The organism is Pseudocalidococcus azoricus BACA0444, assembly GCF_031729055.1.
In the GTDB taxonomy this organism is placed as follows: Bacteria; Cyanobacteriota; Cyanobacteriia; order Thermosynechococcales; family Thermosynechococcaceae; genus Pseudocalidococcus; species Pseudocalidococcus azoricus.
Window position 1 is genome coordinate 1 of sequence record NZ_JAVMIP010000017.1, and the last position, 57,671, is coordinate 57,671.

Consider the following 57,671-nt stretch of genomic DNA (forward strand, 5'->3'; position numbering starts at 1 on the left):
CGCTTTGACACAGCTTCAGAAAAAGTGTACCAACTTAGCGAGGAATATGCTGTATCTTTTAAAGTAACTACTGGTCGCCCAGATGCTTCTTTTAATTGCAAAGATATACTAACAACAGAGTAATCATAATTTGGTAGATAAGTTCTTGAAGCACCTAGTATTGGAATGCCACTCATTGAGAGTAAAGCTCTTTCTCCTACATAGTATGAGTTACCAAGCATAAAGACTGCTTTTTCTGGCTTCCAGGGCCACGAGGCGGTTACCCAATCGTTTAAGTTAGCAGGTCTTTTTAACTGACGTAGTTGATTAATAGTCCAATGACCACCATCCGCATGAGCTGCGTGTTCAGGGCATAAAGCTATCATTCCTTCAGGATTATGATGTTGTTTATTTCGCCATGGTGGATCAAAATGATGCCAAGTTAAGAATGGAGAACCACAAACTGGACATGCAAATCCAACTTCCTTGCAAAGCTGTCTTATCACAGGTGAGGGAGGTTGACGTTTCATGTATAATTATTTTTTTGAAAAACCTTGTAAAATCAACCTCAAACTTGCAGAACTTTCCTGTTTTCTCTTGCTTTTCTCTATACTATGAAATCCCTACTTCTGATCCTATAAAGATTTACACCAGGCCAACGGTAATCCCACAAATTTCTTCCAGCCGGAAACATAAGCCCGACGCGTAAAGACATCGTAATTATTTTGTTCAATCACATCGAGAATTTGCCGATAGAGCATCAACGCCGACCACACCGGCCACCGCGCATCTTTGTGTAAATAGCCTACACCCGCCTCGGCCTGGACATAAAACTCTTGGGCGCGGGCAATTTGGAACTTCATTAACTCCCGCCAGTTGCGATTGACCACCCCATTTAAGAGTTCTTCTTCCGAATAGTTAAACGCTGCTAAATCTTCCAGGGGTAAATAAATACGCCCGCGCCGGACATCTTCCCCGACATCTCGCAAAATATTCGTTAACTGATTCGCCACCCCCAACGCCACCGCCTGATCGGATAAGGTTCCGCGGGCCTGGTAGGGATTGACCCATGGAGATTTCAGTTGATCATTAAACGGTTCCGCTCCCATCACCGCCAGAGACATTAAGCCAACAGTCCCCGCCACCCGATAGCAGTACAAATTCAACTCATCAAAGGTGGCATAGCGATTGCGATGTAAGTCCATCCGTTGCCCCGCAATCATGTCCCGATAGGGTTGAATATCCTGGGGAAACTTATCCAAGGTATCCACCAAAGCCAAATCCATGCCATCGTGGGGTTTACCAGCAAAAATATCCTCTAAGCGGGCTTCCCAGTCATCCAGGGTTTTGGGGGTTGTTAAGGCCGCTTGGGGGCCATCCACCAATTCATCAGTCCGCCGACACCAAACATAGATCGCCCAAATTGCCTGTCGCTTGGCCGGGGGCATTAACAAGGTGCCAAGATAAAACGTTTTGGCGTACTGGGCCGTGACTTGCCGACATTGTTCGTAGGCCGCGTCTAATGGGACAAGCGGGGGCGAGTACTCTGGTCTAGACAGTTGCAGCATCAACAAGAGTCGCAGTAGAGGGCAAAGATTCAGGCACGTCTAGTTTGGCATTGGTAATGGCCTGCGCTGTCAGCTTACCAGAAAGCACTGCCCCTTCCATACTGCCCAAATACTCTTGATAAGTATAACTGCCCGCCAAAAAGAAGTTGGGGATCACCGTGGCCTGGGTTGGGCGAAATTGTTGTCGGCCTGGGGTGGCTTTATACACCGAGCGGGGGGTTTTAACCACGGCTGTTTTTAAGACTTTCACAGGCTCAGGGAGATGGTCGGGGAAAAGTTTGGTCAGTTCTGCCAGTGTGGCCTGGATGATGTCATCGTTAGAGCGGCCAATCCAATCTTCGGCTGGGGCTAAGACTAATTCCAACATTGAGCGATTGGGGTCTTCATACTCCTTACAAGTGGTACTCATGTCGGCATAAACACTCAGGAGGTTGGAGCGGGAAAAGAGCAGATGATCCACCGTGGGCAATTTCTGATCAAACCAGATTTGGACATTAATCACCGGCACTCCTTCCAGGCCCTCCAACATCTGAAAATTGGGCAGTTCTTTCCACCGCTCTGGTAGCAATAACTTCAAGGCATCTACAGACATGGCCGATACATAGGCATCCGCAGTAATTTCCCGCTCCGGTTGACTGTCATAGCCCCGAATCCGAAACGCCTGAACAGAGCCATCCCCATTCAAGACAATTTCCTTCAAAGCGGCATTGGAATGAAACTCGCCACCCCGCTCGATTACATAATCCATAATTGGCTGACACAGGCGTTCTGGGGGCGCACCATCTAAAAAAGCAATCTTCGAGCCGTAACGTTCTTTCAAAAAGCGGTTAATGGCCGTTAAGGGAATCGTGGCTGAAACATCTTCCGGGTTAATAAACGTCAACGCCTTAGATGCAGCAATAAAAATATCCGAGTTGACCCGCTCATCAATGCCCTGTTGCTCGAGCCATGCCAAAAGGCTGTACTTGTCCATGTCCTCCACATACTTTTGTCCCCGGATAATGGCCGGAATTAACCCCCAGGCAAACCGCACCTTCTGCTCCCAGGTCAACATATCGTTATTACGGAGGATCGAGACAATCACATTAAAGGGAGCGGGAATATCTGGGACATCAAACCAAGACAGGACTCCCGGCTTTTCCGGCTGGTTAAAAATGAGGGCATGACGTTTCCATTGCAACCGATCCAGGATGTTTAATTCCCCCATCAGTTGCAACATATTCGGGTAAGCCCCAAAGAAAGCATGGAGACCCGTTTCAATCCAGGCCCCATCCTTGTCTTGCCAGGCCGCCACCAGGCCACCAAACACAGCCGACCGCTCAAACACAATCGGTGTATGACCTGCATCAACTAAGTATTTAGCGCAAGATAATCCGGCTAACCCGCCCCCAGCAATGGCAACTCGCATGAGCAAACCTAAAAAAATTTGGAAATTCGTATTTATTATAGTTTACAAAATGTTACGTTATCCCCCTCTCTACTCAGGAAGCCCTCGAGATTTTAGTGGTGATGGCTAAGATTGAGGCCAATCCATGATCCAGGCCTGGGCAAGGGGATATCGAACTGGGGATGATATGAAGGACAAGTACAGTTGCAAAAACCGTTGTGAACATCGCCCCCTGGCAAACCCCTGCTTATCAACACCACGCCCAGTTTCTTTGGCAAAGTTTTCATGACTGGACAGGTCGGTGGTTAATCCCCGATTTAGCTGATAGTTGGCCTAGACTATCCCCCCTAGATCAGGCCACAGCCCTATTTGAGTACCCCCAACCCATTTTGTCCCACGGCGGGCAACCGGATCCCATTTTTAACTATGGCAACCAGGCCAGCCTTAAACTCTGGGAAATCTCCTGGGATGAATTAGTCCAAATGCCATCTCACCTCAGTGCCGAACCCCCAGCCCAGTCTGAACGCGCCAACCTTCTTCGACAGGCCGCTGCACAAGGGGTGATTGAACATTATCGGGGGATTCGGATTAGTCGGACTGGTCAGCGATTTGAAATTATCAATGCCACGATTTGGACGGTTTTAGATAGTCATAATCAGAACATCGGCCAAGCCGCAACCTTTAATCAGTGGGAGTATCTAGAGGAGAAGTGAGAAGTCAAGGAATTGCTTTATTTTCTATTTTTATCTTCCCTTATCTCCTCTTTCCTATTCCCTCACTACTTACTCGCAGGTTGGGCCGAGGCATCATTGGGGGCAGCGGGAAAATCCACGCCCAGCACTTTTCCGTCCGGTTCCATAATCACAATCAGGTCATCGGTCAGTTTACTAAACTCAACTTTGATCACGACAATGGCTCCATCTACCCGTGATGAAACCCGTTGGCGGAAGTCTCCGGTGCGCTTGACAAAAATTTCTCCTTTTCTTTGGAGAATAGCTGGTGGGTTTTCCGCTTGGGTTTGGGGAGCCAGATATTGCCAGGCCTGGTCATACTTTTGGGCAAAAAGAGCATCCACAAAGGCTTCGGCATTGGCCTGGAGTTGTTGGGGCGGAACGGGCTGGGCCTGGGCAAGTTGAGAAGATAGAGGATGAACTGAATTGGAGGGGATGGCTTTTGCAGGTGCGGTAATCCCGGATAGGCCCCAAGTTAAGCCCACTAGAACCAGGGAAGTCTGCCAGGCCGGTAACTGCTTACTGAACATCACATTGAACATTGAGTTTAATCTCCTCACCCAAGCAATCTCACAGGGCCTATTCTAAGGGAGCCTGATTCCGTTAACCAATCTAGGGACGAAATCCATCTCATTTAGTTGCAGCCTGTAGAGATTTGTGACTCCTGACCCTATCCTCTCGGGGGGGATGTTAGGCTAGGGGGCAGCGTTTCAGGTTGTGGGCATGGTTGTCCTTTCAGATGCTGGTGTGATCTCCTCCTCCGTTGCTGGGGCCGATCAGCGGGTGGCAGTGTTATTAATGGGCTACGGAGAAGTGGAGAGTTATGAAGATTTTGCCAATTACAACGAACAAGCCCTGAATTTGCTCACGGCCAAGTTTGCCCCCGTGCCGGCCTGGGTTTATCCGCCCTTAGCTCGCCTCCTTGCCATGTTTGATCGCCATGAATGGGGGCATCAACACCATGATTTTATTTCCCCACACAACAAAATTTTCGAGGAACAACGGGCCGGGATTGAAGCCCAGTTAAAACACCATTGGGGAGAGCAAGTCACTGTCTTTAAGGCCTTTAATTTTTGCGCCCCCTATTTGCCCAAGCAGGTCTTAGCCGAAATCCAGGCCCAGGGGTTTGAGCGGTTACTAATTTATCCCCTGCTGGTGGTGGACTCCATTTTTACCAGTGGAATTGCCGTTGAGCAGGTGAATGCCGCCATTAGTGAGATCAATACTGAGTTAGAAGCCCATCAAGGGGGGGCCTGGTTGCCACGGACACGCTACATCCCCTCATTTTTTAACCGCCCAGACTATATTCAGCTTCTGGCCCAAATTGTCGAAACCCAAATTCAATCCCAGTGGCTGAAAACCTATGCCCCCAGTCAAATCGGGATTGTCCTGATGAATCATGGTTGCCCCCATAAAGCCAAGGGATTTACCTCTGGGATTAGTGAAAGCCAGGCCCTTTATGAGTCGGTGCGGGAAGAGTTGATTTATCGGTATCCGCTCATTTCTGTCGGTTGGCTGAATCACGATACGCCGCTAATTGAATGGACACAGCCCGATGTCACCCAGGCCAGTCAAAATTTAATTCAACTGGGCGCGAAGGTGATCCTGTTTATGCCCATTGGCTTTGCCACCGAAAACCATGAAACTCTCTTGGATGTCCATCACATTATCCATGGCCTGGAAAAACAGCATCCCGATGTGAGCTATGACCAAATGCCCTGTGTTAACGCAATGCCAGAGTTTTTAGACATGGTCGCGGCCTGGGCTGAACCCCACATTTCTGCCTTAATGGCCCCGGAACCGACCGCACAGTTAAGTCACTCTGGGCATAGTCACAACGGTCACCACCATCATCATCATCATTAGGGGCAAAATCAAACGTGCCAGCACGGGGCCTGGGATAATGGGAATGCTCAACCAAGGGGGACAACACCATGAGTCAGACCACTGAAATCCTGGAAAAACTGGCCGCAGATATTGGTCGGGATGTTTACATTGACATTGCTCGTTGGCATTTGTACTTAGCTGAAGCCCATCTCCATACTGTTTTGGCCAGTGAATTCTATCCCTATTTGAGTGGCAAACCCCTTCAAGCTGCGGATGTCAAAGCTGTGTTAGCCAAAATCCCAGTCAAATTGGGGGGTGGACAAGCTGAATTGCCCCTAAGTGTCCTGATTCCCCCCTCTGCCCAGGCCCAGCTTTTAGAAATCCTCCAAAATTGGCAGCAGGAACTTTAGGGTGTGTCATCAGATAATGTCTGTAAATACCTGGCTGAAACCTATCCCAATGACTTTCCGACTTGGCTCTTGGGTCATGCCAGCCCCAATCAATCTCTCTAAGAACCCCTGAAAACGGAACTTGCGGTTGAACCTATCCGGGCTGATAGTATTACAATTCTTCAAAGTGCTCAAACCTTGCTGCATTTAGAATTTCAAACTCTGCCCCAATCACAACCGGACTTACCCTTTCGGATGGTGGATTACTACATCCGCTTAAAACGACTCTACCCCCAAAGCCAAATCCATCAAGTTTTAATTTTTCTTAAGCCCAGCAACGACATCCGCTGTCACATCAGTCAATATCAGGATGCCCAACTCACGCACCAGTTTCAAGTGATTCGGATGTGGGAACAAGACCCCATACCGTTTCTAAAAAATTCTGGTTTATTACCCCTAGCAGCACTTTGCCAAACCGCAAATGGTCGAGAATTGTTAGAAACTATTGCCACTGAACTAAATCAAATTCCAGTCGAGACGGGACGGGCCCAATTGATGGCCTGTTGTGATCTTTTAGCTGGGCTAAGATTTGAGAAAGGGATGATCAAGAGTATTTTCCGGGAGGAAGTGATGCAAGAATCCGTTACATACCAGGATATTTTGCAAAAGGGAGTCCAACAAGGATTAAAGCAGGGAGAAGCGACTGTTGTGATTCGGCAACTTCAGCGGCGGTTTGGTGAATTACCCTCATCGGTCATCACTCAGATCAAAGCACTACCCTTAAGCCAATTGGAAGCCCTGGCCGATGCTCTTCTTGATTTTAGGAGCTTGACGGATTTGGCCCCTTGGCTGTCACCCTAATCTTTTGCTTTGATCTGGTCATAATCTGTTCTGATCTAATCTGTAAAGGGTGGGCTGAGGAATTTTATCTTTATCTAAGCAAACTTAATTTTCTGAGCGGCATAGAGGCACATTTTTAGTAAAACTAACCCCTCTTTAACGTGCTGAATGTTGGAACTGCCATAGCTGCGGGGAAAGTAGCGGACGGGAATATCTTGAATTTTTAAGCCTAGTTTGGCTGCCCCAAAGAGTAAGTCAAAATCCCCAAAGGGATCAAAGTCGCCAAAATAAACCCGATTTGCGGCCAAACGTTGATAGTTCTTGCGAGAGATCACCTTTGTGCCACAGAGAGAATCTTTAATCCGGGTGTTCAATAAATAGGACAATAACCAGGCAAAAAAACGATTGGCCATCCGATTGAGCCAAGGCATTGCTTGGGGACTGACGGGATAAATGAGCCGACAGCCATTGGCCATCTCACAGCGTCCACTGGCCACAGCATCATAAAACTGGACTAAATCTTCCGGTTGGACGGTTAAATCTGCATCCAAAATCATCAGTACATCCCCGCTGGCCAGATCAAACCCTAAGCGCACCGCATCCCCTTTGCCTTTCCCCGTTTGCTGGGCAATTTTAATATCCCAGGCCTGGCCATACTCAGCTTGAACCCGTTGAATTTCTGACCAAGTGTTGTCGCTGGAGTGACCTTCAATGAAAATAATTTCTGTATGTGTCCCCAGTTTGGGCATTCGCGTTACACAGCTTTCAATGTTGCCAGCTTCATTCCGAGCCGGAATAATGACCGAGCAGGTGTGGTGTCGGGGGTGGCTGGGGCTGGCCTGGGGGCGGGCAATGAGATATTCCGTCAGACAAAGAGAATTGAGCCAAGGTAAGGGGGCAATGTAACGATTCACCAGGCCACTCAGGAGGGGAATTCGCTTGGGGATTAGCAGTCGTTTGCCCGTTGCCACCACATCCAAACCCGCTAAGTTGATTAGATTGGTTAAATCTTCCCGATTCAGCCAGTTGAGCGGGGGCATCGGCATTCGCTGACCGATAAGAGTGGCAAATCGTAAAATCAATTCCCAGGCCGGGTTGTGATAAATCAAAATAATCCGGGTTTCTGGGGTCGTGGCCTGGAGTAGATTTTGAAAAGCTTTTTGGATATTTGTAAATTGACTGGCTGTATTTGCCAAAAGAATATAGTCAAATTCCCCTTTAGGTAAGCTCTCTTCCCCATTGCCAATAAACAAATCTAGTTCGGGAAATCGGCTTTGGGCCGCTGCAATGGCCTGGGGGTTGAGATCAATGCCTGTGCCTAGGCTGGGCTGTACAGACCCTAGGAGATAACCAAGACCCACCCCCACTTCTAGGACACGGGCCCCCGGCGACACATAAAATCGACACAGCCGTTCAATATCTTTATAGTAATAGTAATTTTTTTTATGCCAAGAAAGTATTTTATCTACTGAGGGCAAGTATTGATTCAACGCACGAATACTCAATGAGAACCTCTAGATTTTAAAATTCCAAATGATATAATATCATCTTGAATATGCACTAGTCTGTCTTGATTTCTGGCAAGATTGATCATCAGAATCCTTGATAAGGGATAATCTTTTATTGATCCTAGGGTAAAAGAAAAACTTTACAGGTAAAAATAATCTTACGCTAATCACGCAAGTCATTTCTGTTTACTATTATCAGTTTAGATCATACATCTACCAAAAAATTAAAGAAGGGCGGTTAGATAAAGAAGTCTAAAACTATGGTTGTGTTTTAGACCTAGGTTCTAATAAAAACTTTAGCAACTAATCTTTGTTAGAGTATCAAGCTTATTGTGGAACTAATTTATGAAGATATTTAATAACTTTTTGCTAATCGTAACAGCAAGGAAACGGGAAATTGTCTTTGCAATGATTATGCCAATCTTATTTGTGGCTTTTTCTTTGCTTCTTAGAGATTATTTTATGCCATATTGGTCTGGAAACTATTCTGACCCTGAATATGCCTATTTGCTCAATTCTCTCAACATTCTTAAATTTAAATCACCTATCCATGTAGATCATCCCGGAACAACTTTACAACTATTAGGGGCTATAGTTATTCAAGTAACTTTTATTATTAGATCATTTCTCAGTAATCATTATCAATCATATACAGTAGTAGAAAGTGTTCTTAAAAATCCTGAATTTTATTTGACAGTAATTAATAATGCCATTTTATTAGCTTCCTTCTTGGCAATTTTTTTACTAGGGCTAGTCTCCTTTGCTTTAACAAAAAATAGAATTATTTCATTAATGCTACAAATTAATCCATTTCTTTGGACAATTTTGATTGAATCTTCTAGAGTTAGACCCGAGTCTTTATTGATACCTTTGACCCAAGCTTTTGTTATTGTTCTTTTGTTTTACCTTTATCACAAAGTTGAAAATTCTACGCAGTTTGCTCTTTCCTTGGGCATTATTTTGGGTCTTGGAATAGTTACTAAGGTTACTTTCCTACCATTCATGCTCTCTGTATTCGTACTGCGGAAATTACGTTTGCAGATCCTTGTAGTATTAAGTACCTTAGTGACTTTCTTTTTGTTTACAACTCCAGTCATTACACAATATCATCGTATATTTGGTTGGCTTATTTCTATTGCAACTCATACTGGCCGATATGGTAGTGGTGAAAAGGGATTCATAAATTTTTCTGATTTACCAAATACCTTTAAAAGTTTGTTTGAACAAGATAGGCTATTCTTCACAGTTGTATTTACTGCCTTTATATTCTCTATCCTCATGACGGTTTACAAGCTTTTTTTACAAAAACATCACTATCAATGGCATGAAGAATTGAATAATCTATTGAATGATAAATTTTATTGTATTCTTATTTGCTTATTAGGAATTAACTTTATTCAAATCGCTATGACTATTAAACATCCAGCAATTCATTATTTATTGCCTTCAATGGGCTTGTGCAGTTTGTTGATTATAATCATTGGGGACTTACTTTATAAAGAACTAAGTAATACTTTAAACTCAAATCTTCTCCATAAAATTAGCTTATTCTTTTTCGTTGCTGGACTCGTAGTTTTTGTTAATTCCTTATATCAAAATTTATTAATAACGCAAAAGATTCATATGAACTATAAAGATGAGATTCAAGCTATTCATCAATTAATTGATAGAAACTATAAAAATATTCCTCACGTACGATACTATCGTTGTAGCGATAGGGAATATGCCCTTAAGTTTGGAAATGATTTTGCTGGTAGTCAGTTTTCTAATGAACTTCAATCAATTTACCCAGACGGTTTATTCTATAATGTATGGAGTAAAAAATATGAAACCTTTAGTGCTGAAGTTAATATTGACGATTACAAAGATAAGAGCAAAATTATTTTTCATGGCACACCTTTTGATACAAAATATGACTCATATGAAAAATATTTGCCAGACTTTGATCTTCAGAAAATTTATGAAGGCAAATATGAAGCTCTTTATCTGGCAAGTTCAAAACCCAAATGAACCTCTCCGCCGTAAGCTGACGGAGTATCACTTCGCTCAGCCTCAAACAGGATGCGTTCGACTTTGCTCAACAGCAACCTAATAGACTACTGTACCTCGTGCGCCTCAAGGGGAGGGGAATTGACCCAAAGAGATTAAAAATAATTAGGCTGATTTTCAGTACAATACAATCACAAAGTAATAAAGGTACTTGATAACTTTGACAAAACATGATAGGCCCAATCACAAATAAGCATAGCTACTGTTTGAACTTGAGGCCATGCAAATAATTTTCTCAAGATATATTTTGATATATTAAGGACTAAGGTTATCTGTCGTAATATTTATTTTTTGCTGTGTTGTATGAATTATTTGGAACACTCTTTTTCTGGTTATGGTCACTTCGATATCAATGCCTCAGGGATATTGCTACCGAAAAATTGATATCAATTACCTTTGTGGGTAATCAACCACGAGATTGTCATCCTCCTGATCTTTGTTCACCGCCGCTTATAGGAGCACCAGTCATATTCGTTAAAATACCCAAACTTGGTGATCAAAAGGATGCTTGGCTACATCCGGCAAATGACGGTGCTGACACCGATGAGCGAATGGCTGGAGAATACGGGCTTGGCCCAAATCTAGAAATTATCCAGAGGTATATATCCATTTTCTTGTTCGAGTACGCTTTCCCCCAGGCCTGTCAACTCTTAATCTGGATGGTTCTGGGAAGTTGCGTTACCATATGAAGGCACTTAATAAAACGCAATAAGACTTCAGCCCTATGACGGTTGCTTACCCCAAAAAGTTACTCAATACCTACTCTGCCCGTGATATCCTCCAGCAAGTGGTTTTAGATCGGGAGATTCATCTCATTACCCTGAACCGCTATCGCTATAGTGAACAGCGCAGTTGCAAAGATCTGACTAATTTAATTGAGCAACTCAACGGCCAGCCCCCCCAACTCATTAAAGACCTTTCCCGTCATGTTTCCGATGAAGCCCGCCATGCCATGTGGTTAACGGATTTGCTCGTGGATATGGGAGTTGAGGTTAATACTCCACCCGGGGTTTCCTATATTGAGGAATTTGAGCGGCTCTTGGATGGTCACGCCCCCGGCTCTGATGAATTTTTGATCAATACACTTGCGGCAATTAACGTTACGGAAAAACGGGGTTGTGAATATTTTTCGGCCCATCTTTATGCCCTCAAACAGGCCCCACAAACTGAGGAAAACCAGGCCATTGCTGAGGTCATTGGGAAAATTCTCCCGGAAGAAGCAGGTCATGTTCGCTGGGGAAATCGCTGGTTAGCAGAGCTTGCTCGTAAAAGCCCGGAGCATCGCCAAAAAGTTGAACTGGCTAAACGGCGGTATGGGGCCATTGAACAAGCAGCCTTTGAATCGGGTTTGGATATTACCTTGGGGGCAGAACTACGGCGGGTCGGGAATTTACTTGATATTGCCGAAACTATGCCGATGTTGAACCGAGTTTCCTATTTAGCTGAACGCTTACCCCAAACCCTCTTGGCTCCTGATTTACAGTTCACCCGGATGCAAGCGGCACAACGGGCCTGGAAACGGAACCCCCAAGCCTTCATGGATAAGTTTGTCCCGATGTTTATCAATGGGATTCAGGGCAATAAACCGCCGCAAGCCGTGGCCAGTGCCAAAGCTGAATAAGTCGGGTAATTTCAACAAAATTAGCCAGGCCAGAACCTTAACGCGCTCACAACCCACCTTCAGCCCTTAAAATCAGAGTATTCCCCTTGATGGAGTTTGGCTCATTTTGCCCGTCACCTGTCTTTCCTGTAGTTCTGTTTTTGGCACAGTGCTCAACTGGCTAAAATCCCCGAGAGGCTTGACCGATGGCTGATTTTGGGCGCGTCTTAACTGCGATGATCACGCCGTTTACCCCAGAGGGCGCGGTTAATTACGACTTGGCAGGGGAATTAGCGACTTACTTAGTTGATCATGGCTCTGATGGCCTGGTCGTTTGTGGAACGACTGGAGAATCTCCCACTCTAACCTGGGATGAGGAATTTAAGCTGTTCCAAACAGTCCAGGCCGCGGTGGGTAAAAAAGCTAAGATTTTAGCCGGCACGGGTTCAAACTGTACTAAGGAGGCTATTTCTGCCACCTCCAAAGCGGCTGATCTGGGCCTGGATGGGGCCTTACTGGTAGTTCCCTACTATAATAAGCCTCCTCAAGAGAGTTTATATGCTCACTTTAGGGCCATCGCCGAGTCCGTGCCAGATTTTCCCTTGATGCTCTACAACATTCCTGGCCGCACAGGTCAAAACCTGCTCCCCGAAACGGTGATTCGCTTGGCCGAATTAGAGAATATTGTCGCCATCAAAGAAGCGAGTGGGAATCTAGACCAGGCCAGCCAAATTCGCCAGCACCTGCCCCCGCCCTTTCGGATTTATTCCGGTGATGATTCCCTCACCTTGCCCCTTTTGGCCATTGGCAGCTATGGTGTAGTCAGTGTTGCTAGTCATCTGGTAGGAGAATCGTTGCAACAAATGGTGCAGGCTTTCGTTCAAGGCCAGGTTGAGACCGCCGCCACCCTACACTTACAGCTTTTAGACCTCTTCAAAGTGTTATTTGTGACTACGAATCCGATTCCCGTCAAAGCTGCATTAGAACTTCAAGGTTGGTCTGTTGGATCCCCCCGCTTACCCCTCACCCCCGCCTCTGAATCGTTGCGTCAATCTCTCCACTCTGTGCTGACCTCCTTGCAACTTCTCTAGTCCCTCTCTAGAAAATGTTCTCTTAACAACACTGGCCCAGACGGATCAGGCCTGAGGCTGCCCAACTTCCTAAAAATTAAAAGTTTTTTCTTGTTTATTTAATCCACTTCCTTAAGGAGACCTATGACCCAATCTGGTACAACCCCCGCCCTGAAAATTATTCCCCTGGGTGGCCTGCATGAAATCGGCAAAAATACCTGTGTGTTTGAGTATGAGGACGAAATTATTCTCCTCGATGCCGGGTTAGCTTTTCCTACCGACGGGATGCACGGGGTGAATATTGTCCTGCCGGATATGACCTACCTGCGCAATAATCGCCACAAAATCAAAGGCATGATTGTTACCCACGGCCACGAGGATCACATTGGTGGGATTGCCTTTCACCTGAAGCAGTTTGATATTCCCGTTATTTATGGCCCCCGCCTTGCGATGGCTTTATTGCAAGGAAAATTAGAAGAAGCAGGGGTTCTAGAGAAGACCGAACTTCGCAGTGTCCGCCCTCGCGACATGGTGCGCCTGGGTAAAAACTTCCTAGTTGAATATATCCGCAATACCCACTCCATTGCCGATAGCTGCTCTGTGGCAATTCATACTCCCTTGGGGGTTGTAATTCATACCGGTGACTTCAAGATTGACCATACCCCCGTAGATGGCGAGTATTTCGATTTTCAACGTTTGGCGGAACATGGCGAAAAAGGGGTCTTGTGTCTGATCAGTGACTCTACCAACTCCGAAGTCCCCGGCTATACCCCCTCCGAACGCTCTGTTTTTCCGAATTTAGAGCGAATCTTTATGCAGGCTCAGGGCCGGATTATCTTCACCACCTTTGCCTCTTCGGTGCATCGCTTAAATATGGCTCTGGAGTTGGCCGAGAAATATGGGCGGGTGGTCTCGGTGGTGGGTCGCTCGATGCTCAATGTGATTGCCCATGCTCGGAACCTTGGCTATATTAAATGCCCCGATAAGTTATTTGAGCCGCTCCATGTCATTCACAAGTATCCCGATAACAAGGTGATGATTCTGACCACGGGATCCCAAGGTGAGCCGATGTCTGGTCTGACCCGGATTTCTAAAGGGGAACACCACAAAATCAAAATTCGCCCCAACGACACGGTGGTTCTCTCGGCCCATCCAATTCCGGGAAATACCATCGCTGTCGTCAATATGGTGGATCGATTGATGATGCAGGGGGCTAAAGTCATTTACGGTCGCGAGCAGGGGATTCATGTGTCTGGTCACGGCTGTCAAGAAGACCAAAAAATGATGATTGCCCTGACCCGGCCCAAGTTTTTCTTGCCTGTGCATGGGGAACACCGGATGCTGATCCGCCACAGTCAAACGGCGCAAAGTATGGGGATTCCAGCGGATAACATGGTGATTATTGACAATGGCGATGTGGTGGAATTGACTGAAAAATCCCTCCGCGTCATTGATAAAGTTCCAGCCGGAATTGAATTGATGGATCGGGGTGGCATCGTCAAGGCCCATGTCCTTCAAGAGCGACAACAACTGGCGGAAGATGGGATTATTACAGTCGCAGCAGCGGTGGGAACCAATGGGCAACTCCAGGCTGACCCGGATGTTCATTTACGGGGTGTCGTGACTCCGATTGAGCATAGTGCCTGGCAGGCCTGGGTTCGGGCCACTTTAGAATCTTGCTTACGAGATCGCTGGTCAGATTATGCCCGTAATGGCAACCAAGATATTGACTGGATTGGCCTAAAAAACCACCTAGAACGGGAACTAGTGCGGCTGTTGCGCCGAGAACTCCAAGGCAATGCTGGCCTGTTGCTGCTGTTGCAACCAATTACTGTCAGGGCGGAAGGCAGTCAAGCTCAACCCAATTCCAGCGGTAAACCCCAGGCCAATGGTGCCAGTTCACCCACCCCCAATAGTTCACTGCGGCGGCGGCGGACAGCAACCTTGGCCTCCTAAGATGCTCCACAATTCGCTTTAATTGGTACAACTAGATATCAAGACTGGTATTTTTGCTCTACTTTGTCAATTTTGAGGATTGATTTTACAAAGGTGTAACTATGGCTGCCATGCCCCCTCCCGGCCGTGCTGATCTCGCTGAATTACGGCGATTAAAATCTTTATTACCCCCGGAACTTCAAAGCTGGGTAATGCTTGAGCCGGCCAGTGGGGCCAACCCGCCATTGTTGGTTTCCGAAGAAATTGGCAAAGATGAAGTCGAAATCCAGGTAGATTTAGCTCGTTGGGATCAGTTAGCCAAAGATCAGCGAAATTTACTCTTCTGGCATGAAGTGGCCCGGATTCAGGCCGATACAATTCCTAAGGATGGCTGGGAAATGGCGGCGTTGGCCATTGGCTTAGGTGGGGCCGTGGGCGAGTTGTGGGTTCAGGATGGCCTATTGTTGATGCTGGCCTTAGGCCTCTGCGGCTTTTCCGGCTATCGGCTTTACCAGAAAAATAATGGGGATAAGCTTCTCCGCCAGGCCATTGAGGCCGATGAAAAAGCGATTGGGTTAGCGGTGCGGTTTGGTTATACCTTACCCAATGCCTACAAAAGCCTGGGTAGTGCCCTAAAAGTCCTGATCGAGCAAACCCCCGCCCGCCGCCAACGGAAACGCTATGAAGCTCGCCTCCAGGCCCTCAAACAAAGTGCTGCCAAAGCTAAAGCGCGCAATCAAACCGTTGTGAATGATGAGCGGCCGATGGGAGCGATGCCACCCAAAACCCCGCGGACTGTGGAATAGGTTTTTCTCCTCTCCTGCGTTAGGGGCTGCCTCTATGCCTTCTGGGGATGAACCTGCTAAGATAAGAGACTGCATCTTAACCCTATAGATCCCAACGAGAGCGGTATCATGGCCTGTCCAAAGAAGAAAACCTCCAAATCAAAGCGGGATATCCGCCGATCTAACTGGAAACGGAAAGCAAGTTTCCAAGCTGACCGGGCTTTATCCATTGGTAAATCTATACTGACGGAGCGGGCTAAGGGCTTCTACTTCCCAGAACAAGATGATGCAGATGAGGAGTCTGAATCCTAGTTTGCCGGAATTGTCCATTAACCCGTTGGAATTGGCCTGGAATTTGTGGCTGAAGTTGTTCTAGAGCAGTTGTCCAAGTCCTATGGCGGGGCTGGCTCAGGGCATTTACCCGTTTCAGTCCTGACCGATATTAACCTTAATATTCAAGATCAGGAGTTTATTGTCCTGGTTGGTCCTTCTGGCTGCGGTAAAAGCACGTTATTGAGGCTGATTGCTGGCCTGGAGGAGCCGTCCGCGGGAAAGATTTGGGTTGGAGATCGCTGTGTCAATGACCTGCCCCCCAAAGCTCGGGACATTGCGATGGTCTTTCAAAGCTATGCCCTTTATCCCCATTTAACGGTCGCCGACAATTTGGCCTTTGGCTTACGGCGCAGTGCAGCCCCAGGTTTACCCACCCACACCCGTTCAGGCCCCCTAACGTTACCACTTCCCTTGGCCAGTGGTTTACAAAATTTGACCGGATGGCTGCCCAAGCCCCTCCGTTATCGAGATCCTCGCGAAGTGGCGATTCAGCAGCGGGTCAACAGTGTAGCGACAATGCTGCAAATTGAACCTCTCCTCAACCGCTATCCCAAACAACTGTCTGGGGGACAAAAGCAGCGGGTCGCATTGGGTCGGGCGATGGCTCGCAATCCCCAGGCCTTTTTGATGGATGAACCCCTGTCTAATCTGGATGCGAAATTGCGCACGGAAACTCGGGCCCAAATTGTCCAACTCCAACGGCAACTGGGGGTGACAACGGTTTATGTGACCCATGATCAAACCGAAGCGATGACCATGGGCGACCGGATTGTAGTCCTACAGGGTGGTCAGATCCAACAGTTAGGAACTCCCTTAGATCTCTATCAACGGCCTGAAAATCGGTTTGTGGCCGAGTTTATTGGTTCGCCGCCGATGAATTTTGTGACGGGACTGGTGAATGATCGGGGAGAATTTGTGGTTGGGGATTGGTCTTTGCCCTTAAAAAAACAAGCAAACATTAAGCAGGCCTGGCAAGGAAAACCCTTGACGTTAGGGATTCGGGCTGAGCATCTTTATCCGGCCTCAGACGGTCCCGGTCATCTTCTGGGAGCGGTTGCCCTAGTTGAAGCTCTCGGCCATGAAACATCCCTAGTTGTGGAGATTCAGTCTGTTGAAGAGGCCTTGGCCTGGCGCGTCCGAGTTCCAGCCCAACTGTCGGTGAAGGTTGGCGATTCTCTGTGGCTGAGACTGAATGAAGCGGCTATGCACTGGTTTGATCCAAATACTGGCCGGGTGGTATGTTCAGAACTTTAGTAACCGTAAGTTAATCCGTTCACCCATCAAAAATCCCTTTCTCCAGGCCTGGGGAGTCAGTGAATTCGGTTAAAACACGAGAAGCTAACTATAGTGTTACTCATTTAGGGTGAGATGGGGACAAGTCAGAAAATGCTCTATAGGCAGTCTTTTTGACATTTCTATTCTCCCAGAATAGTCTGCGTAACGCTATAGTGCCTGAATATTTAGCTCAATTGGTTATCCCCGCCGTTCTTATAAAAAATTGTTAATTTTGAGCTTGTTTAAAGTAAGCCAATTTCTTGCAAGCGTTGTTGTAGATAGGCTTGCGCTGTGATCTCTGGAGTTAGTTGGACATCGGGGTGGGGATGAATAAATAGGGGTAGGGAAAAGCGGGACTCTCCTGCGAGAGTATCTTCTGGGTTTACGACTTGGTGGGTAGTGGAGCAGTAATAACTCTGGCTGGCCAACTGCAACATATCCCCGACATTGACGACCAGATCCCCAGCTTCTGCTGGCACTCGATACCAGGCCCCGTGACGATCTTGAACTTCCAGGCCTGCCTGAGTTGCGGCTGGTAAGAGGGTAATCAAGTTTACATCTTCATGGGCCGCGGCGCGGACAACTCCTCGGGGGACTGTTTTGGGTAGGGGGGGATAGTGCAAAATTCGCAAAAGAGTTTCGGGACTGTCTTGGGTCATCTTAACGAGGGATGGCTGAAACCGGGCCTGTATCTCTGGGGGACAATAGGCCTCTAGCCAGGTTAATAAGTCTGCACCGATCCGGATTAGGGCTTGGAATAAGACCCAAGTTGCTGCTCCCAGGCCTGGTGGTAAGTCCTCCCGTGCGTAGAGATGGAAAAATTCTTTCAGGTCAGGATGGGCTTGGTTTTTGGCCCGTTCCATCTGAAATGGAAAATACCCCCGTTGGCGTTGCGGATCAAAGGTGTAGTTAAATTTTTCATCAGAACTGAAAAAACTCTGCCAATCCGCATACACCTGTTCAACCAGGCCGGCGGGAATCGGCGGAGACTGCAAGACTGCAAAACCAATGTTATGGAGAGAGGCTGTAAACTCTACCGCCGCAGTGGGGGCCTGGTAATCAATCCGCAGGAAGCCAGACATAATTGAGTGCATCACCTAAAAACCGTTAAACACCACCATAATCCCACTCCTAATCTTGAAAAGTGATCTGGTTGATATTTTTCCGGAGATTTTTCTGTATTTTGGCCAACTAACCTTAGGGATAGTTCGGGGAAGGGCGCGATTGGGCATCAGTGCCTAATTGAATGGTGATATCAGAATCTAAAACCCCTGTACTTTCAACTCGCACTTCCCCAAAGCCAAGGGCAATCCGAATCGCCTGGGCTGTGGCTAAATCTCCCTGTTGGGCAATAATCCGCGTTATGGGCAAAGGTTCACCCCAGGCCTGGCCAAAATAGACATTGCTATAGCCAGCCTGACCTAGTTTTTTGATAGTTTGTGAGAGGGTTGGATTGGTAGATGCTGGCTGTGGGGGAGAGTCTTGCTTTGAAAGGGAGCCAGAGGGCTGAATGGCAATCCTGACCCGGCTGGGTTGAGTCTGCGGCAGAGTTTCATCCTGATGATCGCGAAAATGGCTATTGACCAGGGCTTGAATGTCGCCATAGCGGGGTAGCCAATAGCTGGGGTTGGTGGAGTCTTGGCCATTGTTGCTGAAGTAACCTGGGAGCATCAGCATTTGCATTTGGGAGCGGGGAAGGTTGCTGATGAATCCGGTCAGTTGACCAACTTCCTGAAGACTGAGATTGGTATCGAGGTTTTCTTGGACAACAGTGAGAATTTGGGGAATTCGGGCCAGGGTTTCTGGTTGCAGGGATTGTTCAACTACGGCTCGAATCACCGCTTGCTGTCGTTGAATCCGGCCAATATCTCCTAACTCGTCATAGCGAAATCGGAGTAGATCATGGGTTTGTTGACCATTGAGATGTTGCTTCCCGGCTTTGAGATCAATATTCAGGCGTTGGCTATCATCCCGATATTTCATATCCTTAGGCACATAAAATGTCACTCCACCGAGGGCATCTACTAATTTTGTTACGCCTTGGACATTAATGCGCAGGTAGCGATCAATCTGGACTCCACCTAAGAGTTGGCTGACTGTTTCTGCGGTTAAAGCTGGGCCGCCCAAGGCATTGGCTTCATTGATTTTGGCATCGCCCCGGCCCGAAATAGAGGTCAGGGTATCACGGGGAATGGAGAGCATCACTAGCCGCCGTTCTTGGGGATCAACTCTCACTAGGAGGAGGGTGTCGGATAGTCCTTCCAGGGAGTTGACATTGGCGTGATAGGTCAGACCAGAGGGGGGCGGGGCATCCACATCCGAGGTTAAGACGCTAGTGCCGATCACCATTAAGGTCAGGGGGCGATCTAATTGCAACGTATTGCGAGGGGCCTGGGAGAAAACCGCAGCTTCGTTGGGACTAAGGGTTTTTTGTTGCAAGGGTGTGCTGTGGGAAATCAGGGCGACCAGGCCCCCCAATGTTGCCGAAATTAAACCAACGCCCAACCAACCTGATAACCACCAAAACCGATGGAGTTCACTGGGTACTGCTGCAAGAGATACTTGTACAGGGTTGGTAGAAGAGTAATTGGGTGAATGACGGAAACGGATAAACAATCTCAACCTACAAAAGAGAAACCAATCCTAAAGAAAATCATGATTTTATGCAGGCTAGCACAGAGCTTCCGAGCAAGACTCCGGATCATGGCCAGTTTTAGAAGTGACCTTTACCTTGAATATGACAAGAGGTAAGTTAGAGGGGTTTAATGGCAATGGCCCGTGGGAGTAGAGCTAGGGTTAATGGCGGAATTGGGGGGGACATCCAGGCCAGGATTGCGATCAAAAAAGCCAAAGGGTTTGAGATGAAAGCCAATATAGGCAGCGGGCATAATCGGCCAATCTTCCGGACGGGGAATGTGATGGTGGCCAAAGTTATACCAAACCACCACATCAGTATTGTCTAGATCACGATTAGCCTGCGTCCATTTTTGTAAACCTTCACCCCCCGGATGTTGATTGGGATAATCACCGGATGGGAAATTTTCATCAGGATGGTAGGGGGTAGCCCAAAAGTGGGTATTGAGAAAGCCAGCCCGTTTGATCACCCAGGCCTGGTCATTGGCAAAGGGTAAACAGGTTTCGCTGGGAATTAACTTATAGGCTACGGGCTGTCCCAGATAGTTTTTCACATTGGGATTGGCAATCAACCAACTCCGGGCAATAAAGGGATCGACTAACTGCTGGGCTTCCTGTTCTGTTTTCAATAAGACTTTTTTGGCTACAAACGCATTCATTTGTGGGTTCTCGGGGCCTGGGGGAACTGCCTCTGTATGGGACTCATAAATGGAGTTTTCTTCACCATCAATACTCATATCTAGCCGCATACAGAAGAAATGCTGATGATTTAGGGCATTGAGTTCCGGTGCCACTAGGGTGCCATATTGAGGCGTATCTCCAACTGCGGCACAGAGTAAAATTCCGGTCAATTTCACTTCATATTGAATCGTGCCATCCTGATAGAAATACCAGAAAAAGCCATACTCGTAATTATCAATCGAGGCAATAAACGACAGCACTAATCGTCGCGACCGCCGCACCTCTGTGGCCTCTAATCGCCAATCCACGTGTTTCCAGAGAATCCCATAATCTTCTTCGTGGAGGCAAATGGCATTTTCAATGAGAACCGCTCCCCCCCGACTATCATTGATCACTGCATCAAAGTAGTAGATTTCTCCCAAGCAATCACAGCCAAGTTTGAGGGAATTTGCCAGACTGCCCAGGCCAATTTCACCGACATCAAAGGCATTTTTGCGCACGTGTTGGGGGCGGGGATCCCCATAGGGAACAACCATTTCTGCCATGGACGCTCGATAGATAATTGGTCGCAGCCGGCCTTGATCTTCATAGCCCACGGTATAGAGTACTAGTCCTTCCCGCGGTGTAAAGCCAACTCGGATTTGCCACTTCTGCCATTTAATTAACTGTCCCAAGACTTCAAAACTGGGGCCATCGGGTTGGACAATCTGGAGCGGTTTAATATCGGTGCGAGGATTTTTGATAAACTCAGCGGCATAATTCCCGTCCGTGGGTGGAACTGGCACGACCCCATAATCCTCAACCTTGATGACCTGCATTTTGTTCAGATCAATGACGGGAACCAGGCCCTCAATGGGGTGGGCATAGGCGTTGTCGTGGGGACTCATCCGTAACCAAACAATGGCCCGTGCCAGGCGAACTCCCTTTTCTTCAGGAATATCGAAATAACCAGGCACCCAGGGATCAATCATCACCAGATCCAGGTTGTTGATTCCCCGGCGTTGGATCGCGGCCTGGAAATCGGGATGGGCTTTGATCGCTTGCTCGGCCTCCACGACTTCATCGGTCATGATCCGCGGTGTCACTCCCGGAATTTCCGTCCAGGCCCCAACCTTTCCCAGGTTCAAATTCACGACAGCTTCATAGGTTTTGCCCGTGTCGTTATCTAAGAGGACAATCTTGGCCTGGCGAAGAATCTCATCTCCGGGCTTGAAGCCATAAACCACTGCTTTATCTGGTTCCTGGAGGGTGACGGTGGAAAAGCGATAATGCCGCCCCAGATGTTTCTCTGCCTTGACAATAGCCACCGCTGCTGCCACTTCCTCGAGGGAAAGGGGATCCAGGGGATGGGAAAATTCAGAACGAATAGCAGTTTGGGGATGGCAGGCCGGAGCAGTCATGATTTGAGCCGAAAAAGTCAAAGAGGTACTGATCCCATCTTGACGCAAAAATCTGTGGAGATGCCCCCTGCCCTAGCCGATGGCCTGGATCCACTCTTTAATTTCGTAATCAGTCCAAATCCCGTTTTGCCAATAGGGATCCCCCGTGACAAGAGCCTCCACAACCTCTTGGGATACGGCCTCATAGATGGCGACAAACAGGGTCAGGTCTTTGGTGGGGCCAATGGTGATCAAAATACCCTGTTCTTTTTGGGCTTGCAGGCCAGCGAGGTGAGCCTCACGATAGGGGGCGCGTTTTTCTAGTACATCCGCACAGTAATGACCGATTGCCACAAATTTTGCCATAACCCAGCGTCTCAATTTTTTGTCGGTTTTTAGATTTTACCGCCGGCCTGGTGATAAGGGCTAAGATGAGTTTATAGTTCCAACCTCAGGGCAAGCCAAGAGCGATATAATCTTTTAAAGCCTTTTGGAGCTATCCTTTTATGGTCATTAAAAAAAAAATAAAACTAAAGTATAGACAGGCATCTTTTCTAGAAGGGGCTTCACGTATCTTTGACATAACTGGTATTTTCCAAGATGAGGTTATGATTATTAATCGCAAACCAAGATCAAAATCTCTTCCAGAAAAAATAAAAAATGACGACAAAAATAATCTTTTTTCAGCTACTCATCAAATCAATCAAGATGTTAAAGTTGTGACCATTAAAGCGCGGCATCGTTTACGCTAATTACAATTTTTATAATTTTATAATTCGTACTAATATTTACTTTTAAGATAATGTCTGATTCAGAGTTTAAGAAAGAAGAGTTTAAAGAAGAAATTAATCCTGTCAAATCAGATTTACTAAAGCCTGAAGATATTTCATATCCAGAGCAAAACTCCTCTCAGTTATTTGTTTCATATCAGGAAGGTCCAATATCCCCCGCAGAACTTGAAGGTTACAACAAATTTGATCCTGAATTTGCTCAAGAATACTTAAGAGAAATAATTAGTGAAATACATCACCGGAGACAGATAGAAGTAGAGAGGCTCAAGCTAAGAAATGCTGAATTGAGTCTTGAAAGTGAAGTAGTTAAAACCCAAGAGCGAATCTTTTCCAGTAATCAAAGGCGTTCTATTCTCGGCTCGATTTTGGGTTCTGTGATTGCTCTCACCGCTGTTGGATCTGCAACCTTTTTAGGGATTCAAGGGCGAAAAGAAGTTGCAATTGCAGTAGTGGGTTCTTTGGCCGGAACAGCCGTGATTATCTATGGTACGGATGCTTATAACAAAGGACGAAAAAAAGAACTTGACTCTGGGCTAACTAATTCTTCTGAAGATAGTAACGAAGATAACTAAGTAGAAATCGCTAGGGGGCGCGTTTTTCTAGTACATCCGCACAGTAATGACCGATTGCCACAAATTTTGCCATAACCCAGCGTCTCAATTTTTTGTCGGTTTTTAGATTTTACCGCCGGGCCTGGATCAAGGGGTTGGGTTTGTTATTCGCACGAAAAAGCTGAGAGTTTTTGATCAAGTGATTAAAGTTGAAACACGATCGCTGATCAGGAGGTTTAACAATGCAGATCAAACACTGGCAGGCTAGTGGGCAACCCCAGGCCCGGAGTCGGAAAACCCCCAAAGTAGTGCGGCGACAGAAACGGGCTTTGGCTCGACTCGCCCAAAAACTGCGCCTTAGACCCAAAGGCTAGGAGGCAACCCTCAGAACGTCCTCAAACATGGCCAGAGGTCAGTTGTTAGCTGGCCCAGTTACCAAAGATTACCCAAGATATTCTTTATTGATAGAGAAAACTTATGACTCCCATTCCCGCCTTGTTAGCCCAAATCTGCCTGGGAAAACCCCAATCCCACCGCAACCTAACTCTTTACCCCTTGATTGCCAAAGACCATCCTGCCTTAGATTACCTCACCCTTGACCAGGCCCTGCAAGCCAAAACCGTCAAAATTACGGAAGTTTCCGAAGGCGGCAGTGTCCCAGAACTTTACTTTCTGAACCAAGGGGATAGGGCGGTGCTGTTGTTGGATGGTGAGGAGTTAGTGGGGGCTAAGCAAAACCGAATTGTCAACTTAAGTATTCTGGCCAGTGGCCATAGCACAATCAAAATTCCGGTTTCCTGTGTTGAACAAGGGCGATGGCACTATCGCGAGCGAGAATTTACAACCTCAGACCGGAGTTATTTTGCCAAGGGTCGGGCCAAGAAAATGGATCGGGTCTCCACCTCCCTCCGACAGCGGGGCCAACGGGATGGTCATCAGGGGGAAGTCTGGGACGAAGTGAACGAGATGTCTGATGCGCTGGATACTTTGAGTGACACGAGGGCCATGGCCGATATTTATGAACAGTCAGAAAACCAGTTACAGTCCTACTTGGCAGCCTTTGGCATTGTCCTGAATCAGGTGGGGGCTATTTTTGCAATTAATAATCAAATCATAGGTCTGGAGTATTTTGATTGCCCGCCGACTTTTAGCCATTTGTTCCCCAAGCTGCTCCGTAGTTATGCCATTGATGCCCTCAGTCAAGCCCAAGCTTCCCAAAATCCAGCTAACCCGGTCAATGTCATGGACTTTCTGACTAAGCTGGCCAGATCAACTGTGGAAAGTTTTCCGGCCTTGGGGGAAGGATTTGATTTACGCTTAACCAGTCCCACAACGGTTGGCAGTGTCCTGTTTGCCCGTGAACGGGTGATCCATTGGAGTGCCTTTCGGCGTATATCTGAAGCGAACCTATGACTCAGACCTTTCCATTAAAACCCCTGATCTGTCACTGCTTAGTTGGCCCTCCCAGTAGTGGTAAGACGACTTTTGCCAAAATTTTAGAAACTCACCTAGGAGAACAGGGCCAACCCACTCAGATTGTCAGTGCGGATCAGATCCGCGAGCAGTTATATGGGGATGTGGCAATTCAGGGGGCCTGGTCAGACATAGAACCGCAGTTATTAGACCAAATGGAACGGGCGATCTCGGTTGGGAAATCGGTGATTTACGATGCAACGAATGCCTATCGCTGGTGGCGGCAAAGTTTATTGATCAAACTGGCTAAATTGGGGGTGCAGTGGGTGGCCTGGCAATTAACAACTCCGCTGGAAACTTGCTTGGCCTGGAATCAAGCCCGCGACCGTCATGTACCAACCTTGGTCATTCAGGAATTTGCCCAGGCCTTAAAAAGTTTTCCAGTCATCCCCGCCGAAGGGTTTACCGCCATTTTTACTATCAACCCCGCCCTAGGAACTTTAGAACACCTCCAAGCCAATATTGCAAAATCCCTAGCCGCATTGCCCCTAAGCCAAAAAAACCGCAAAAATCGAACTCAACATATCCTGCCCCACCGCTATTCTCGGCTTTTGGATTTTGATCGCCTCCTCCATTTGCTATCCCTCATCATCCGTTATCCAGGCCTGGGGAATTTCCGGCATGAGAATCCAGAGCAGCTTTTAGACCTCCTCAAAACCGATACCTTACCCCCGTTATTAACTGGCCTGGATGAGATTGCAGCGGTGATGGCCAGTCAATACCATCAAATTTATGCAGATTTAGGAGCCTTAAAAGCAGATTTAGATTGGTTAGATGACAATAGCTTTTTCAGTCAAGCAACCGTAGATCAACCCCTGAGCCAGCCCGTCCCAGCCCCGACTGAGTTTATGGCCCATCGGTATAGTGATTGGTTGGGGTTTCAGCGGCTTTTTGCGACTCTGCGCTATATTCTTCACCATCCCCTCGAACAAGAGGATTATCGGGAAGCGGCTCAAGCCAAGAATATGGTGGATTGTTTAGCCGAGCGACTCTACGCAGCCAAGATTCTCCCCAACCCAGAAAACACCACCTTACGGAAAGATATTCAACTGGTTTTTAATCCCTATCGCCTCCTCCCTGATAAGACTTTACGCAAGGGGTACTGCCTGGGGACTGGAATTTTGACGGAAGAAGACCTGCTCCGGGTTTATGAGTTAGCCGCCGAACAGGTCAAAGGTCTCAATGATGTTATGGCCCAGGCCACGGTAGAACGATTTCAAAAACGCTTGGCATGGGCCCAGTTTAATCTTGCCGATTATGAGCCGGTGCGGGTTATTGCCAGTGGCAGTATTGTCAGTCCCAAATTCTTAAATTTTACCTCTTTAGCTTCAGTCACCGCCTTAACTGATTTGGAATCCTATATTCGCTCCGGTCAGAAGATTCGGATTGGCCGCCAGCGGGGATCGGCAACATTTGACAGTTTTAAGGATTTCATGCCGGAAGAAGATATTTGGCCCCTCGAAATTATTTTTCACAACATTGCTTGGTATTTGGGCTATGAGTTGGCCTCAGGCGAGTCTCAAGGCTTGTTGCGCTACGAACGATTAGATCGGTTATATCAAGCCAAACAGTATAGCCAGGTTGCAACCCGTACCGCCAAACAACAGCAACGGGCCCGCAATCAACTCCAAAAACTCCGCAGGTATAGTGCAGGTATTTTCCTGGGGGTGGATAAGCAGAAACAACAGGAATTTCTCAGCCTTAGCCCTGCTCAACGTCTGCAAAAGATGGTCACCCTAAAACTGCAATTTACGGAGGCCCTGTTTAAGTTTGTCAGTGAAGGAACCCAGCGATTCCCGTTTGAACAATTAAAAATGACTCCCCCACCCAGCCGATCAATTCATCATCATTCTGACCTGAAGCAAATCTTTACCTTAGGTCGAGCCGCAGATCCTATCCATCCCTACCGAATGAACGTCCTACTCCCGGCCTGGTCCTTTGAAGATGTCACCCTTAAGGCCTGGATTTTAGGATTTGGGCCGGGGGTTAAGGTCATTGCCCCAGATGCATTTCAGCAAATAATTATCCAAGAGGTTCAACAAACCCAACAGCTTTATGATTCGGCTCACTAATTGGGACTTAAGAATAGGATGCCAACTTTGAATTTAGCCCTTGATCCCGGTTAAACCAGCTTTTAAGTCCTGACATAACTGCTTGACTGCGGCGAGGGCTACCTGTTTATCGGCCTGGGCTAGACGAGAGACAAAGGCACTGCCGACAATGGCTGCATCGGCCCCCCAATCCCGCACTTGTACGGCCTGGTCTGTCTGGGAAATCCCAAAGCCAACCCCAATCGGTTTATCGGTAATATTTTTCAAAGTGGTTAACATCGTTCCCACCCGGTTTTGCATCTCCGCCCGCATGCCCGTGACCCCGGTGGTACTGACCAGATAAATAAACCCCTGGGAGCGTTGGGCAATGGCCGCCATTCGTTCTGGGGACGTGGTTGGGGCCACCAAAAGCGTTAATTCCAGGCCCAGGTCTGTGGTCAACTCCAACACCCCATCTGCTTCCTCAAGGGGTAAATCAGGAATCACCAGGCCCTGGACTCCCGCCGCTGCGACCCGGGTTAAAAAAGCTCGAATCCCTTGGTGATAGATGGGATTGAAATAGGTAAATAAAATTAGCGGGGCCTGGATTGTCGGGCGTAATTCTTTCACCAATCCTAAAACCTGCTCCAAACGGGTTCCTTTTTGTAATGCGCGGGTCGCAGCCGCCTGAATCACGGGGCCATCAGCCAGGGGATCCGCATAGGGAACTCCCAATTCAATCAGGTCAGCCCCATGTTGATCCAAAATTTTCAATGCCGCGGCGGTCGTTTCTAAATCTGGGTCTCCGGCCGTAATAAACGGAATTAAGCCACAGGCCTGGTGGGCGCGTAAATTAGCAAAGCATTGGGAAACAGAAGTCATCAGAAATTAATGCACCATGCAAGAATAGGTCAACCAGCGTCACAGCCTGAAATTCACGATTCTTAATGGCAACTTAAGCTCCGGCCATTAAGCTAGGGTGTTCAAACTGATGCTTCCTAATTTTGTCATGAGACTGTTCCGCCACCGCTGGGTTTCTCTCCTCGGTTTAGCTATTGTCACAGCCCTGGGCCTACTGCTCTGGTTCCAGCAATCGAGTTCCGGTTTATCCCTGCAAATTCTCCATGCCTCAGATTTTGAAGCCGGAATTCCAGCCCTGGAGGATGCGGTTAACTTTTCATCCGTCCTGAATACCTTAAAACGGGAAATGCCCAACAATACCCTGGTGCTTTCCTCCGGGGACAATTTCATTATGGGGCCATTTTTCTCTGCCAGTGCGGATCCTCAACTGCGGCAACTCTTGGGCCGGGAGGGGAATGGTCGGGGCGATATCGCGATTATGAATGCCTTGGGGGTTCAAGCCGCGGCCTGGGGCAACCATGAATTTGATGAAGGAACCGGGCGAATTAGTGATCTATTTGTTGCCGATGAAAAGGGGTATCAGGGAGCCAAATTTCCCTATCTCGCCGCCAACCTCAACTTTGAGCAAGACCCAAACCTGAAAGAGTTGCAAACGGCCGATGCCCAACTAGCCGAAAGTATTCCGCAGCGAATTGCCCATAGTGCGATTGTGACTGTCGCGGGAGAAAAGATTGGCCTGGTGGGTGTGACAACTCCCCTATTGCCGATCATTGCCTCCCCAGGCCCAGGTGTGACTGTCCTGCCCCAAAACCCGGAAGATATCCCCGGCCTGGCCGCAACCGTACAACCAGTCGTAGATCACCTGACCCGCCAAGGGATTAACAAAATTATTCTCCTCTCCCATCTTCAACAACTGGGGATGGAAATTCAATTGGCCGCCCAACTCCAAGATGTGGATGTGATCATTGCCGGTGGCTCCCATGCGGTTCTGACCAATAATCTGGAACGAGTTCGGGAGGGGGATAAGGTTTTGGGCCGCTATCCGGTCTGGAAAACCTCCAAAACTAAGGAACCGATTGCGATTGTGAATACGGGGGCCAACTATCGCTATGTTGGGCGGTTGCTGGTGGAATTTGATCATCAGGGCCGCCTCAAAACTGGGTCTAAGGCCAATCCCGACTATGTGCGCCTCAGTGATGCCTACCCGACCCTGCATCCCGGCACTGCTCCCCCCAGCCCTGAAGTAGTGACGCTGATTGAGGCAATTCGCAGTGTGATTATGGTTAAGGATGCACAGCAGTATGGCCAGGCCAAGGTGTTTCTCAATGGGTCACGCCGGGATGTCCGGACTCAGGAAACCAACCTGGGAAATTTAACCGCCGATGCCAACTTAGCCGCAGCCCAAAAAATTGATCCGACCGTCAAAGCCTCCCTCAAAAATGGCGGTGGGATTCGGGATAATATTGGCGCAATCAGTGGACTGGGGGGAAATTCAGCCACAGCCGGAGAACGCCTCCCGACCCAAGCCAACCCCACGGCCAAGAAAAAAATGGGCGATATTTCCCGTCTGGATATTGAAAACTCTCTCCGCTTTAACAACAGCCTCACCCTTCTGACTCTGACAGCGGTGGAACTTAAGCAGGTCTTAGAGCATGGGGTCGCGGCGACAAGCTCGTTGACCACACCGGGACAGTTTCCCCAAGTGGCTGGTCTGGCCTTTAGCTTTGATCCCGAAAAACCGGCCAATCAGCGGGTTCAATCCCTAGCCTTAAGGAATGCTCAGGGCCAGGTGACAGATGTTCTCGTCAAAAATGGGCAACTCCAAGGGAATCCCAACCGGACGATGCGGATTGTGACGCTGAATTACTTGGCCGATGGGGGGGATGCCTATCCATTTCCAACCTTTACAGCCGCCAATCCCAGCCGCGTCCAACGGGTTGACCTAGTTTCTGGGGATACTCGCCCGACCTTCGACACCCCTGGCAGTGAACAAAAAGCCCTCGCCGACTACCTCCAGGCCAACTTTCGAGATACCCCTTATACCCAAGCAGATTTGCCGCCAGAACAAGATGAGCGAATTCAAAACTTATCGGTGCGTAAAGATACGGTGATTTAGGGTCACTACTCACCACCCAGTGGAGTCGTTAACCTCAAGGACTTTGATTCTGATTGCTGGGTGGGGCTTGTTGGGCTAATTGCCGGGCCTGGTAAAAGGTTTTGAGGCTGGCCTGATCACCCACATAGCGCCAATGCCAGGGTTCATAACTAATGCCTTGGGGATTGTGTTCAGGAAAAGAGAGTTCAAAACTATAGTAGGCGGCGTTTTCCCGCATCCAGGCAAAGGCTTTCGTTTGGTCAAAGCTTGGATCTAAGTAACTGGCGGTATCTGTGGCATCCCCAACATCTATGGCATAACCCGTGTGATGTTCACTATAGCCAGGGGGCGCACTGACTAAGGCCCGTTCCCTCGGTTGCTGGCCCCGTTCTTTCTTAATGCCAAAGAATAAACGATCTTGATCGGTTTTAGAGCGAAACCCCGAGAGTGGCATAATGGCGACCCCGGCGGCCTGGGCATCAGCAACCATCTTTTTAAATTCCTCAGCCGCTGCTTTCCGTAACTTAATCCGGCCATCGGGGGTGATCGGCACTAACTCCGTTAAGGGTGCTTCTGGATAGGCTAAATGACCGAGGATATTGTCAGGATTATTCGGTGAAGAGGGGTCGGGGACAGCTTGGTTACTGGTGGTAGTAGAGATAGGAGCGGTTGCCAGCATCTTTGGTAAAACCCAGGCCAGGCCAGCCCCAATGATTACCACTCCCAGGCCAACGCTCAACCAGAGCCAGGGAAATTTGCGAACTGGGGTGGATTGAGAAGGGGCTTTAATCCGCTCGGCAACAGGAATATCTTGCTCCACTTGGCCAACTCCTCACCACCAAAAACAGCAGCTAAAAACTACCCCATACGCTAGCAGGATTCGGCCATAGGGAACAACTATCTCATTGGGGCAAATCAACGATATGCTTGGGCAGAATGACCCAGACTCGCAACTAAGCAACTAGGGAGAGGTTGGAGCCTGATTTGGGGAGACTTGTTGAAATTTCTTCACCGCCAGCGCGACCAATTTATCGTTTGTTTTGATCAACGCTTGCATCTGATTAATGTCTAAATTCAGGATGGGTTCAGGATAGGCCTGGATGAAATCAACTAGATTAAAGCCTTGGGGATTGGCAGCCGTTTTCAAGATCGCCGTTTTTAATGCATTAACCCCATCGGGGCCGGGGCGGAGAGTGGCTGCGGCTAATTCTGTGAGAATCTGATTCCCATTATCTGAGATTGCTCGCTGTTCCAAATCTGCCACATCGACGGGATAGTTAACTTTCAAGGCTTGCCGAAAATTATTTTGCATTTCCGGGGACAGTAAACCCAAAATTGACTGGAGATTTCCGGGCGCATTACCGGTTTGAGCAAAGGTTCTCAGGTCAGCCACTGGAATTAAAATCCCGCTAGAGGAGCTGTTTGTCCCCAAAACCAAGTTGAGTTGATCAGCCGCCCGACCCACTCCGGTTAAGCAACTGCCCCAGGCCAAGGCGGCAACCACTGCAACATGAGAAAAGCGCATAGAACCCCGTGAAATGCTCTAATTTGCCTCTCCAATATACGCTTTCTCGGAACCGGAAAAATCAACTTGGATCAAGACTCAAGGAAAAAAAGTAAGTGATCTTTAGCCAGGCCTTTTAAGTTCTGCTCCTACCTGAATCTATGGACTGGGCCCTCAGCGAATCCGAACCCCAGGTAAAATTTACGATATCAATAAGGGACAAACCGGGCAGGTATCTACCACTGTCATTGGCATTTTTCAATGAACTCCATTGAGGGCAAGAAACCCACGCCAAGCAGGATTTACTCAGAAACGGCCCAACTTCAGTCGGTTAGCTTAGAATACAACTAGGATTATGTAAAATTTCGTAAACATTCTTGCGGCATCCCCGTCCATGACTTCGGTAACATCACTGTTTTCTCCCGTTGAAGCCGATCTCAGGCTATTGACCGAAAATCTAAGAAATTTGATTGGGGCCCAACATCCTGTCCTCAATGCAGCGGCAGAACATCTTTTCTCGACCACGGGGAAACGGATTCGCCCCGCCATTGTGTTTCTGATTTCTCGGGCCACATTACCTCAAGGGGACTTAACACCACGTCACCGGCGGCTGGCAGAAATTACAGAAATGATTCATACCGCTAGCCTCTTCCATGATGATGTTGTGGATCAATCCCAATTGCGGCGGGGAATGCCAACGGTGCATAGTTTGTTTGGCAATCGGGTGGCCATCCAGGCCGGGGACTTTCTCTTTGCCCAGGCCTCCTGGTATCTAGCGGATCTCGATAATTTAGCCGTGGTCAAGCTCCTTTCGGAAGTGATTAAGGATTTTGCTGAGGGAGAAATTCAGCAGGGGTTTAATCGTTACGATACTAGCCTGGGCCTGGAGGCCTACCTGAACAAAACCTATTACAAAACTGCTTCCCTCATTGCCAACAGTGCCAAAGCGGCCGGAGTCCTGAGTGGTGTCCCGCCCCACTTAATCCAGGCCCTCTATCACTATGGGCGGAACTTAGGTTTGGCGTTTCAAATTGTGGATGATATCCTCGACTTCACCCGCTCCACCGATGACTTAGGCAAGCCTGCCGGGTCAGATTTACGAGATGGCAACTTAACTGCACCTGTTCTATATGCCCTCCAGGAAAATCCCTATTTAGAAGTCTTAATCGAACGGGAATTCAGCGAAACCGGGGACATTGAAGCGGCCTTGGAACTCGTGCATAGCAGTTCTGGAATTGCCCAGGCCCGGGAATTGGCCACTGGGTTTGCCAAGGCGGCGATTCCTTGTTTAGACGATCTGCCAACCTCTGATGCGCGCCAGGCCTTGGTCAACTTAACAGATTATGTTCTAGAGCGACTCTATTAATGCCCCATCGTCTCAAGGCTGTTTAATGGGGTGGTTAGCAATCAAGCCCAGGCCCACAGTCGCGGCGGTAATCGCCCTCAAGGTACGACTACCCAAGGAAACCGGCTCCCAATTAACAGCTCTGGCTAGTTCTTGTTCTGTTTCTGTCCAACCTGCTTCTGGGCCAACAGCTAACCAAATTTCTCGGGATGTTGCTTGTTGATCCGCCAACTGATTGACTAATGGCCTGATCTGTTCACCTAAACTACAGATATATTTTCGACTCAAGGGATCGCCTAGTTTTAAGACCTCTGTCCAGGCCTGGGGGGCAGCAATTTTGGGAACATATAACCGTTCTGATTGCTCGGCGGCTTCTTGGGCGATCCGTTGCCAACGGGTGAGCTTCTGGGGACTCGGTTCCGGTAAACTTCGGCTGGTGAGAAGCGGATAAATCTGTTGAACTCCAAGCTCTGTGGCCTGATGAATCACCTGATCAAGGGCATTATTTCTCAGAATGGCAATACATAAAACCAGATCAATCGGTAACTCATGGGCATGATCTAACGGGTGAATTAGGGTCGCTTGACTGGTGTCTAGGGATAATTCGGCTAACCAGGCCTGGCCCTGACCATTCATGGCAATAAAGTTCGCCCGCGGACCCAGCCGTAAAACATGGCCAAGATAGTGATGTTGCTCTGGGGTGAGGGTAAGATAGTCCCCTTCTGTCCTGGCCTGGGGGATGGTGAGGCGAAAATAGCGAGTCATTACAACTGTACGCGAGCCAAGCCTTCGTAGAAATAAAACGCACTGGCAAACTGGGGATTAATCACCATCTGGCCACTGGTGTCAATAAAACCATATTTGCCACTCTGCATCACCGGGGCCAAGCCACTGACAAAAAAATAGGCCGCATCAAAGCGCGATGGAATCACCACCCGGCCCGTCCGATTCATATAGCCATAACGACTGCCCTGTTGGACCACCGCTAATCCCTCGGAAAAAGGCGCAACTTTTTCAAACTGGAGGGGAATTTCCGGGCGGTTGCCTTTGTTGATAAATCCCCACTTACCCTCTTTCTCTACGGCTGCTACCCCATCCCCAAAGTTATAAACTGCCCCATAGTCCGGTTGAATGACAACACGCCCATCCCGATTGACAAAGCCCCACTTCCCATTTTCCTGCACAGCCGCCAGACCCTCACTAAAGGGATAGACCGCCTGGTAACGAGCCGGGACAATCAGCCGCCCATTGCTGTTAATAAAGCCCCACTGATCCCTAACCTTAACGGCGGCCGCTCCTTCCGAAAATTCCTGGGCCTCTTGAAATTGCAGTGGAATCACCAGTTTTTGATTTTTCCGAATATAGCCCCACTTATCCCCCTGTTTGACGGGAGCTAACCCATCCACAAAGGCCCCAGCCCCATTGAATTGAGGATTGATGGCGAACTGGCCATTGGGGCGAATAAAGCCAAATTTACCCGCCGTCTTGACATGGGCCAGGCCATCACTAAAGGGGTAGGCTTGGTCAAATTGGGGTTTGATCCGGACTCGACCTTGGAGATTGATATAGCCATAACTCCCCTTGACCTTGACGGCAGCTAAACCACTGCTAAAGGAATAAGCATCTTCAAACTGGGCTGGAATCGCCAACTTACCCCGATAATCAATAAACCCCCATTGACCCTGGGCCTGGGCAACTTGGGTGACGGGAGTGGTGGCCGGCCGGGCCTGGGCATAATCATCGAAGGCAGGCAAGCCTCCTAAACATAGGCTCAAGCTCAAGATCACCAGGCCCCAGATTCGCCAGCGGGCCCAAAGCCGCTTTATTTTGCATTTTTTAATCCACGAAATAATATCTCTTATGGTCATCACAGGTTATCAACTAGGTGGAGCAGGGGGGAAGCTATGGCTAAACCAGAAGTCTAGTGTTACCGATTTAGGGCCAGCATAGGTCAGGAAAAGCTGATACGACTGGCTAATCAACTCTGGTTCATCGTTCTCAACTCGTCAATCTCTCATTGCCAAAGTTAGTGGTGACCCCCTGCCCCAAGTTAGCTATTTTTCTAGGCGCACCGCATACCACTGGAGATACTGATTCGGGCCGATATCGAGGTCACAACTGGTATCAATCAGTCGCTGGGCCTGGGCGGTAATGGTGGGGATGTTTTTTAGGTCTTGAGGGAGATTGTCCTGGCGTTGGGCTAAAAGGGCCTCTAACTTGGCCTGGAGTTCTTGAACGGTGAGAAACTGTTCGGGCTGGTTCGGTTCGAGGATGACAAAAAATTCATTAGCATTCATTAGGATTTGCCAAACACTAGCTTTGAGGGGGAATCAACCATGGTGGGGGTGATTGCCTAGATCATAAACGGTGGTGACAACTGAGGCTATCGAGTCAGCTAGATGCTAGGCTGGGTAGGCAAAAATTGCTGCCTCTAATCGTTGGGCTAAACGGCGAATATCATCGCAGCGGGCTAGTTCCTGCAACCAGTGGCGCGGAATTCCGTCCAGGCCATCGTAAATCCCCGCTAGGCCCCCGGTAACGGTAGCTGTAGTGTCGGTATCACCCCCTAAATTGACCGCTTGTAACACGGCCTGGGCATAGGAATCATGGTTCAGGAAACACCAGAGGGCCGCTTCCAAGGTGGAAATCACATACCCATCGGAACGAATTGCCGTCATCGGGAGGGTATGGATTTTGCCACTCCAAATCCGGCCAAAGTGAATGAGTTCTTGGGCATAGGGCGGGGCCTGGTAATGGGGATAGACGTTTTTAATCCCCTGTTGATAGGCTGCATGGGCAGAAGCTCCTTCTAAAACACAAAGGGCAATACTGACATAGATGCCACAGGCCATTTGGGAACGTAGATGGGCATGGGTAATGGCTGAGGTTTGATGGACTTCTTGGAGGAGTTGCGGAAAATTAAGATGGCGAAAGTAATGAAAGGCCAGCGGTAAAGTTCGCATCAGCGCGCCATTGCCACAAGTATCCTGATGGGAGGCCCCGGATTTGAGGGGTGAAATTCCCTGTTGGACTCGTTGTAAGCCGTAGCGTGTAGTTAGGCCAATATCAAAAATAGTGCCTCTCGCGCTCCAATGGGCCTGGGTCTGCCACTGGACAAAGGTTTGGGCAATATGATCTAGGTCAAACCCCTGACATAAACTTTCCGCTAAGCACAGTAATAACGAGCCATCATCAGACCAGGTCCCAGCCGGTTGCTGCCAAGTTCCATAACCGCGCATTTCCTGAACCGGATCAGTAGTGCGTTCGGCACGGGTTGTAAATTTCACTGGCACACCCAAGGCATCTCCGACACAGGCCCCCAGTAATCCCGCCGCAATTCGACTATTTAACATAACTGTTTAGGGGCTATGGGCAAACCATGACGAGATTCACCTTAAGACTGTGCTGTGATGGTCTGAGTGATGAAGACTAAAATCAAGAAAAAGTTCAATTTTATCAGTCACTCCTTGAGCCTAACTAATGTATCACACTATTATCCGGCAGCCAGTGCGAAAAACCTTTGCGGCTCTGAGTCGAGGAGATTAGGAATTGCAGAGGCGAGTGCTCCTCCTACAGACTAAAGAACCAGGACATCAAGTCTTGGGAAAGTTAATTAGCCGGGATAGAACAATTTTCCTTGTTGACAGATCGGGGCTGGGCGTTGGGTGAGGCTGGGGCGATGAATGGGGATGCCATTGACGATAATGCTGTTGTTGGGAAAGGTTGTTGTAGAACGGATTACGAGCAAGCCACAGGCATTGGTGCTAAGACTGCGGGTTTGAGGCAGATTCACATAGGCGACCTCCACCTTGGCCTGGGGTGCAAAACCACCCATATAGGCATCCATGTTGTAGCGACGGGGATTGCGAAATAGCTCGACAGTGGCATTCATCCCTTTTTCACATTTGGGCGGGGGGCCTGGAGGCAAGATATTCAGGGCAAAGGTGCGCTGGCCAATTTGAAACACCGTTTGGGGTGAAGCAGGCCAGGCCGTAGAATGACTCAAACGAATCACGCCGCAGCCATTGGCCAGGACTGAGCGAACTTTGGGTAACTGAGGATAGGCTACCGTAACTTTTTCTTCGGGTTGCCAGCCAGGCCACATGATGTCCCCGTTGGGAGTTTGAAAAGGGGTTCTTGGGGGGTTTCGCTGGGCTGTTATTGGAGGAAGCGGAGCCAGCCCCCAGAGGATTAGGGCCAAGGTGATCCCCCAGGAAATATACCTCGGTTGCTGAGGAAATTTTTGCGGGGTGACATCTTCAGTATTGATCTTCAAGATTTTGACTCCTCAAGCCAGCGCAATCGACATCCCGGGAAACAGTATGGTTAAGCTAGTCTTCTCCTGGATCGAAATAGAGATTAGCTGATTCGCACTTGGATTCATGACGTTTTAGTATTTTTTAGCCAAGAGTGAAACCAAGATCATTATGTATCAAGAAATTTAATAAAGAATTAATAATGTCCCATCGGGCGGTTAAGGACTGAATTCACGGGGTTATTTGGCTCTTCAGGACGCAATCGGCATCAAGAGGGGGGCTAGTTTTCTTGACTTAAACCCCAAACTGAGGAAATGATCTAAAAGAGGTTTCTACTGTCTTTGTGGAGTGAAGCCCTACGTTACTATTGAGATTTCTGCATGACCCTTGCCACTTACGTTAAACCACCGATTTCCTGGCCTGTTGTCGGGTTTATGGTTTTATTACATCTTTCTCTTTTGCTAGTATTTATTCCAGGGATGTTTAGTTGGACAGGGGTTGGGTTAGCCTTAATCCTCCACTGGGTGACAGCTGGCCTGGGAATTACCCTGGGGTGGCATCGCCTACTCACGCATCGGAGTTTCCAAGTTCCCAAATGGCTGGAGTATATTTTGGTCTTCTTGGGAACCTTATCAATGCAGGGCGGGCCGATTTGGTGGGTTGGCTTACATCGGCATCATCACCTCTACTCTGATCAAGCGGTGGATCACCATGATTCTTGCAAGGGCTTCTGGTGGAGTCATTTTGAGTGGATGTTACGAGATGTGCCGGCTGAAGCAGAAATTCCTAAGTTTACCAAAGACATTGCCGATGACCCGTTTTATCGCTTCTTAGATGAAAATTTTGTGATGATTCAGGTGGCCTTTGCGATTCTCCTGTACTTTGTTGGCGGTTGGCAGTTTGTTGTCTGGGGGGTCTTGGTGCGCCTAGTGACGGTATATCACACCACATGGTTGGTCAATAGTGCCACCCATAAGTTTGGTTATCGGACGTTTGACAGTGCTGACCGTTCAACCAATTGCTGGTGGGTGGCCCTTTTAACCTTTGGTGAGGGTTGGCACAATAATCACCATGCTTATCAGTATTCGGCTCGCCACGGTCTGCGCTGGTGGGAAATTGATTTAACCTGGATGACCATTCAGTTTTTGCAGTTCTTGGGGTTGGCTAAGAAAGTGCGTTTAATTGAAGTTCCTGTGACAGAGTAGGACTGGTTGATCCTGGTTATTATTCTTATGACTGACCAGGCCTGGGGTAGTGAACAACCATGCGCGTTTTGATCTTGGGGTGTGGCTACACGGGAACTACTCTGGCGCAGTGGTTAAGACAGCAAGGAATTCCGGTAGCTGTCACAAATCGGTTAGGGCAGTTACCGCCGGAGTTAGGGGATTTAGAAATTCCCTGTTATCCCTTGGATGTCCAGGCCAATGGTCAAGTAACCTCCCTTGATCCAAAGGTGTTTGATAGTATCACCCATGTTCTCAGTAGTATTCCCCCCCTCCGTTCGGGTCAGGATTTAGTCCTAGATCAGCTTTTACTAGTGCTGCAAGGGTTGGATTTGGCCTGGTTTGGTTATTTGTCCACCACTGGAGTCTATGGAGACTGTCAAGGGGCCTGGGTTGAGGAGACGCGTCCGGTCAATCCCCAAAATGCTCGCTCATCCCATCGTGTCCAAGCGGAAGTAGGCTTTTTGGAGTCGGGTTTACCGGCCCACATTTTCCGGCTTTCGGGGATTTACGGGCCGGGGCCTGGTCGGAATATTTTTGAGCGGCTACGTTCGGGAAAGGCCCAACATATTATTCGACCCGGCCATGTTTTTTCCCGTGTTCATGTGGCTGATATTGTCCAAACTCTTTGGTGTTCGATGACCAAGCCCAGGCCTGGGGAAATTTACAATGTTGCTGATGATTTGCCCACTGAGTCAAGTAATTTAATTCTTCAGGCCTGCTCTCTGATGGGGATAGAGCCGCCGCCAGCCATTCTCTGGGAAGAGGCGAATCTCAGTCCCATGGCCGCATCCTTTTGGCAAGAGTCGCGCCGAGTCAGTAATTTTAAGATTAAATCTCAGTTGGGGGTAGAGCTATTTTTTCCCACCTACAAAGAGGGCCTGGTGAGTATCTACAATGCCTATCCAACAGGGAAAGCCATCTGATACAATAAAGATTCTCGATTGGGCTTGTAGCTTAGTGGATTAGAGCGGCTGACTACGGATCAGCAGGTCGGGGGTTCGAGTCCCTCCAAGCCCGTCAAATAATAATCTGAGAAATCTGAGAATGTCTATCAAATATTACTGGTAAAGGGTGTTAGCCTTATTAGTTGTCTCAATCAGTCTCATTTTGTTTAGGGTAAGTGGGGGTGAGTTTAAGGGTAATTCCCCCGATAGTGAAGGGAGCTACCCCCAATGCTGACAGAACTAGCTATCCGTAAGGCAAAAGGGACTGAGAAACCCCAAAAGCTATTTAATGGCGGTGGGTTATTTCTAGAAGTGCCACCATGGGGTAATCATAATTAGCAACGGCATTTCAAGTATTGCTATAGCAGACAGTAATGATCTGTGAGATTAGTCCAAGGTTATTTGTGTCTGATAAATTTTAACTTAACTCTAGGATTAAAGAAGAGCTACTCTTTACGAAGGGTAGTAATGATCAAACAGTCTCACGAATGAAGACGGACTGCTATAGCCCAGTTTTTATGCATTGACACCGGACAATAAAAATGCTTGTTTCCACTTAGTATAGACTGAAGGTCGTGCGTAGCAAAATCCGGATGAAACCTGGAGTAGAGCCATGATTTCTGAATGAGTACATCCTTACAATGTCATCTTGACCGCTAGGGCACGCTTCATTTCTCTTGAATCTAGGCATGTATCTATAAATTGATTGCGTTCATCCATAGGGTTATCCAAGACATATTCTTATCCTCTCATATTTGAAAACGGATTGCTATATACAATCACCAGTTAATTGCCCCCTTAGTTTTTTCAGGGTCATGCAATCGACTTTTAATAAATTTTAATAAAAGAGTGGTTCAAAACCAAGTTGTTACCTCAACTTAAACCCAACACTAAAATTATCTTAGATAATGCCTCTTTTCATAAAAGACAAGACTTAGAACAAGTAATTGAAGAAGCGCATTGTCAACTCTGGTATTTGCCTAAATATTCACCAGACCTCAATCCAATCGAACGTTGTTGATCTACATTAAAGAATAGCATGAAGAAATCGCTAAATGCCTTTGATTCGATTCATGAATGTGTAAATAATGCATTTATAAATAGTCCTATAGTAATTGGGTAGTTCTATAGAGCACTCTCGACATCGTAGTCCCCTAAATTTCTGTGTCAATCTCATTTGTGGACTAATTGCCTATGCTCACCAACCCAAGAAGCCTGCTTTTGTTCGCTAGAGCGTGTTATGCACTTTAAGGAAAGTGAAGAGGCGAGGTAATGAACAGAGCACCCTACCCCACCGATGTCAGCGATGAAGAATGGAGGTTTGTTGCCCCCTACCTAACATTGATGAGCGAGGATGCCCCGCAACGGAATCATAGTCTCAGAGAAGTCTTTAACGGCTTACGCTGGCTGGTTCGCTCGGGCGGTGCATGGCAATTGATGCCCCATGATTTACCTCCTTGGGCTGTTGTGTACCAGCAAACTCAACGCTGGTTAAAAGCAGGGGTATTTGACGCTATTGTTCATGATGTGAGAGCGTTACTGAGGCTTGCGGATGGGCGTAACGAACAGCCATCTGCCGTAATACTTGATAGTCGAACCTTGCAATCTACTCCGGACAGTGGGGGGCGAGCCGGATATGACGGGGCAAAACGGAAGAAAGGGAGTAAAGTCCATATTGCTGTTGATACATTAGGGCATTTATTAGCTTTGGTCGTGACACCTGGGAATGTAGAGCTTTGCTCGTTAGCAGAACAAGACCGGGATCAAGTCAAAGACTTAGCTCAGCAGGTACAGGCGGTAACAGGTGAGAGTGTAGAGATGGCCCTTGTTGACCAGGGGTATACCGGAGAGAAACCCGCTGAAGATGCAGCAGCAGTGGGGATTCAGTTACATGTCCTAAAACTCCCGCAAGCCAAGAAAGGATTTATTTTGCTACCCCGACGATGGGTCGTAGAGCGGAGTTTTGCCTGGGTTGGCCGGTTCAGACGCTTAGCCAGAGACTATGAACGATTAGGTGATACTTTGGCGGGACTCCATCTTGTGGCTTGTTCAATTCTGATGCTAAGTCGTTTTGCCCAACTCACCATTCAAAGTGCATAACACCTTCTAAGCTCCTTATCCCGAACTGACGTTAATTAAGTAATCTACAAATGTTAATTTGTCTTGATCCCGAGGGGAGCCAGTAAATTGCGTTTGGGGTTTGATTAAGATATTTTTGGATCAGCTGATGGCAGGTAATGTCTGAGAATACCCCCATGAAGGCGAAATCATTAGTCATAGCCCTCTATTCACTAGTTCTGGTATGACAACATCATGATGATGAATGGCTATCGTTAGTCAAAATAGCAGTACCTTTTTAAGAAGAGATTAAGGAATAGCGATCAAGACTAAGTGACTGGGTTGAGAATCTTCTCCTCGCTAGCAACAACTTCCGGGCTATTGGCTTCCGAGGGTGGAACTACTTGCCAAAACTTGCCCAGATAATCTACCCAATTGGCTAATATGGCTTTGGCCTTGGGGCTGCCTGTGCGCTCGGCATGGGCCTGGAGCAGTTCCAGGAGTTGTTGTTCACCGACCACCGAACTAATCCGTTGCAGCTTGACAATTTCCGGGTTCATTTTCGCCGTAAGACTGCCATCCTCATCGAGAATATAGGCCAGGCCCCCGGTCATCCCCGCCCCGACATTCCGACCCACTTGACCGAGAACCACGACGACACCACCAGTCATATATTCACAACAGTGATCACCCACTCCTTCTACAACGGCATAGGCTTTAGAATTGCGCACCGCAAACCGTTCGCCGGCCTGGCCATTGGCAAACAGATACCCCCCCGTGGCCCCATAGAGACAGGTATTGCCAACAATCACGTTACCTGCCGCCGCATAGGGAGCATTGGCCAAGGGTTTGATGATAATTTCTCCGCCGTGCATCCCTTTCCCGACATAATCGTTGGCTTCTCCAGTCAAGTTGAGGATCATCCCCGGTAAGTTGAAGGCTCCAAAGCTCTGGCCTGCTGCTCCGGTAAAGTTGAGGTTCAGTTGCCCCGTAAAGCCTGTATTTCCATGCTGTTTGGCAATGATTCCCGCAACCCGCGCCCCAACAGTTCGGTCGGTATTGACAATCTCTAAATCAAGACTGGCTTCCTGATGGTTTGCAATGGCGGCTTGAATGGTCGGATTGGCGAGAATGGTGTCATCCAAAACAGGGCCGTTACTGTGGACGGTTTCATGGGTTAACCAGGCCCGGTCGGTGCGGGAATCTGGCAATTGGGTGAGGCAATCAAGATTGACGGCTTTGGTTTTGCTCAAACTGACATCAGCCCGAGGCACCAGCAAATCAGAGCGACCGACGACTTCGATCAGGGATTTGTAGCCTAATTTTGCCAAAATTGAACGAACTTCTTCGGCAATGAACAGAAAGAAATTAACCACGTGTTCTGGCAGACCGGTAAAGCGTTTCCGTAATTCTTCTTTTTGGGTGGCGACTCCGACCGGACAGTTATTGGTATGACAAATCCGGGCCATAATGCAGCCCTCAGCAATCATCGCAATCGAGCCAAAGCCAAATTCTTCGGCCCCCATCAGCGCGCCCATGATCACATCCCAACCGGACTTGAGGCCGCCGTCCACCCGAAGAATGACCCGATCCCGGAGTTGATTTTCCATTAGCACCCGATGCACTTCCGACAGGCCCAATTCCCACGGACTCCCGGCGTGTTTAATCGAACTGAGGGGAGATGCCCCGGTGCCACCGTCATGTCCAGAGATTTGAATAATATCGGCGTTGGCTTTGGCGACCCCGGCCGCAATCGTCCCAATTCCGACTTCGGCCACCAGTTTGACGGAAACTTGGGCGTTGGGATTGATTTGATGCAGGTCAAAAATCAGTTGGGAGAGGTCTTCGATGGAGTAAATATCATGGTGCGGCGGTGGTGAAATTAAGGAAACACCAGGCTTGGACTTCCGCAACATGGCGATATAGGGGCTGACTTTCGGGCCTGGGAGTTGGCCGCCTTCACCGGGTTTTGCGCCTTGGGCAATCTTGATCTCAATTTGCTTGGCATTCATTAAATATTCAGGCGTGACCCCAAACCGGCCAGAAGCCACCTGTTTAATCGCAGAACTGGCCGTATCCCCGTTCCGTAAGCCGGCCAAGTGGGGCAATAAATCCGAGTGACCTTCACCATCCACATCCACCAGGACTTTGAACCGGATCGGATCTTCGCCCCCTTCACCGGAGTTTGATTTACCCCCGAGACGGTTCATGGCAATGGCCAGGACTTCATGGGCTTCCCGCGATAAGGCTCCCAAGGACATCCCACCGGTGCAGAAGCGCTTGACAATGTCCGTGGCGGATTCGACTTCCTCTAAGGCAATGGGTTGGCGGTCACTCTTGAATTCGAGTAAATCCCGTAAAGCTGTCGGAATCCGGCCCGTGAGTTGTTGGCGATAAACTTCGTAATGGTCATAGCTTTGGGCTGCTACGGCTTTATGCAGGGCCTTGGCCATTTCCGGGTTGTTCATGTGGTATTCGCCACCCGGCCGGTACTGGACAAAGCCAAAGTTTTGCAGTTTTTTTGCCGTTAGTTCGGGGAAAGCCTGTTGATGGAACGCCATAACTTCTTGAGCCAAATCGCTGACGGTTAAGCCACCCACCCGTGAAGTGGTGCCAACAAAGCCTAAATTCAAGAGTTCTGGGCCAATGCCGATGGCTTCAAAAATCTGCGCCCCTTGGTAACTGGTGATCAGAGAAATCCCCATTTTGGAGAGGATCTTGAGCAACCCGTCTTCAATGGCTTTGCGATACCTGGCCTGGGCCGTGGTCAGATCAATTTTGGCGACTTTACCTTTCTCCATCAGGTTTTGGGTGCGCTCACTGTGCCACCACTGCCGGATTGTTTCCCAGGCCATGTAGGGACAGACTGCGGCCACGCCATAGCCAATCAAACAGGCAAAATGATGGGTACTCCAGGCCTGGGCCGTTTCGACCACAATGGAGGTTTTCCGGCGCAATCCTTGGGCAATTAAATGATGGTGGACAGCCCCAGCAGCCAATAGAGGGGGAATATAGGTGGTTTCAGCGGTGAGAAGTTGTGGCTCTCCAGTAGCGTTAACCCGATCTGACAAGACCAGAATTTCGGCCCCCGCTTTGACCAGTTCATCGGCCCGCAAACAGAGAGCTTCAATTGCCATTTTCAAGCCATCGGGCCCGGCTGCCACTGCAAATAGGGTACTCAAGCGCGCCGCATGGAACTCGGAATTGAGAATTTTCTCTAACTCTTGTTCGTTTAGCAGGGGGGAATTCAGTTTATAGAGTTTGGCAAATTCTGGTTTTTCATCCAGCAAGTTACCGCGCCCACCCAATTGAGTCGTTAAGGACATGACCAGTTTTTCCCGCAGGGGGTCAATGGGGGGGTTGGTGACTTGGGCAAAGCGTTGTTTGAAATAGTCGTAAAGCAGGTGGGGTTTGGGCGAGAGGACAGCCAGTGGAATATCATCCCCCATACAGAAGGTCGGTTCTTTGCCCTCCTGGGCCATGGCCTCAATCACCATTTCCACATCTTCGGCCCCGTAGCCAAACGCGGTTTGTTGTTGCAGGGATTGGGCTTTAGTTAGAGTTGGGGTTTCCAGATAGGGTTGGGCTGCGAGTTCTTGGCGGTGGGCCTGGAGCCATTGGCCATAGGGTTGATGTTGGGCCACCCGTTGCTTAATGGTCCAGTTGGTCAACAGCTCATTGGTGGTTAAATCGACAGCAATCATTTGCCCAGGCCCCAAGCGACCTTTTTCTAGCACCTGGGTTTCATCTACGGGAATTACGCCAGCCTCAGACGCGACAATCACCAGGCCATCTTTGAGTAACGTATAGCGGGCCGGCCGCAGACCATTCCGATCTAAATTAGCCCCAACGACATTGCCATCACTAAAGACCACCAAGGCCGGGCCATCCCACCCTTCTTGCAAGCCGCTGTAGTATTCGTAAAAATCCGTAATTTCCGGATGATCTGCTAAGTCCGGTTGATTTTTATAGGCCTCGGGAATCAACATCATCATGGCCTGGAAGGGGGCGCGACCCGATTGCACCAACAGTTCAAAGGCATTATCCAAGTTGGCCGAGTCGCTGTTTTCCGGATTGACGATGGGTTTGAGTTCTTTGAGCGATTCCCCCCAGGCCGGACTGGCTAACTGACCTTCGCGGGCCCGCATCCAGTTGACATTACCGAGGAGGGTGTTGATTTCACCGTTGTGACCTAAAAACCGCATCGGTTGGGCGAGGGGCCATTTGGGCATCGTGTTGGTGCTAAAGCGGCGGTGATAGATGGCAAAGGTGGTTTCGTAGGCCGGGTTTTGTAAGTCTAGGTAGAACTGCCCTAGGACAACTGAGCGCACCATGCCTTTATAAACAATGGTTTTATGGGAAAAAGAGCAAACATAGAAATCCCGCCCCCAGTCGGCATGAAATTCGGCCACAGCCCGCTCCATCCGTTTCCGCGTCAGATACAACAGCCGCTCCAGTTCTGTGCCAGTAGATTCAGCCGCGACAAACAACTGTTCAATCATCGGTTGATTTTGCCGGGCCAATACACCTAAAACATCCGGCTGCACGGGAACAGGTCGCCATCCCAAAAGCTTCAACCCAGAATTTGCTAATACTTGGGCAATGGCAGTCTTGGCCTGGGCTACGGCCTCTGGATTAGCCGGAAAAAAGACCATCCCCACCCCAATGTTGGCCGGATCAAAATTGGTAATCCAATCCCCAAACAAGCCCCAGGGAATCGCCGTCATCACCCCAGCCCCATCACCGGAATCTTGATCGGCACTACAGGCCCCGCGGTGTTCTAAACAGGTCAATCCCGTCAAGGCCTGCTCGAGAATGCTATGACTAGCCAATCCCTTTTGATGGGCGACAAACCCCACACCGCAAGCATCTCGTTCTTCGACTAACCAAGGTTGACCAGCGTATCCAGCGGCAGAAGATTGAGTTAAGGCAGAAGTGGAGAAGGGGCTATGCATGGCAGTCAACGGGTAGGAATTAAGCATATTAGGGTGAGTGAATTTAGATAATGCCACACTCAGGCAATGACGGGCTAGACAAAGACAGAAAAAGACTCTGAATGACCACATCTGGGGTTTCAACAGAGTAATAGAGTTGTCTGGGATTGTGCGGACTAAAATCGGGTCAGTAGGTCAGACGTAAACTCTATCAGCCAAACGTTCTGGGGGCAAAGAGTTTCCGGGGCAGCTAAATGAACAAACCAGGAACTAAACCAGCAGAACTCATCGGCAAAAAGAGTTGTTGTTAATCTATGACGTAATTAGGTCTGTCTCGCATTGCTATTATAGGGGTTTTACCTTCGGAAATGGGCTGATGTGTTCCCGATAACTAATCTAAAGGAGTAAACATTGCTAAGATTTGTTAGGGATTTCAGACATTAGTGCCCCATTGTCACGCCCCCCTAAGGCCAATCATTTGGAACGCTTTATGAGTTTATCTCGCCGTCATCTCCTCACCTTGGGTGCGCTTTCAACTGGAGCCGCCCTATTTCCCCAGGGGTTAAGAAAACTTTATGCCAGGGCGGAGGCTGGACAAACGGTGCAAGGGACTGGTTTTGGCCCCCTCATTAAAGATCCCCAAGGCATTCTGGATTTACCAGCAGGGTTTCAATATCGGGTTTTCTCCAAATTAGGGCAGCGGATGAGTGATGGGAATCCAGTTCCGTCTTTGCATGATGGGATGGCTGCCTTTCCCGGCCCCAACGGCACAACAATTTTAATCCGCAACCATGAAGTCTATCCCGGTCTCCCCTCTGCCTATCAAGCTGTCCTTGCCCCCAACCCCTTGAAGTATGACAGCCTCTGTCCGGGGGGAACCACAACCCTCGTTGTCAGCCCACAGCGGGAACTGGTCAAGGATTTTGTTTCTTTGGCCGGAACCTATCGTAATTGTGCTGGGGGAACTACACCTTGGGGGTCTTGGATTAGTTGCGAGGAAAATACCGCCACCCCAGCTACCCCTGGTCAACATGGGCCGGTTAACAAGCCCCACGGCTATAACTTTGAAGTCCCCATCAGTGCCACTGGCCCGGTGCAGCCAATCCCCCTGAAAGCGATGGGCCGGTTTCAGCATGAAGCGATTGCGGTGGATCCGAAAACCAACATTATTTATCAAACCGAGGATCGGGGCGATAGCTTGTTTTATCGGTTTATTCCTAAGCAGGTGGGGAATCTCCAGGCCGGGGGTGAATTACAAGCTCTACGGATCAAGGGTTATCCCAAAAGCAATACCCGGGATGGCTTTCCACAGCAGCGATTTTTTGAGGTGGATTGGGTGACAATTTCAGATCCGGATCCTCAGGTGGATTCGGTGCGTCATCAGGGATTTGACTTGGGGGCAGCTCAGTTTACCCGGGGTGAAGGAATTTGTTACAGCAATGGGGAAATCTTCTTTACGGCCACCAGTGGGGGGGACAAACGCCTCGGGCAAATTTGGCGCTATCGGCCGGGGGCAACTACAGATCAAGGGGGCAGTTTAGAACTCTTTGTGGAATCCCCTGGTAAAGATGTTCTGGATTACCCTGATAACCTGATTATGGCTCCCTTTGGGGATTTGATTGTCTGTGAAGACGGTCAGGACAGTACGAATCGGCTGGTGGGAATTACTCCCCAAGGTAAAATCTATCCCTTTGCCCACAATGCCCTAAATAGTCAAGAGCTGGCAGGTGTTTGCTTTTCTGCCGATGGTCAAACCATGTTTGTGAATATTTACCATCCCAGCATGACCTTAGCGATTTGGGGGCCGTGGTCGTCGCGAGGCTAGATAAGATTTGGATTGGATCAGGCCAGGCCTGGGCAAGCCATAATGAACGAATCATCTTCTCCAGTTTTTGGCCCGCGCCTATGGCCAGTCTGAAACCTTCTCCTTTTCAAGCATCTGCACCTGAAGAGTCCCCTTCCCTAGCGGCGCGTCTAGAAGCCATTTTGTATCTGAAGGGACAGCCCCTGAGCTTGGCTGATTTAGCGACCCATGCCCAATCGGATCGGGATACGGTGGAAGTCGCCTTGATGGATTTAATTGCCGACTACAGTCATCGGGATACGGCCTTAGAAATTGTTGAAACGGAATCTGGCTATAGTTTGCAGCTACGGCCCGCATTTCGGGAATTAGTCCAAACCTTAGTCCCGGTGGATTTGGGCTTGGCGGCCCAGCGGACGTTGGCCTTAGTTGCTTTGAAGGGGCCATTGTTGCAATCGGAGTTGGTGGAAATTCGCGGCTCCAGTACCTATCAACACATTCAAGACCTCCTGGAACTGGGGTTTATTAGTCGGCGGCGACCGTCCCAAGGGCGTTCCTATCAGGTACAAGTAACGGAGCGATTTTATCAGTATTTTCAAGTGGACAAACTCCCTGATTTAGACTCGTAATTCTTCATGTCATTTCTAATTGCCAAAATCAATCTGCCTTCGTTTCTCTGGTTGTGGCGCATTGCGGCCTGGTCAATGGGTGGGGTTTTATGCTGTTATCTTCTATTGACGATTTCCGGCCTGGGGTTGAGTTATACGCGTTTACAAAAAATCAAGCGGCCGAATGGTCTGAGATTCACCCATTTAATCTTTGGCACAGGCCTGGTTGGGTTAATTTTCTTGTTACTGATCATCGGCTTGATGGGCACTTACGGGTACTACGGTTCTCTCGGCCATTCCTGGCATTTATTAGCGGGGTTAATTGTGGTTGCTCTGGGTGTGGGTTCGGCCATCAGCGCGCTACAAATTCATCCCCAACGGGCCTGGGCCAGACCTTTGCATTTAAGCTTGAATGGCTTACTTTTGATGGCTTTGGGAATCGTGGCCTGGACGGGGTGGGCGGTTGTGCAAAAATATCTCCCAGAACGTTGGTGGCTATAGCATCTCGCCGCTTCAAAAAAATTGGGGATAGTAGCTCACCAAATCCTTTCGCAAGTGTACCAATCTGATTAACCCAGAATTTGAGTATGGATTGCCCGTCCTTGCTCTCCCCACGCAAAAAGTTGTCGCTGCCGATTAAACAGGACACAACCCACTTGGACTTGGACGCTGGTGTGATTGTAAATATAGGCCTGGGCGCGGGCTTCAATGGCATTCGTAATTTGGCTAAATACTTGCGTTGTCCAAGGCACTTGAGTGCTCAGGGTCAGGTCTTCGAGAATTTGATAAGCTGCTTCAATGGTGGGGGCCTGGAAAATGGCCTGTAGGGGTGCGCCAGTCAGGCCAAGTTGGGCACAGTGGGCGGTGAGGATTTCTTGGCGGGCATCGGCGAGGTGGTGATGGGTGTGGAAAATGCCACCCGCGAGTTTAATTAGTTTTCCGTGGTAGCCCCAGAGCAAGAGGGATTTTACGCCCTGTAGTCCAGCTTCAACTAAGAGGGGCCCGAGCCAATTCGCTGTTTTGACCTGGAGTTCTGGGGGAATCCCGGCTTTCGTGGCTAAGTCCAGGCCATTTTCACCAATACAAAAGACTAACTGTTTGGATGATTGGGCTTTTTGAATCAGGTCTTGGCGAAAGATATCGAGTTGTTCAGGGGCGCTGAGGGCCTGGGAAATCCCAGAGGTGCCCAGCAGAGATAAACCAGAGACAATACCAAAGGCTGGATTGGAAGTCCGCTCTCCTAAGGCTCTGCCCTCGGGGAGAATGATGGTGACAAAGATTTTCTGATCCTGACCCAGAACTTTTTGCAAGTTGTGGAGAAGGAGTTGCTGGGCATAGCTGTAAATGGCAGATTCCCCCGTGGCCTGGTTGATGCCAATCCCTTCACCCCCCTGAATTTTGATAGTTTCTCGTTGGCTTGCCCCCGCCCACTGCACCAGGCCCCAGATGGGCGTGTCTCTGGTTAAGTCTAGATTTGCACCCGGATTACTGTGGGTGATGGCTAAACTCATCTCCGACCCCAGGCCAGCCACCTGTTGAATCGGAATCTCGGCTGTTTGCTCAGGGTTGATTAACTCTAAAGTTACGGAGGTATCGGGCTGTTGGGTTTGTAACCATCGCAATGCCGCCACAGCCGCAGCACAGGCAAATACAGGCAATGTATAACCCGATTGGGATGAGAGAGAAGGCATAGGTTAAAAATTCCGGGGCTGTTCCAACCATCATGGCACTGTCAGGGGTGGGCCTGTGAGATATTTTTCCGCAACCATTGCCGCCGGAAGGGGCCGATCAAAGAAATATCCTTGTCCAAATTGACAGCCCAAGGCCAGTAAATAGGCTTGTTCAGATTCGGTTTCAATCCCTTCTGCTACCACATCCAGGCCCAGTTGTTGACTCAAGAGCATGATTGTCTTTACGACTTGATAGTTGGTGGTACTGGGGGTAATTCCGACAATGAAGCAGCGGTCAATTTTGAGGGTGTTAACCGGTAAACAGTGGAGATAACTCAGTGAAGAATAGCCAGTGCCAAAGTCATCAATACTAATTTGAATCTGACGGGCGCGTAGTTGTTGAGTTAAGGCAATTGTAGTTTCGGCATTTTCCATAATGCAAGTTTCCGTAATTTCCAACTTGACACAGGCTGGATTGACTTGAGTTTCCGAGATAATTTGATCAATATCATCCAGGAGTGTGGGACAGACAAACTGACGAATTGAAATATTAATGCCCATGGTTAGATCTGGATAACCTGACCGATGCCATTGCTGTAATTGTGCACAGGCCTGGCGAAGAATCAATAAACCAACTGGGACAATAAATCCTGTGGTTTCTAAGCAAGGAATAAATTCCCCAGGTGAGACCGTGCCGCGGTGGGGATGTTGCCAACGAATCAGAGCTTCAAAACCAGAAAGTTCTTGGGTTTGCAAATTAAAAATTGGTTGATAATAAATAGTAAATTCCTGACGATCTAAGGCCCGCTGTAGATCACTTTCTAAGGTCAGGCGGTGAACAATGGCCAGGTGCATCTGATGATCATAAATTTGATAACTGCCGCGTCCGTTTCCCTTGGCCTGGTACATAGCAATATCGGCATTTTTCAAAAGTTCTTCAGGCCCAAGAGTTGAACGATCAGAAAAGGTAATTCCCAGGGATGCTGTCATAAAGATCTCGGCATTCGGCAAGGAAAAGGGGGCCTGGAAGCTCTGTTGAATGTTCCGTAGAAATGGCATTAATTGGCTGGGGGAGGAAACATTTAACTTCAAATAGCAAAACTCATCTTCTCCCATGCGGGCTAACACATCCCCAGGCCTGAGTAATTGCTTTAAGCGCGCCGCAATGGCGGTTAATAACTGATCTCCTACTAAATACCCTAAAGAACCATTGACTAACTTAAATTCATCGCAATCTAAAATAATGAGGGCAAATTCTGCTGAGTTAGAGATTTGAATATTGTGGATGCTGCGGACTAGGGCGGTGCGACTGGGTAATTGAGTCAGGGGGTCTTGATTGATCATCTGTTGCAGATCTGCTGTCCGAGCCTGAACCGTCGCTTCAAGGGTGGCATTAAAGCTTGCTAAATCCTGATATTGCTGACGAATCCGTAACATAGATTGCACTCGCGCCCGTAACTCCATCCGGTTCACAGGTTTAGTCACAAAATCATCAGCACCAGCATCTAGGCAACGAAATAGATCCTGTTTACTACTGAGGGCGGTCACCATAATGATTGGTATGCCTTCCCATTGACTGGTTGCTTTAATCCGTTGACAGACTTCCAGGCCCTTTAAGCCCGGCATCATTAAATCCAACAGAATCAGATCAGGATTGTAGTGCTCCAGGCCAGAAAGAGCGGTTTGCCCATCAGCCGCATAATGGAGACAATGATCTTGATCGGCTAAATACATTTCAATCACGTCATAGTTATGCGGATCATCATCCACAATTAAGATGGTAGCCATAGTTGTCCCTGGAGGCGGCAGGTGAATATCGGCCTAGTTAAGGTTAGTATTACTCATCTGGTTTATAGTAGTCGATGTTTTCTGATGAATTTTCATAGTTTTAAGATTAACTAAAGAAATCCAATCCAGCAAGTTAATAATCGGTTGTCAGAGGGGAAAGAATCTGTAAGGCTGGAATTGCAGAGCGTGATAACTATACGCTTGGATACTTTTTCTTTATATCGTTCCATATCATTACAGTGATCACTCCAGAACCATTGAAGTCTTACCTGTAATTTTAATCTGTCAATTTTGATTAATGGTTGTTTAGAAGTGCGGCAAAGTACCAATGCCAGGCCCCTGATTTGATATTTAGCCAATCCTCAGGCCTTCAACGGTCTCTAATATTTTTGAATTGTAGTTTCAATATGCTTTTCATGCGATTGACTTAACCCTGTCGGATTACGATCAATTTTGCGACTACACCACCTTCTACAAATGTTGCCACGCTTGATCCTCTGCAGGGGTTAACGAATCTTCGGCTAGGCCAACTTCGCTTAAATGTGTTATCTCTAAATCTTCTCCCTACTAGTGGGGTGATGGAAGGGATTAATAAAATAATAAAATTAAGGTAATTAAGCATCAAGCGTATGGCTCTACAAATTTTAGGCATCTACCAATGGGCCTGATGGCTTGTTTTTCCCATTGGTCTTACCTATCACCCTCTTCCCAAGAGAGCCGATTTAATGTCTAATTATGACACTAAATGACAGTTGGGGAAAAGTAAAACAAAGCCCCCAAAAGGAGTCTGAGGGCTGAACACATTCATAGATCAGGGACGGGACTGGTGGGAGTCGAACCCACGGCCTAGCACTTAGGAGGCGCTCGCTCTATCCTGCTGAGCTACAGCCCCACATTCTCTATTGCTCACTATAGCGTTACACAGACTGCTCTGACTCATACAATCTTAGATATGGTGTCAGCAATAGACTATTGACCCGTTCCTAACCTAACCCTCAATGGGTAACGCTATCTGCCTCTTGAGGCGTTAAAGCTAAGACCTCAGATTCTAAAGATGGGTGATTTAGACCAGGCCAAGAACCCCCAACTGCCTGAGAGTGAATAACTTAGGCAAAAGCTGGATCAAGTTGAGGAGAAGTCGAGTACCTCAAGATAGCTGGTGGATCGCAGGTAATCAGGGTCAATTCAAGCTGCGTCTGCTTCTTCCGCTTCTACAGCAATCGTTAAAAAGCGAATGACTTCTTCACTCAAGCGCATGGCCCGCTCCATGACACTGATGGCCGTTCCCGACCCTTTGAAGTCAATTTGGATATATACCCCTTCTCGAAATTTTTTAATCGGATAGGCTAGGCGGCGTTTTCCGCGGTGTTGGATGGTAACCTCAGTAGCTCCTTGTTCTTGGAGAATAGTTTGGTATTGGAGAATGACCTGTTCCAACTGCTCATCAGAAAGATCAGGGCGAATGATATAAAGGGTTTCGTAGGTTTGGGGAATCATGATCGTTTGGTCTCCTTTTGGACTAGCGGCCGCTGATAAAAATCTACTTGAAGATAGATTATGGATTTTCAGCAGCAAGGTTTTCCCATGAACGGGATGCACAGATTTATAATTCTATCACTGAGTTCGGCCCAGGCCCTGAGCAATTATGGTGCAACGATATGTCCGTGTCCAATCCTCTACTGGCATTCACTATGGTCTTTTACAACTCAATCGAGAGGTCATAGTTTTAGATGCGGCTCCCTGGGCGGGTGGCCAGGCCAATGGGCAAACCCTAGGCAGCGATGACTATGAACTCTTAACGCCCTGTTTGCCGTCCAAAATTGTCGCCATTGGCCGAAACTATGCCAAACATGCTGCTGAGATGGGGAATGAAGTTCCGAGTTATCCCTTAATTTTCCTCAAGCCGCCCACTGCCCTCCAGGCCCCCCAGCAGCCGATTTACTATCCATCTCAACTCACTCGGGTGGATTACGAAGGGGAACTGGCCGTCGTGATTGGTTGCAAAGCCAGTTCTGTATCCATAGAAGAAGCCGGAAATTACATTTGGGGTTATACCGTCGCTAATGATGTCACCGCCAGAGATTTACAGCGGACTGAGCAACAGTGGACACGCTCAAAAGGGTTTGATACCTTTTGTCCCCTCGGCCCGTGGATTGTGCCACAGATTAACCCCGATGCCCTCCTCCAAACCTTTATCAATGACAATCCCCAACCCGTACAGTCAGCGCCCATCAATCAAATGGTTTTTAGTCCAGGGGAGTTGATTGCTTTTATCAGCGGGGTGATGACTTTACTGCCCGGTGATGTGATCCTCACAGGAACCCCCCAAGGGATTGGCCCCTTACAAGTAGGCGATCGAGTCCGGGTGGAAGTGGAAGGGATTGGCAGCCTAGACAATCCGGTTGTTGCCCGGTAGCGAATAACATCGGCATGGAATTATTTATCTCCAAACTCTTACCTCTGTTTGCTTACCCCCTAGGACTTGCTTGTCTGGGCTTAATTGTGGCTATGTGCTGTCTCTGGAAACAACCTCGGATTGCCGCAGTTGCCATAGTTATTAGTTTTGGGGCATTGTTTTTAGGAGGAAATTATGTTATTGCCCAAAGTTTAACCGCGGCCTTAGAATACCAAAACCCAGCCCCCAAGCCATTACCAAAAGCTGCAGCCATTATTGTCCTGGGTGGGGGAGTCCGCAGCCAAATTCCACCCAGTCCCTGGGTTGATCTCAATGATGGGGGAGATCGGATTCTCTATGGGGCTAAACTTTGGCGTGAAGGCTATGCCCCCTACCTGATTTTGAGTGGTGGGCGGGTTGATTCTACCCCCGGAGTATCTGAGGCGGCAGATATGGCCCAAATAGCCCAGGCCATGGGAGTTCCGCCCACAGCTATTCTCTTGGAACCTAACTCGCGCACCACCTATGAAAACGCCCAATTTACTCAGGAATTATTGAACCAGCAAGCCATCAGCGGGCGGTTATTATTAGTCACCTCGGCCTGGCATCTGCCCCGCGCCTTAGGCATTTTTCGTCACTTTAAATTAGATGTAATCCCGGCCCCGATTGACTATCGCTCTAATGGGACAACTGTTTTAGCCGGTCTAGCCGCCATCCCTTTTTATCTAATCCCGGATGTGGAATGGCTAAGTCTGACGACTATGATGCTCAAGGAATATTTTGGCTTAGGCATTTACTGGTTGCGGGGCTGGCTCTAGGCTGAGGGTATCGGGGGTAGCGATGAAGCAATTGCCGAGATTGGGATTTAAAATCAAATGGCGAAGCTCTTGACGGATTGGGGCAGTTAGATAGTGGACTTGAACATTGCGCCAGGCCTGCCAGTGTTCTTCTTGCTGCTGACTAATTAACGCGGCCAATTCGGGGGAAGATTTCCTGAGTTCCAGGCCGAGTTGCCGTTGGAAAAATTGCCCCAAAACAACCCCATCATGCATTGAGCCAAGTAGGTCTTGTAATTCCCCCCAGGCCTGGACTTGGGCTGCATAGGAATCTGAGTAAAGAGGGGTAAAAAGTTCCATTTGATAGCGTAAACGTTTAATTTGCTTACGAAGGTCATGGAGGCGTTCACCCTCATGTTGGAGTAGCTGGCCAGGCTGTTCAACTCTAATCAGTTCTGGTTCCTGGGGGGTAATCCATTGAACCGCAATTTGCCAGGCCGGGTGCAGCAGTACCTTGGACAATAAGGGGAGGAGTAAATCTGGGGAAACGGTGCTAACGGAAATTTCTCCTGCCGGTTGATATTGGGGTTGAGCCAGCCACTCTTGCAGGCCGAGTTGCAATTTTTGATAGCGATCACCCCGTAAAATTTGAATCGCTCGGTCTAGGAAAATTTCCCGTTGTTTACTAATTTTTTTGATTAATTTACTCAGTTGGCTCTGTTCGGTCTGGGGCAAGGCTGGGTAGTAATCGGTTTTGAGGGTCTCGGCCATCACATCTAAGTCTCGGACTGGACTGAGTACCCCAGACAAATCCTTCACCCGTCGCACCGTAATTGTTTTCGGTAAGACCAGATAGGGAATAAACACTTCTAAGGCCGTCCGCAACCGCCGTAATCCGACCCGCATTTGATGGATCGCGTCCACATCCCGATCCCTTAGCACCCCCGGTTCAAACTTACTGACTTTGCGCAAATGTCGGTGTAGGGCCTGGTAAGCGGTGTTGCTTAGAGTAGTCATAGTCTTAGAACCTAATCTTCAAGCAGCCCATAACAACAGTATTGGGGTCGAAGAGTGAATCAGAAACGCTGGAATCTGGCCTTAATTTGACACCTTAATACTACCTTAAGTTCGTTTTAATGACTATTCTGGGCTTTTCCAAGCTTTATGGAATACCCGGCGGCATCTAGATGAGCTTGTCTTTACTTGCTTTTAGTCATTGATTACAGCCGATGTAGCCCCATGCCCTAAAATTACGCCCATGAGTAGTATTTTTGGCATCATCCATCACCAGGCCGCCCTCAACCCTGAATATCTAGGTAGAATGCAAACCAGCATGGCCTATTGGGGGCAAGATGGGTCGGGACTATGGTCAGAAAACCAGGTTGGCTTGGGGCATCTTTTACGCCATAACACCCCAGAATCCGTTTATGAAGTCTTACCCAGGGTCAGAGCGAGAGGTCTGGTCATCACTGCCACTGCCAGGATTGATAACCGGATAGAGCTTTGCCAACTTCTGAATATTGCCCCTCTGGAGCAGGGGATGACCCCCGACAGTGAGTTGATCATCCAGGCCTATGAGAAATGGGGTCTGGCCTGTGTGGATCGCCTGCTGGGTTCCTGGGCGGTGGCCATTTGGCATCCTGAACAAGAAAAACTCTGGATTGCCCGCGATGCCTGTGGCACAGGTGGACTGTACTACACCCAACAGGGTGGGCTTTTTGCCTTTGCCAGTTCCCTCAAAGGAATATTAGCCCTGCCCCCAGTCTCTCGACAACCGAATTTATTAGAAGTGGCCCATGTGCTCACTGCCTGGCCCAGTGATGGGGTACAAACCTGCTATGAAAACATTTTCCATCTGCCCCCAGGCCACACTCTAACCTTGACCCAGGGTGAACTAAACATCCAGCGATATTGGGATGTTGACGATATTCAACCCCTTGAACTCAGTTCCTCCCAGGCCTATTTGGATGCGTTCTTAGAGGTTTATACCCAGGCCGTAACAAGCCATTTACGCAGTTTCAAACCCGTCGGCGCGACCATGAGCGGGGGGCTAGATTCGGGTTCGGTCTGTGCCTTAGCCGCAAAACAACTCCGAGAACAGCATCAAAATTTACCCGTGTTTACCCATGTACCCCTCTATGACACCCAAGGCATTACCCATCCGCGGCGGTTTGGTGATGAATCCCCCTTTGTGGAAGCGAATCGGCAATTTATCGGCAATGTGGAGGTTCACTATTTAAGAAGTGAAGGGATAACGCCCCTGGCTAGCCTGGAACAAAAACTCTGGATCAATGAGCAACCCAGTCATGCGGCGGCAAACTTTTTTTGGATGATCGATCTCTTACAAACCGTGCAGAACATGGGTCTGGGAACAGTTTTAACAGGACAAGGGGGCAATTCCACAATTTCTTGGGGCGGGTTGCCTGCCTCTTGGCGGACTCACTTAAAAGAAGGGAACTGGGATGTCCTGTGGAGCAAAGTTCAGCGAGCCCGTGTATCCCCACAGCAAACCTTGATTCGCTTCCTGCCCAAATTTTTGCGGCCTCGGCCTCTTAGACCCACATCCTCTGGACTAGTCTGGCTAGATTACTCTGC

49 protein-coding genes, 2 tRNA genes and 3 pseudogenes (1 of these 54 running past the window's edge) are annotated in these 57,671 nt (G+C 48.5%); 31 read left to right on the top strand and 23 right to left on the bottom strand.

Features of this window, described 5'->3' with window-relative positions; all coding sequences use genetic code 11:
• The 3 genes and pseudogenes from RIF25_RS13405 to pds all read right to left on the bottom strand — a co-directional run.
• Positions 1–509, bottom strand: a pseudogene (locus RIF25_RS13405) (hypothetical protein); the annotation flags it as partial.
• Between the two features lie 105 nt (positions 510–614).
• On the bottom strand, positions 615–1,547 hold the full coding sequence (locus RIF25_RS13410) for a phytoene synthase (protein WP_322879039.1): 933 nt from the start codon (positions 1,545–1,547) through the stop codon (positions 615–617).
• The gene (gene pds / locus RIF25_RS13415) at positions 1,531–2,955 is read right to left on the bottom strand and encodes a 15-cis-phytoene desaturase (protein WP_322879040.1); all 1,425 of its coding nucleotides are present in this window, start codon (positions 2,953–2,955) and stop codon (positions 1,531–1,533) included. The genes RIF25_RS13410 and pds overlap by 17 nt, the downstream gene beginning before the upstream one ends.
• A gap of 197 nt (positions 2,956–3,152) precedes the next feature.
• Here pds and RIF25_RS13420 point away from each other — a divergent pair, with 197 nt between their 5' ends.
• The gene (locus RIF25_RS13420) at positions 3,153–3,647 is read left to right on the top strand and encodes an MEKHLA domain-containing protein (RefSeq protein ID WP_322879041.1); all 495 of its coding nucleotides are present in this window, start codon (positions 3,153–3,155) and stop codon (positions 3,645–3,647) included.
• A 65-nt stretch (positions 3,648–3,712) separates the two neighbouring features.
• Here the strand turns inward: RIF25_RS13420 and RIF25_RS13425 are convergent, their stop codons facing one another.
• Positions 3,713–4,207: a hypothetical protein gene (locus RIF25_RS13425; RefSeq protein WP_322879042.1), complete on the bottom strand. Its 495-nt coding sequence runs from the start codon at positions 4,205–4,207 to the stop codon at positions 3,713–3,715.
• A gap of 181 nt (positions 4,208–4,388) precedes the next feature.
• Here RIF25_RS13425 and RIF25_RS13430 point away from each other — a divergent pair, with 181 nt between their 5' ends.
• The 3 genes from RIF25_RS13430 (at position 4,389) to RIF25_RS13440 (ending at position 6,742) form a co-directional block, all read left to right on the top strand.
• On the top strand, positions 4,389–5,531 hold the full coding sequence (locus tag RIF25_RS13430) for a ferrochelatase (protein ID WP_322879043.1): 1,143 nt from the start codon (positions 4,389–4,391) through the stop codon (positions 5,529–5,531).
• A 68-nt stretch (positions 5,532–5,599) separates the two neighbouring features.
• Positions 5,600–5,902: a DUF3181 family protein gene (locus tag RIF25_RS13435; RefSeq protein ID WP_322879044.1), complete on the top strand. Its 303-nt coding sequence runs from the start codon at positions 5,600–5,602 to the stop codon at positions 5,900–5,902.
• A 177-nt stretch (positions 5,903–6,079) separates the two neighbouring features.
• Positions 6,080–6,742: a DUF4351 domain-containing protein gene (locus RIF25_RS13440; protein ID WP_322879045.1), complete on the top strand. Its 663-nt coding sequence runs from the start codon at positions 6,080–6,082 to the stop codon at positions 6,740–6,742.
• Positions 6,743–6,816: 74 nt separating this feature from the next.
• On the opposite strand, the gene RIF25_RS13445 is transcribed toward RIF25_RS13440, so the two are convergent.
• Positions 6,817–8,220, bottom strand: coding sequence for a glycosyltransferase (locus RIF25_RS13445; protein WP_407682423.1), 1,404 nt, complete (start codon positions 8,218–8,220; stop codon positions 6,817–6,819).
• Positions 8,221–8,574: 354 nt separating this feature from the next.
• On the opposite strand from RIF25_RS13445, the gene RIF25_RS13450 reads away from it, so the two are divergent.
• From RIF25_RS13450 to RIF25_RS17360, 8 genes and pseudogenes are all read left to right on the top strand, one after another.
• On the top strand, positions 8,575–10,239 hold the full coding sequence (locus RIF25_RS13450; protein WP_322879047.1) for a hypothetical protein: 1,665 nt from the start codon (positions 8,575–8,577) through the stop codon (positions 10,237–10,239).
• Positions 10,240–11,002: 763 nt separating this feature from the next.
• Positions 11,003–11,899: a ferritin-like domain-containing protein gene (locus RIF25_RS13455; protein WP_322879048.1), complete on the top strand. Its 897-nt coding sequence runs from the start codon at positions 11,003–11,005 to the stop codon at positions 11,897–11,899.
• Between the two features lie 185 nt (positions 11,900–12,084).
• Positions 12,085–12,969 (top strand): 4-hydroxy-tetrahydrodipicolinate synthase, encoded by an 885-nt coding sequence (dapA, locus tag RIF25_RS13460; protein WP_322879049.1) that lies wholly within the window; start codon positions 12,085–12,087, stop codon positions 12,967–12,969.
• Between the two features lie 123 nt (positions 12,970–13,092).
• Positions 13,093–14,904, top strand: coding sequence for a ribonuclease J (locus RIF25_RS13465; protein ID WP_322879050.1), 1,812 nt, complete (start codon positions 13,093–13,095; stop codon positions 14,902–14,904).
• 101 nt (positions 14,905–15,005) lie between these two features.
• On the top strand, positions 15,006–15,689 hold the full coding sequence (locus RIF25_RS13470) for a DUF3318 domain-containing protein (RefSeq protein WP_322879051.1): 684 nt from the start codon (positions 15,006–15,008) through the stop codon (positions 15,687–15,689).
• Positions 15,690–15,797: 108 nt separating this feature from the next.
• Positions 15,798–15,980, top strand: coding sequence for a 50S ribosomal protein L32 (gene rpmF, locus RIF25_RS13475; protein WP_322879052.1), 183 nt, complete (start codon positions 15,798–15,800; stop codon positions 15,978–15,980).
• A gap of 165 nt (positions 15,981–16,145) precedes the next feature.
• Positions 16,146–16,583 (top strand): annotated as a pseudogene (locus RIF25_RS17355) (ATP-binding cassette domain-containing protein); the annotation flags it as partial.
• Positions 16,584–16,874: 291 nt separating this feature from the next.
• Entirely contained in the window at positions 16,875–17,255 is a 381-nt protein-coding gene (locus RIF25_RS17360; protein ID WP_407682424.1) for a TOBE domain-containing protein, read from the top strand.
• A 263-nt stretch (positions 17,256–17,518) separates the two neighbouring features.
• On the opposite strand, the gene RIF25_RS13485 is transcribed toward RIF25_RS17360, so the two are convergent.
• From RIF25_RS13485 to RIF25_RS13500, 4 genes are all read right to left on the bottom strand, one after another.
• Complete coding sequence (locus RIF25_RS13485; protein ID WP_322879054.1) at positions 17,519–18,358, bottom strand: 2OG-Fe(II) oxygenase family protein; 840 nt, start codon at positions 18,356–18,358, stop codon at positions 17,519–17,521.
• Between the two features lie 115 nt (positions 18,359–18,473).
• Complete coding sequence (locus tag RIF25_RS13490) at positions 18,474–19,892, bottom strand: LCP family protein (RefSeq protein ID WP_322879055.1); 1,419 nt, start codon at positions 19,890–19,892, stop codon at positions 18,474–18,476.
• Between the two features lie 146 nt (positions 19,893–20,038).
• Positions 20,039–21,991, bottom strand: coding sequence for a primary-amine oxidase (locus RIF25_RS13495; protein WP_322879056.1), 1,953 nt, complete (start codon positions 21,989–21,991; stop codon positions 20,039–20,041).
• Positions 21,992–22,063: 72 nt separating this feature from the next.
• On the bottom strand, positions 22,064–22,336 hold the full coding sequence (locus RIF25_RS13500; protein ID WP_322879057.1) for a YciI family protein: 273 nt from the start codon (positions 22,334–22,336) through the stop codon (positions 22,064–22,066).
• A 140-nt stretch (positions 22,337–22,476) separates the two neighbouring features.
• Between RIF25_RS13500 and RIF25_RS13505 the strand changes: the two genes are divergently transcribed.
• The 5 genes from RIF25_RS13505 (at position 22,477) to RIF25_RS13525 (ending at position 26,857) form a co-directional block, all read left to right on the top strand.
• The gene (locus tag RIF25_RS13505; RefSeq protein ID WP_322879058.1) at positions 22,477–22,722 is read left to right on the top strand and encodes a hypothetical protein; all 246 of its coding nucleotides are present in this window, start codon (positions 22,477–22,479) and stop codon (positions 22,720–22,722) included.
• A 50-nt stretch (positions 22,723–22,772) separates the two neighbouring features.
• Entirely contained in the window at positions 22,773–23,333 is a 561-nt protein-coding gene (locus RIF25_RS13510) for a hypothetical protein (protein WP_322879059.1), read from the top strand.
• A gap of 221 nt (positions 23,334–23,554) precedes the next feature.
• On the top strand, positions 23,555–23,686 hold the full coding sequence (locus RIF25_RS13515) for a hypothetical protein (RefSeq protein ID WP_322879060.1): 132 nt from the start codon (positions 23,555–23,557) through the stop codon (positions 23,684–23,686).
• Between the two features lie 103 nt (positions 23,687–23,789).
• Positions 23,790–24,725 carry an ARPP-1 family domain-containing protein gene (locus RIF25_RS13520; protein ID WP_322879061.1) on the top strand — a complete coding sequence of 312 codons (936 nt, stop codon included), beginning with the start codon at positions 23,790–23,792 and terminating at the stop codon, positions 24,723–24,725.
• On the top strand, positions 24,722–26,857 hold the full coding sequence (locus RIF25_RS13525; protein WP_322879062.1) for an AAA family ATPase: 2,136 nt from the start codon (positions 24,722–24,724) through the stop codon (positions 26,855–26,857). The genes RIF25_RS13520 and RIF25_RS13525 overlap by 4 nt, the downstream gene beginning before the upstream one ends.
• A 33-nt stretch (positions 26,858–26,890) precedes the next feature.
• On the opposite strand, the gene trpA is transcribed toward RIF25_RS13525, so the two are convergent.
• The gene (gene trpA / locus RIF25_RS13530; RefSeq protein ID WP_322879063.1) at positions 26,891–27,697 is read right to left on the bottom strand and encodes a tryptophan synthase subunit alpha; all 807 of its coding nucleotides are present in this window, start codon (positions 27,695–27,697) and stop codon (positions 26,891–26,893) included.
• Between the two features lie 127 nt (positions 27,698–27,824).
• Here trpA and RIF25_RS13535 point away from each other — a divergent pair, with 127 nt between their 5' ends.
• Entirely contained in the window at positions 27,825–29,792 is a 1,968-nt protein-coding gene (locus tag RIF25_RS13535) for a bifunctional metallophosphatase/5'-nucleotidase (RefSeq protein ID WP_322879064.1), read from the top strand.
• 34 nt (positions 29,793–29,826) lie between these two features.
• Here RIF25_RS13535 and RIF25_RS13540 read toward each other — a convergent pair whose 3' ends face one another.
• Both RIF25_RS13540 and RIF25_RS13545 read right to left on the bottom strand, forming a co-directional pair.
• Positions 29,827–30,591 (bottom strand): M15 family metallopeptidase, encoded by a 765-nt coding sequence (locus RIF25_RS13540; RefSeq protein WP_322879065.1) that lies wholly within the window; start codon positions 30,589–30,591, stop codon positions 29,827–29,829.
• Between the two features lie 141 nt (positions 30,592–30,732).
• Entirely contained in the window at positions 30,733–31,296 is a 564-nt protein-coding gene (locus RIF25_RS13545; RefSeq protein WP_322879066.1) for an alpha/beta hydrolase, read from the bottom strand.
• A gap of 373 nt (positions 31,297–31,669) precedes the next feature.
• Between RIF25_RS13545 and sds the strand changes: the two genes are divergently transcribed.
• Entirely contained in the window at positions 31,670–32,641 is a 972-nt protein-coding gene (gene sds / locus RIF25_RS13550) for a solanesyl diphosphate synthase (protein WP_015124430.1), read from the top strand.
• A gap of 12 nt (positions 32,642–32,653) precedes the next feature.
• On the opposite strand, the gene RIF25_RS13555 is transcribed toward sds, so the two are convergent.
• From RIF25_RS13555 to RIF25_RS13575, 5 genes are all read right to left on the bottom strand, one after another.
• A complete protein-coding gene (locus RIF25_RS13555; protein WP_322879067.1) occupies positions 32,654–33,385 on the bottom strand; it encodes an RsmE family RNA methyltransferase in 732 nt (243 codons plus the stop codon).
• Positions 33,385–34,488: a WG repeat-containing protein gene (locus RIF25_RS13560; RefSeq protein WP_322879068.1), complete on the bottom strand. Its 1,104-nt coding sequence runs from the start codon at positions 34,486–34,488 to the stop codon at positions 33,385–33,387. The genes RIF25_RS13555 and RIF25_RS13560 overlap by 1 nt, the downstream gene beginning before the upstream one ends.
• A gap of 186 nt (positions 34,489–34,674) precedes the next feature.
• A complete protein-coding gene (locus RIF25_RS13565) occupies positions 34,675–34,917 on the bottom strand; it encodes a chlororespiratory reduction protein 7 (RefSeq protein WP_322879069.1) in 243 nt (80 codons plus the stop codon).
• A gap of 105 nt (positions 34,918–35,022) precedes the next feature.
• Positions 35,023–35,973: an ADP-ribosylglycohydrolase family protein gene (locus RIF25_RS13570; RefSeq protein WP_322879070.1), complete on the bottom strand. Its 951-nt coding sequence runs from the start codon at positions 35,971–35,973 to the stop codon at positions 35,023–35,025.
• Between the two features lie 260 nt (positions 35,974–36,233).
• Entirely contained in the window at positions 36,234–36,896 is a 663-nt protein-coding gene (locus tag RIF25_RS13575) for a hypothetical protein (protein WP_322879071.1), read from the bottom strand.
• A gap of 360 nt (positions 36,897–37,256) precedes the next feature.
• On the opposite strand from RIF25_RS13575, the gene RIF25_RS13580 reads away from it, so the two are divergent.
• From RIF25_RS13580 to RIF25_RS13600, 6 genes and pseudogenes are all read left to right on the top strand, one after another.
• Positions 37,257–38,081 carry an acyl-CoA desaturase gene (locus tag RIF25_RS13580; protein ID WP_322879072.1) on the top strand — a complete coding sequence of 275 codons (825 nt, stop codon included), beginning with the start codon at positions 37,257–37,259 and terminating at the stop codon, positions 38,079–38,081.
• Positions 38,082–38,140: 59 nt separating this feature from the next.
• Positions 38,141–39,025 (top strand): SDR family oxidoreductase, encoded by an 885-nt coding sequence (locus RIF25_RS13585; RefSeq protein WP_322879073.1) that lies wholly within the window; start codon positions 38,141–38,143, stop codon positions 39,023–39,025.
• A gap of 20 nt (positions 39,026–39,045) precedes the next feature.
• Positions 39,046–39,119, top strand: a tRNA-Arg gene (locus RIF25_RS13590).
• A 768-nt stretch (positions 39,120–39,887) separates the two neighbouring features.
• Complete coding sequence (locus RIF25_RS17365; RefSeq protein WP_407682425.1) at positions 39,888–40,067, top strand: transposase; 180 nt, start codon at positions 39,888–39,890, stop codon at positions 40,065–40,067.
• 100 nt (positions 40,068–40,167) lie between these two features.
• A pseudogene (locus RIF25_RS13595) lies at positions 40,168–40,278 on the top strand (IS982 family transposase); the annotation flags it as partial.
• 40 nt (positions 40,279–40,318) lie between these two features.
• Entirely contained in the window at positions 40,319–41,146 is an 828-nt protein-coding gene (locus tag RIF25_RS13600; protein WP_322879074.1) for an IS5 family transposase, read from the top strand.
• A gap of 287 nt (positions 41,147–41,433) precedes the next feature.
• Here RIF25_RS13600 and gltB read toward each other — a convergent pair whose 3' ends face one another.
• Complete coding sequence (gltB, locus tag RIF25_RS13605; RefSeq protein WP_322879075.1) at positions 41,434–46,059, bottom strand: glutamate synthase large subunit; 4,626 nt, start codon at positions 46,057–46,059, stop codon at positions 41,434–41,436.
• A gap of 469 nt (positions 46,060–46,528) precedes the next feature.
• On the opposite strand from gltB, the gene RIF25_RS13610 reads away from it, so the two are divergent.
• The 3 genes from RIF25_RS13610 (at position 46,529) to RIF25_RS13620 (ending at position 48,948) form a co-directional block, all read left to right on the top strand.
• On the top strand, positions 46,529–47,863 hold the full coding sequence (locus RIF25_RS13610) for an alkaline phosphatase PhoX (protein WP_322879076.1): 1,335 nt from the start codon (positions 46,529–46,531) through the stop codon (positions 47,861–47,863).
• Between the two features lie 80 nt (positions 47,864–47,943).
• Positions 47,944–48,468 carry an SMC-Scp complex subunit ScpB gene (gene scpB / locus RIF25_RS13615; RefSeq protein WP_322879077.1) on the top strand — a complete coding sequence of 175 codons (525 nt, stop codon included), beginning with the start codon at positions 47,944–47,946 and terminating at the stop codon, positions 48,466–48,468.
• A gap of 6 nt (positions 48,469–48,474) precedes the next feature.
• A complete protein-coding gene (locus RIF25_RS13620; RefSeq protein WP_322879078.1) occupies positions 48,475–48,948 on the top strand; it encodes a DUF4079 domain-containing protein in 474 nt (157 codons plus the stop codon).
• A 68-nt stretch (positions 48,949–49,016) separates the two neighbouring features.
• On the opposite strand, the gene cbiD is transcribed toward RIF25_RS13620, so the two are convergent.
• The 4 genes from cbiD to rpsF form a co-directional block, all read right to left on the bottom strand.
• Positions 49,017–50,138, bottom strand: coding sequence for a cobalt-precorrin-5B (C(1))-methyltransferase CbiD (gene cbiD / locus RIF25_RS13625; protein ID WP_322879079.1), 1,122 nt, complete (start codon positions 50,136–50,138; stop codon positions 49,017–49,019).
• Positions 50,139–50,168: 30 nt separating this feature from the next.
• The gene (locus tag RIF25_RS13630; RefSeq protein ID WP_322879080.1) at positions 50,169–51,905 is read right to left on the bottom strand and encodes an EAL domain-containing response regulator; all 1,737 of its coding nucleotides are present in this window, start codon (positions 51,903–51,905) and stop codon (positions 50,169–50,171) included.
• Between the two features lie 818 nt (positions 51,906–52,723).
• Positions 52,724–52,797 (bottom strand) — tRNA-Arg (locus tag RIF25_RS13635).
• Positions 52,798–53,090: 293 nt separating this feature from the next.
• Positions 53,091–53,399 carry a 30S ribosomal protein S6 gene (gene rpsF, locus RIF25_RS13640; protein ID WP_407682426.1) on the bottom strand — a complete coding sequence of 103 codons (309 nt, stop codon included), beginning with the start codon at positions 53,397–53,399 and terminating at the stop codon, positions 53,091–53,093.
• A 151-nt stretch (positions 53,400–53,550) separates the two neighbouring features.
• On the opposite strand from rpsF, the gene RIF25_RS13645 reads away from it, so the two are divergent.
• Positions 53,551–54,321, top strand: a complete 771-nt coding sequence (locus tag RIF25_RS13645; protein WP_322879082.1) for a fumarylacetoacetate hydrolase family protein — start codon at positions 53,551–53,553, stop codon at positions 54,319–54,321.
• A 14-nt stretch (positions 54,322–54,335) separates the two neighbouring features.
• Positions 54,336–55,118 (top strand): YdcF family protein, encoded by a 783-nt coding sequence (locus RIF25_RS13650; RefSeq protein ID WP_322879083.1) that lies wholly within the window; start codon positions 54,336–54,338, stop codon positions 55,116–55,118.
• On the opposite strand, the gene RIF25_RS13655 is transcribed toward RIF25_RS13650, so the two are convergent.
• Positions 55,086–56,093, bottom strand: a complete 1,008-nt coding sequence (locus RIF25_RS13655) for a CHAD domain-containing protein (protein ID WP_322879084.1) — start codon at positions 56,091–56,093, stop codon at positions 55,086–55,088. The two genes, RIF25_RS13650 and RIF25_RS13655, sit on opposite strands and share 33 nt — an antisense overlap.
• A gap of 241 nt (positions 56,094–56,334) precedes the next feature.
• On the opposite strand from RIF25_RS13655, the gene RIF25_RS13660 reads away from it, so the two are divergent.
• Positions 56,335–57,671: the 5' portion of an asparagine synthase-related protein gene (locus RIF25_RS13660; protein ID WP_322879085.1), read on the top strand. It continues 559 nt past the right edge of the window; the window shows 1,337 of its 1,896 coding nt (coding positions 1–1,337); it begins with the start codon at positions 56,335–56,337; its stop codon lies off the right edge, out of view.

Bases quoted from the DNA above. Each gene is read 5' to 3' on its own strand.
- RIF25_RS13410 (WP_322879039.1), bottom strand. From the start codon at position 1,547: ATGCTGCAACTGTCTAGACCAGAGTACTCGCCCCCGCTTGTCCCATTA.
- pds (WP_322879040.1), bottom strand. From the start codon at position 2,955: ATGCGAGTTGCCATTGCTGGGGGCGGGTTAGCCGGATTATCTTGCGCT.
- RIF25_RS13425 (WP_322879042.1), bottom strand. From the start codon at position 4,207: ATGTTCAATGTGATGTTCAGTAAGCAGTTACCGGCCTGGCAGACTTCC.
- RIF25_RS13430 (WP_322879043.1), top strand. From the start codon at position 4,389: ATGGTTGTCCTTTCAGATGCTGGTGTGATCTCCTCCTCCGTTGCTGGG.
- RIF25_RS13435 (WP_322879044.1), top strand. From the start codon at position 5,600: ATGAGTCAGACCACTGAAATCCTGGAAAAACTGGCCGCAGATATTGGT.
- RIF25_RS13450 (WP_322879047.1), top strand. From the start codon at position 8,575: ATGAAGATATTTAATAACTTTTTGCTAATCGTAACAGCAAGGAAACGG.
- RIF25_RS13455 (WP_322879048.1), top strand. From the start codon at position 11,003: ATGACGGTTGCTTACCCCAAAAAGTTACTCAATACCTACTCTGCCCGT.
- dapA (WP_322879049.1), top strand. From the start codon at position 12,085: ATGGCTGATTTTGGGCGCGTCTTAACTGCGATGATCACGCCGTTTACC.
- RIF25_RS13465 (WP_322879050.1), top strand. From the start codon at position 13,093: ATGACCCAATCTGGTACAACCCCCGCCCTGAAAATTATTCCCCTGGGT.
- RIF25_RS13470 (WP_322879051.1), top strand. From the start codon at position 15,006: ATGGCTGCCATGCCCCCTCCCGGCCGTGCTGATCTCGCTGAATTACGG.
- rpmF (WP_322879052.1), top strand. From the start codon at position 15,798: ATGGCCTGTCCAAAGAAGAAAACCTCCAAATCAAAGCGGGATATCCGC.
- RIF25_RS17360 (WP_407682424.1), top strand. From the start codon at position 16,875: ATGAATTTTGTGACGGGACTGGTGAATGATCGGGGAGAATTTGTGGTT.
- RIF25_RS13485 (WP_322879054.1), bottom strand. From the start codon at position 18,358: ATGTCTGGCTTCCTGCGGATTGATTACCAGGCCCCCACTGCGGCGGTA.
- RIF25_RS13495 (WP_322879056.1), bottom strand. From the start codon at position 21,991: ATGACTGCTCCGGCCTGCCATCCCCAAACTGCTATTCGTTCTGAATTT.
- RIF25_RS13500 (WP_322879057.1), bottom strand. From the start codon at position 22,336: ATGGCAAAATTTGTGGCAATCGGTCATTACTGTGCGGATGTACTAGAA.
- RIF25_RS13505 (WP_322879058.1), top strand. From the start codon at position 22,477: ATGGTCATTAAAAAAAAAATAAAACTAAAGTATAGACAGGCATCTTTT.
- RIF25_RS13510 (WP_322879059.1), top strand. From the start codon at position 22,773: ATGTCTGATTCAGAGTTTAAGAAAGAAGAGTTTAAAGAAGAAATTAAT.
- RIF25_RS13515 (WP_322879060.1), top strand. From the start codon at position 23,555: ATGCAGATCAAACACTGGCAGGCTAGTGGGCAACCCCAGGCCCGGAGT.
- RIF25_RS13520 (WP_322879061.1), top strand. From the start codon at position 23,790: ATGACTCCCATTCCCGCCTTGTTAGCCCAAATCTGCCTGGGAAAACCC.
- RIF25_RS13525 (WP_322879062.1), top strand. From the start codon at position 24,722: ATGACTCAGACCTTTCCATTAAAACCCCTGATCTGTCACTGCTTAGTT.
- trpA (WP_322879063.1), bottom strand. From the start codon at position 27,697: ATGACTTCTGTTTCCCAATGCTTTGCTAATTTACGCGCCCACCAGGCC.
- RIF25_RS13535 (WP_322879064.1), top strand. From the start codon at position 27,825: ATGAGACTGTTCCGCCACCGCTGGGTTTCTCTCCTCGGTTTAGCTATT.
- RIF25_RS13545 (WP_322879066.1), bottom strand. From the start codon at position 31,296: ATGCGCTTTTCTCATGTTGCAGTGGTTGCCGCCTTGGCCTGGGGCAGT.
- sds (WP_015124430.1), top strand. From the start codon at position 31,670: ATGACTTCGGTAACATCACTGTTTTCTCCCGTTGAAGCCGATCTCAGG.
- RIF25_RS13555 (WP_322879067.1), bottom strand. From the start codon at position 33,385: ATGACTCGCTATTTTCGCCTCACCATCCCCCAGGCCAGGACAGAAGGG.
- RIF25_RS13560 (WP_322879068.1), bottom strand. From the start codon at position 34,488: ATGACCATAAGAGATATTATTTCGTGGATTAAAAAATGCAAAATAAAG.
- RIF25_RS13565 (WP_322879069.1), bottom strand. From the start codon at position 34,917: ATGAATGCTAATGAATTTTTTGTCATCCTCGAACCGAACCAGCCCGAA.
- RIF25_RS13570 (WP_322879070.1), bottom strand. From the start codon at position 35,973: ATGTTAAATAGTCGAATTGCGGCGGGATTACTGGGGGCCTGTGTCGGA.
- RIF25_RS13580 (WP_322879072.1), top strand. From the start codon at position 37,257: ATGACCCTTGCCACTTACGTTAAACCACCGATTTCCTGGCCTGTTGTC.
- RIF25_RS13585 (WP_322879073.1), top strand. From the start codon at position 38,141: ATGCGCGTTTTGATCTTGGGGTGTGGCTACACGGGAACTACTCTGGCG.
- RIF25_RS13600 (WP_322879074.1), top strand. From the start codon at position 40,319: ATGAACAGAGCACCCTACCCCACCGATGTCAGCGATGAAGAATGGAGG.
- gltB (WP_322879075.1), bottom strand. From the start codon at position 46,059: ATGCATAGCCCCTTCTCCACTTCTGCCTTAACTCAATCTTCTGCCGCT.
- RIF25_RS13610 (WP_322879076.1), top strand. From the start codon at position 46,529: ATGAGTTTATCTCGCCGTCATCTCCTCACCTTGGGTGCGCTTTCAACT.
- scpB (WP_322879077.1), top strand. From the start codon at position 47,944: ATGGCCAGTCTGAAACCTTCTCCTTTTCAAGCATCTGCACCTGAAGAG.
- RIF25_RS13620 (WP_322879078.1), top strand. From the start codon at position 48,475: ATGTCATTTCTAATTGCCAAAATCAATCTGCCTTCGTTTCTCTGGTTG.
- cbiD (WP_322879079.1), bottom strand. From the start codon at position 50,138: ATGCCTTCTCTCTCATCCCAATCGGGTTATACATTGCCTGTATTTGCC.
- RIF25_RS13630 (WP_322879080.1), bottom strand. From the start codon at position 51,905: ATGGCTACCATCTTAATTGTGGATGATGATCCGCATAACTATGACGTG.
- RIF25_RS13645 (WP_322879082.1), top strand. From the start codon at position 53,551: ATGGTGCAACGATATGTCCGTGTCCAATCCTCTACTGGCATTCACTAT.
- RIF25_RS13650 (WP_322879083.1), top strand. From the start codon at position 54,336: ATGGAATTATTTATCTCCAAACTCTTACCTCTGTTTGCTTACCCCCTA.
- RIF25_RS13655 (WP_322879084.1), bottom strand. From the start codon at position 56,093: ATGACTACTCTAAGCAACACCGCTTACCAGGCCCTACACCGACATTTG.